Annotated in this window: 56 protein-coding genes and 1 riboswitch (2 of these 57 running past the window's edge); of the genes, 13 read left to right on the top strand and 43 right to left on the bottom strand. The window is 65.2% G+C overall.

Annotated features, from left to right (window positions below; all coding sequences use genetic code 11):
• Positions 1 to 425 carry the 3' portion of a GNAT family N-acetyltransferase gene (locus tag G0A00_RS10890; RefSeq protein ID WP_164180965.1) on the top strand. Its footprint begins 274 nt before the window's first position, so 425 of the gene's 699 nt are visible here — the last part of the coding sequence; the start codon falls outside the window, past its left edge; its stop codon occupies positions 423 to 425.
• Positions 426 to 491: 66 nt separating this feature from the next.
• On the opposite strand, the gene G0A00_RS10885 is transcribed toward G0A00_RS10890, so the two are convergent.
• Positions 492 to 779: an HU family DNA-binding protein gene (locus tag G0A00_RS10885; RefSeq protein ID WP_066101901.1), complete on the bottom strand. Its 288-nt coding sequence runs from the start codon at positions 777 to 779 to the stop codon at positions 492 to 494.
• Between the two features lie 132 nt (positions 780 to 911).
• The gene (locus tag G0A00_RS10880; RefSeq protein ID WP_164180967.1) at positions 912 to 2,396 is read right to left on the bottom strand and encodes an AMP nucleosidase; all 1,485 of its coding nucleotides are present in this window, start codon (positions 2,394 to 2,396) and stop codon (positions 912 to 914) included.
• 113 nt (positions 2,397 to 2,509) lie between these two features.
• Here G0A00_RS10880 and G0A00_RS10875 point away from each other — a divergent pair, with 113 nt between their 5' ends.
• Positions 2,510 to 3,496 carry a DNA topoisomerase IB gene (locus tag G0A00_RS10875; protein WP_164180969.1) on the top strand — a complete coding sequence of 329 codons (987 nt, stop codon included), beginning with the start codon at positions 2,510 to 2,512 and terminating at the stop codon, positions 3,494 to 3,496.
• 3 nt (positions 3,497 to 3,499) lie between these two features.
• On the opposite strand, the gene G0A00_RS10870 is transcribed toward G0A00_RS10875, so the two are convergent.
• Positions 3,500 to 3,973 (bottom strand): lytic transglycosylase domain-containing protein, encoded by a 474-nt coding sequence (locus tag G0A00_RS10870; protein WP_164181198.1) that lies wholly within the window; start codon positions 3,971 to 3,973, stop codon positions 3,500 to 3,502.
• A 191-nt stretch (positions 3,974 to 4,164) separates the two neighbouring features.
• On the opposite strand from G0A00_RS10870, the gene G0A00_RS10865 reads away from it, so the two are divergent.
• Entirely contained in the window at positions 4,165 to 5,019 is an 855-nt protein-coding gene (locus G0A00_RS10865) for an SDR family oxidoreductase (RefSeq protein ID WP_164180971.1), read from the top strand.
• An 84-nt stretch (positions 5,020 to 5,103) separates the two neighbouring features.
• Here the strand turns inward: G0A00_RS10865 and queF are convergent, their stop codons facing one another.
• The 10 genes from queF to G0A00_RS10815 form a co-directional block, all read right to left on the bottom strand.
• On the bottom strand, positions 5,104 to 5,568 hold the full coding sequence (gene queF, locus G0A00_RS10860) for a preQ(1) synthase (protein WP_066101913.1): 465 nt from the start codon (positions 5,566 to 5,568) through the stop codon (positions 5,104 to 5,106).
• Between the two features lie 24 nt (positions 5,569 to 5,592).
• Positions 5,593 to 6,300: a 7-carboxy-7-deazaguanine synthase QueE gene (gene queE / locus G0A00_RS10855; protein WP_164180972.1), complete on the bottom strand. Its 708-nt coding sequence runs from the start codon at positions 6,298 to 6,300 to the stop codon at positions 5,593 to 5,595.
• A gap of 1 nt (position 6,301) precedes the next feature.
• The gene (gene queD, locus G0A00_RS10850) at positions 6,302 to 6,670 is read right to left on the bottom strand and encodes a 6-carboxytetrahydropterin synthase QueD (protein ID WP_164180974.1); all 369 of its coding nucleotides are present in this window, start codon (positions 6,668 to 6,670) and stop codon (positions 6,302 to 6,304) included.
• The gene (gene queC / locus G0A00_RS10845) at positions 6,670 to 7,371 is read right to left on the bottom strand and encodes a 7-cyano-7-deazaguanine synthase QueC (protein WP_164180976.1); all 702 of its coding nucleotides are present in this window, start codon (positions 7,369 to 7,371) and stop codon (positions 6,670 to 6,672) included. The genes queD and queC overlap by 1 nt, the downstream gene beginning before the upstream one ends.
• A gap of 227 nt (positions 7,372 to 7,598) precedes the next feature.
• Positions 7,599 to 9,524, bottom strand: coding sequence for a 1-deoxy-D-xylulose-5-phosphate synthase (dxs, locus tag G0A00_RS10840; protein ID WP_164180978.1), 1,926 nt, complete (start codon positions 9,522 to 9,524; stop codon positions 7,599 to 7,601).
• Between the two features lie 17 nt (positions 9,525 to 9,541).
• Positions 9,542 to 10,411, bottom strand: a complete 870-nt coding sequence (locus tag G0A00_RS10835; protein WP_164180980.1) for a polyprenyl synthetase family protein — start codon at positions 10,409 to 10,411, stop codon at positions 9,542 to 9,544.
• Positions 10,412 to 10,417: 6 nt separating this feature from the next.
• Positions 10,418 to 10,660, bottom strand: a complete 243-nt coding sequence (locus tag G0A00_RS10830) for an exodeoxyribonuclease VII small subunit (RefSeq protein WP_066101933.1) — start codon at positions 10,658 to 10,660, stop codon at positions 10,418 to 10,420.
• Entirely contained in the window at positions 10,657 to 11,583 is a 927-nt protein-coding gene (locus G0A00_RS10825; RefSeq protein WP_164180982.1) for a histone deacetylase family protein, read from the bottom strand. The genes G0A00_RS10830 and G0A00_RS10825 overlap by 4 nt, the downstream gene beginning before the upstream one ends.
• 99 nt (positions 11,584 to 11,682) lie before the next feature.
• Positions 11,683 to 12,387 carry a response regulator gene (locus tag G0A00_RS10820; protein WP_066101937.1) on the bottom strand — a complete coding sequence of 235 codons (705 nt, stop codon included), beginning with the start codon at positions 12,385 to 12,387 and terminating at the stop codon, positions 11,683 to 11,685.
• The gene (locus G0A00_RS10815) at positions 12,384 to 12,896 is read right to left on the bottom strand and encodes a MarR family winged helix-turn-helix transcriptional regulator (protein WP_066101940.1); all 513 of its coding nucleotides are present in this window, start codon (positions 12,894 to 12,896) and stop codon (positions 12,384 to 12,386) included. Before G0A00_RS10815 ends, G0A00_RS10820 begins: the two co-directional genes overlap by 4 nt.
• A gap of 156 nt (positions 12,897 to 13,052) precedes the next feature.
• On the opposite strand from G0A00_RS10815, the gene G0A00_RS10810 reads away from it, so the two are divergent.
• The gene (locus G0A00_RS10810; RefSeq protein ID WP_164180985.1) at positions 13,053 to 13,922 is read left to right on the top strand and encodes a branched-chain amino acid aminotransferase; all 870 of its coding nucleotides are present in this window, start codon (positions 13,053 to 13,055) and stop codon (positions 13,920 to 13,922) included.
• Positions 13,923 to 14,080: 158 nt separating this feature from the next.
• On the opposite strand, the gene G0A00_RS10805 is transcribed toward G0A00_RS10810, so the two are convergent.
• The 5 genes from G0A00_RS10805 to G0A00_RS10785 all read right to left on the bottom strand — a co-directional run bounded on the left by G0A00_RS10805 (position 14,081) and on the right by G0A00_RS10785 (position 20,712).
• Entirely contained in the window at positions 14,081 to 15,331 is a 1,251-nt protein-coding gene (locus G0A00_RS10805) for a PAS domain-containing protein (protein WP_066101947.1), read from the bottom strand.
• A gap of 118 nt (positions 15,332 to 15,449) precedes the next feature.
• Entirely contained in the window at positions 15,450 to 16,640 is a 1,191-nt protein-coding gene (locus tag G0A00_RS10800) for an ABC transporter permease (protein ID WP_164180987.1), read from the bottom strand.
• 4 nt (positions 16,641 to 16,644) lie between these two features.
• Positions 16,645 to 18,288 carry an ABC transporter permease gene (locus G0A00_RS10795; RefSeq protein ID WP_164180989.1) on the bottom strand — a complete coding sequence of 548 codons (1,644 nt, stop codon included), beginning with the start codon at positions 18,286 to 18,288 and terminating at the stop codon, positions 16,645 to 16,647.
• Positions 18,289 to 18,377: 89 nt separating this feature from the next.
• Positions 18,378 to 19,490 (bottom strand): extracellular solute-binding protein, encoded by a 1,113-nt coding sequence (locus G0A00_RS10790; protein ID WP_164180991.1) that lies wholly within the window; start codon positions 19,488 to 19,490, stop codon positions 18,378 to 18,380.
• Between the two features lie 118 nt (positions 19,491 to 19,608).
• Positions 19,609 to 20,712, bottom strand: coding sequence for an ABC transporter ATP-binding protein (locus G0A00_RS10785; RefSeq protein ID WP_164180993.1), 1,104 nt, complete (start codon positions 20,710 to 20,712; stop codon positions 19,609 to 19,611).
• Positions 20,713 to 21,204: 492 nt separating this feature from the next.
• On the opposite strand from G0A00_RS10785, the gene argE reads away from it, so the two are divergent.
• A complete protein-coding gene (gene argE, locus G0A00_RS10780) occupies positions 21,205 to 22,404 on the top strand; it encodes an acetylornithine deacetylase (RefSeq protein ID WP_164180995.1) in 1,200 nt (399 codons plus the stop codon).
• Positions 22,405 to 22,473: 69 nt separating this feature from the next.
• Here the strand turns inward: argE and G0A00_RS10775 are convergent, their stop codons facing one another.
• Both G0A00_RS10775 and ribA read right to left on the bottom strand, forming a co-directional pair.
• Positions 22,474 to 22,995, bottom strand: a complete 522-nt coding sequence (locus G0A00_RS10775; RefSeq protein WP_368667690.1) for a L,D-transpeptidase — start codon at positions 22,993 to 22,995, stop codon at positions 22,474 to 22,476.
• Positions 22,992 to 24,086: a GTP cyclohydrolase II gene (ribA, locus tag G0A00_RS10770; protein ID WP_164180998.1), complete on the bottom strand. Its 1,095-nt coding sequence runs from the start codon at positions 24,084 to 24,086 to the stop codon at positions 22,992 to 22,994. The genes G0A00_RS10775 and ribA overlap by 4 nt, the downstream gene beginning before the upstream one ends.
• A 202-nt stretch (positions 24,087 to 24,288) precedes the next feature.
• Here ribA and G0A00_RS10765 point away from each other — a divergent pair, with 202 nt between their 5' ends.
• Both G0A00_RS10765 and G0A00_RS10760 read left to right on the top strand, forming a co-directional pair.
• Positions 24,289 to 24,975 carry a response regulator transcription factor gene (locus G0A00_RS10765; RefSeq protein WP_066101966.1) on the top strand — a complete coding sequence of 229 codons (687 nt, stop codon included), beginning with the start codon at positions 24,289 to 24,291 and terminating at the stop codon, positions 24,973 to 24,975.
• A 589-nt stretch (positions 24,976 to 25,564) separates the two neighbouring features.
• Positions 25,565 to 26,359 (top strand): hypothetical protein, encoded by a 795-nt coding sequence (locus G0A00_RS10760; RefSeq protein WP_235953002.1) that lies wholly within the window; start codon positions 25,565 to 25,567, stop codon positions 26,357 to 26,359.
• Positions 26,360 to 26,441: 82 nt separating this feature from the next.
• On the opposite strand, the gene pnp is transcribed toward G0A00_RS10760, so the two are convergent.
• From pnp to G0A00_RS10740, 4 genes are all read right to left on the bottom strand, one after another.
• The gene (gene pnp / locus G0A00_RS10755; RefSeq protein ID WP_164181002.1) at positions 26,442 to 28,583 is read right to left on the bottom strand and encodes a polyribonucleotide nucleotidyltransferase; all 2,142 of its coding nucleotides are present in this window, start codon (positions 28,581 to 28,583) and stop codon (positions 26,442 to 26,444) included.
• A 390-nt stretch (positions 28,584 to 28,973) separates the two neighbouring features.
• Complete coding sequence (gene rpsO, locus G0A00_RS10750) at positions 28,974 to 29,243, bottom strand: 30S ribosomal protein S15 (RefSeq protein WP_066101975.1); 270 nt, start codon at positions 29,241 to 29,243, stop codon at positions 28,974 to 28,976.
• A 176-nt stretch (positions 29,244 to 29,419) separates the two neighbouring features.
• Complete coding sequence (locus G0A00_RS10745) at positions 29,420 to 30,496, bottom strand: calcium-binding protein (RefSeq protein WP_164181004.1); 1,077 nt, start codon at positions 30,494 to 30,496, stop codon at positions 29,420 to 29,422.
• 78 nt (positions 30,497 to 30,574) lie between these two features.
• A complete protein-coding gene (locus tag G0A00_RS10740) occupies positions 30,575 to 31,087 on the bottom strand; it encodes a DUF1643 domain-containing protein (protein WP_164181006.1) in 513 nt (170 codons plus the stop codon).
• Positions 31,088 to 31,211: 124 nt separating this feature from the next.
• Here G0A00_RS10740 and G0A00_RS10735 point away from each other — a divergent pair, with 124 nt between their 5' ends.
• The gene (locus tag G0A00_RS10735; RefSeq protein ID WP_164181008.1) at positions 31,212 to 32,183 is read left to right on the top strand and encodes a threonine/serine dehydratase; all 972 of its coding nucleotides are present in this window, start codon (positions 31,212 to 31,214) and stop codon (positions 32,181 to 32,183) included.
• Between the two features lie 164 nt (positions 32,184 to 32,347).
• On the opposite strand, the gene G0A00_RS10730 is transcribed toward G0A00_RS10735, so the two are convergent.
• The 15 genes from G0A00_RS10730 to miaB all read right to left on the bottom strand — a co-directional run bounded on the left by G0A00_RS10730 (position 32,348) and on the right by miaB (position 46,459).
• Positions 32,348 to 32,548, bottom strand: coding sequence for a Trm112 family protein (locus G0A00_RS10730; RefSeq protein WP_164181010.1), 201 nt, complete (start codon positions 32,546 to 32,548; stop codon positions 32,348 to 32,350).
• The gene (locus tag G0A00_RS10725) at positions 32,545 to 33,189 is read right to left on the bottom strand and encodes an LON peptidase substrate-binding domain-containing protein (RefSeq protein WP_164181012.1); all 645 of its coding nucleotides are present in this window, start codon (positions 33,187 to 33,189) and stop codon (positions 32,545 to 32,547) included. Before G0A00_RS10725 ends, G0A00_RS10730 begins: the two co-directional genes overlap by 4 nt.
• Positions 33,190 to 33,216: 27 nt before the next feature.
• Positions 33,217 to 34,128 (bottom strand): co-chaperone YbbN, encoded by a 912-nt coding sequence (locus G0A00_RS10720; protein ID WP_164181014.1) that lies wholly within the window; start codon positions 34,126 to 34,128, stop codon positions 33,217 to 33,219.
• Between the two features lie 91 nt (positions 34,129 to 34,219).
• The gene (locus G0A00_RS10715) at positions 34,220 to 34,906 is read right to left on the bottom strand and encodes an endonuclease/exonuclease/phosphatase family protein (protein WP_235953004.1); all 687 of its coding nucleotides are present in this window, start codon (positions 34,904 to 34,906) and stop codon (positions 34,220 to 34,222) included.
• 11 nt (positions 34,907 to 34,917) lie between these two features.
• Positions 34,918 to 36,336 (bottom strand): cardiolipin synthase, encoded by a 1,419-nt coding sequence (gene cls, locus G0A00_RS10710; RefSeq protein ID WP_164181017.1) that lies wholly within the window; start codon positions 36,334 to 36,336, stop codon positions 34,918 to 34,920.
• A gap of 137 nt (positions 36,337 to 36,473) precedes the next feature.
• The gene (locus tag G0A00_RS10705; protein WP_164181018.1) at positions 36,474 to 37,262 is read right to left on the bottom strand and encodes an exodeoxyribonuclease III; all 789 of its coding nucleotides are present in this window, start codon (positions 37,260 to 37,262) and stop codon (positions 36,474 to 36,476) included.
• 92 nt (positions 37,263 to 37,354) lie between these two features.
• On the bottom strand, positions 37,355 to 38,254 hold the full coding sequence (locus G0A00_RS10700) for a DMT family transporter (RefSeq protein WP_164181019.1): 900 nt from the start codon (positions 38,252 to 38,254) through the stop codon (positions 37,355 to 37,357).
• A gap of 146 nt (positions 38,255 to 38,400) precedes the next feature.
• A complete protein-coding gene (gene metK / locus G0A00_RS10695) occupies positions 38,401 to 39,582 on the bottom strand; it encodes a methionine adenosyltransferase (protein WP_164181020.1) in 1,182 nt (393 codons plus the stop codon).
• A 3-nt stretch (positions 39,583 to 39,585) separates the two neighbouring features.
• A riboswitch (SAM-SAH riboswitch) is annotated at positions 39,586 to 39,634 on the bottom strand.
• Between the two features lie 37 nt (positions 39,635 to 39,671).
• Entirely contained in the window at positions 39,672 to 41,237 is a 1,566-nt protein-coding gene (gene lnt / locus G0A00_RS10690) for an apolipoprotein N-acyltransferase (RefSeq protein WP_368667689.1), read from the bottom strand.
• Positions 41,230 to 42,204 (bottom strand): hemolysin family protein, encoded by a 975-nt coding sequence (locus tag G0A00_RS10685; RefSeq protein WP_164181021.1) that lies wholly within the window; start codon positions 42,202 to 42,204, stop codon positions 41,230 to 41,232. Before G0A00_RS10685 ends, lnt begins: the two co-directional genes overlap by 8 nt.
• A gap of 23 nt (positions 42,205 to 42,227) precedes the next feature.
• Positions 42,228 to 42,743 carry an rRNA maturation RNase YbeY gene (gene ybeY, locus G0A00_RS10680; protein ID WP_164181022.1) on the bottom strand — a complete coding sequence of 172 codons (516 nt, stop codon included), beginning with the start codon at positions 42,741 to 42,743 and terminating at the stop codon, positions 42,228 to 42,230.
• Positions 42,744 to 42,822: 79 nt separating this feature from the next.
• On the bottom strand, positions 42,823 to 43,803 hold the full coding sequence (locus G0A00_RS10675) for a PhoH family protein (protein WP_164181023.1): 981 nt from the start codon (positions 43,801 to 43,803) through the stop codon (positions 42,823 to 42,825).
• 150 nt (positions 43,804 to 43,953) lie between these two features.
• Positions 43,954 to 44,265 carry a hypothetical protein gene (locus G0A00_RS10670; protein ID WP_164181024.1) on the bottom strand — a complete coding sequence of 104 codons (312 nt, stop codon included), beginning with the start codon at positions 44,263 to 44,265 and terminating at the stop codon, positions 43,954 to 43,956.
• A 13-nt stretch (positions 44,266 to 44,278) separates the two neighbouring features.
• Positions 44,279 to 44,890 (bottom strand): OmpA family protein, encoded by a 612-nt coding sequence (locus G0A00_RS10665; RefSeq protein WP_164181025.1) that lies wholly within the window; start codon positions 44,888 to 44,890, stop codon positions 44,279 to 44,281.
• 261 nt (positions 44,891 to 45,151) lie between these two features.
• Positions 45,152 to 46,459: a tRNA (N6-isopentenyl adenosine(37)-C2)-methylthiotransferase MiaB gene (gene miaB, locus G0A00_RS10660; RefSeq protein WP_164181026.1), complete on the bottom strand. Its 1,308-nt coding sequence runs from the start codon at positions 46,457 to 46,459 to the stop codon at positions 45,152 to 45,154.
• Positions 46,460 to 46,571: 112 nt separating this feature from the next.
• Between miaB and G0A00_RS10655 the strand changes: the two genes are divergently transcribed.
• The gene (locus tag G0A00_RS10655) at positions 46,572 to 47,441 is read left to right on the top strand and encodes a hypothetical protein (RefSeq protein WP_164181028.1); all 870 of its coding nucleotides are present in this window, start codon (positions 46,572 to 46,574) and stop codon (positions 47,439 to 47,441) included.
• A gap of 3 nt (positions 47,442 to 47,444) precedes the next feature.
• On the opposite strand, the gene G0A00_RS10650 is transcribed toward G0A00_RS10655, so the two are convergent.
• Positions 47,445 to 48,131 (bottom strand): FAD-binding oxidoreductase, encoded by a 687-nt coding sequence (locus G0A00_RS10650; RefSeq protein WP_164181030.1) that lies wholly within the window; start codon positions 48,129 to 48,131, stop codon positions 47,445 to 47,447.
• A gap of 167 nt (positions 48,132 to 48,298) precedes the next feature.
• The gene (gene irrA, locus G0A00_RS10645; protein WP_164181033.1) at positions 48,299 to 48,715 is read right to left on the bottom strand and encodes an iron response transcriptional regulator IrrA; all 417 of its coding nucleotides are present in this window, start codon (positions 48,713 to 48,715) and stop codon (positions 48,299 to 48,301) included.
• 188 nt (positions 48,716 to 48,903) lie between these two features.
• On the opposite strand from irrA, the gene fabA reads away from it, so the two are divergent.
• The 3 genes from fabA to G0A00_RS10630 are packed head-to-tail and all read left to right on the top strand — an operon-like array spanning position 48,904 to position 51,465.
• The gene (fabA, locus tag G0A00_RS10640) at positions 48,904 to 49,413 is read left to right on the top strand and encodes a bifunctional 3-hydroxydecanoyl-ACP dehydratase/trans-2-decenoyl-ACP isomerase (protein WP_066102038.1); all 510 of its coding nucleotides are present in this window, start codon (positions 48,904 to 48,906) and stop codon (positions 49,411 to 49,413) included.
• A gap of 14 nt (positions 49,414 to 49,427) precedes the next feature.
• The gene (fabB, locus tag G0A00_RS10635) at positions 49,428 to 50,657 is read left to right on the top strand and encodes a beta-ketoacyl-ACP synthase I (RefSeq protein WP_164181034.1); all 1,230 of its coding nucleotides are present in this window, start codon (positions 49,428 to 49,430) and stop codon (positions 50,655 to 50,657) included.
• 16 nt (positions 50,658 to 50,673) lie between these two features.
• Positions 50,674 to 51,465 carry an enoyl-ACP reductase gene (locus tag G0A00_RS10630; protein WP_066102044.1) on the top strand — a complete coding sequence of 264 codons (792 nt, stop codon included), beginning with the start codon at positions 50,674 to 50,676 and terminating at the stop codon, positions 51,463 to 51,465.
• Positions 51,466 to 51,574: 109 nt separating this feature from the next.
• Here G0A00_RS10630 and G0A00_RS10625 read toward each other — a convergent pair whose 3' ends face one another.
• A complete protein-coding gene (locus G0A00_RS10625; protein WP_164181036.1) occupies positions 51,575 to 53,089 on the bottom strand; it encodes an acetyl-CoA hydrolase/transferase family protein in 1,515 nt (504 codons plus the stop codon).
• Between the two features lie 336 nt (positions 53,090 to 53,425).
• Between G0A00_RS10625 and G0A00_RS10620 the strand changes: the two genes are divergently transcribed.
• Positions 53,426 to 54,079: an isochorismatase family protein gene (locus G0A00_RS10620; protein ID WP_164181038.1), complete on the top strand. Its 654-nt coding sequence runs from the start codon at positions 53,426 to 53,428 to the stop codon at positions 54,077 to 54,079.
• A gap of 37 nt (positions 54,080 to 54,116) precedes the next feature.
• Here the strand turns inward: G0A00_RS10620 and G0A00_RS10615 are convergent, their stop codons facing one another.
• Positions 54,117 to 54,509, bottom strand: partial view of an HlyD family secretion protein gene (locus G0A00_RS10615; RefSeq protein WP_164181040.1) — the 3' portion only. Its footprint extends 843 nt past the window's final position; 393 of the gene's 1,236 nt are visible here — the last part of the coding sequence; its start codon lies beyond the right edge, outside the window — the gene reads right to left on this strand; the stop codon is at positions 54,117 to 54,119.

Raw genomic sequence — 54,509 nt, 5'->3', positions numbered from 1 at the left:
ACACGCTTTGCGATGCCGATGGCACGCCCGTGGGAATCGCTTCCTACCTGCGGATTGACCCGAACAATGGCGTTATCGAAGTGGGATTCATCCACTTCAGCCCCGCCCTGCAGCGCAGCGCAGCAGCCACCGAAGCCATGTATCTGATGATGCGTAACGCCTTCGACGAGCTGGGTTATCGCCGTTACGAATGGAAATGCGACGCGCTCAACGCCCCGTCGCGCAGGGCCGCAGAGCGGCTTGGGTTCACCTACGAGGGCACCTTCCGGCAATCGGTGGTGACCAAGGGGCGGAACCGCGACACCGCATGGTTCTCGATCCTCGACAGCGAATGGCCCAAGCAGAAGGCCCGGTTCGAGGCATGGCTCTCGCCCGCGAACTTCGGGGCGGACGGGCAGCAGATTACTCGCCTCAACGACTTCTAAATACCTGAAAACAGTAAAAAAGGGCCGCGAAATTCGCGGCCCTGATGCTCAGTCGAGCAGGAAAGATCAGCCGTTGACGCTGTCCTTCAGCGCCTTCGCGATGGTCATCTTGACCACTTTGTCGGCTTCTTTCTTGAACTGCTCGCCGGTGGCGGGGTTGCGCACCATGCGCTCGGGACGCTCACGGCAGTAGATTTTGCCCACGCCCGGAAGGGTCACAGCACCGCCGTCTGCAACTTCCTTGGTGATGATGCCGGTGATCGCTTCCAGAGCGGTCGACGCGGTCTTCTTGTCTGCGCCCATCTCTTCTGCCAGTGCGGCCACGAGTTGGGTTTTGGTCATCGGCTTCGCCATTTCATGGTCTCCTTGAACTGCCCGAGTACTTGGGCCCCATTGAGGTCACTTAACTCTATGTAGAGTCGAAACACAACGAATAGTGGCTTTTTGCAAGCGAAAACTACGCTATTTGCGCTGGAAAACGCCGGTTCAGAGGAAGGCTGTTTCGTCGAAGCTACGCAATTTGCGGCTATGGATCCTCTCAAGGGGCATTGAGCGGAGATGTTCCATGGCTCTTATCCCGATCATCAGGTGGCGCGCCACCTGAGTCTTATAGAAATCCGACGCCATTCCCGGCAGCTTCAACTCGCCATGCAGGGGCTTGTCGCTGACGCACAGCAAGGTGCCGTAGGGCACGCGGAACCGGAACCCATTGGCCGCGATGGTGGCGCTCTCCATGTCGAGCGCGACAGCCCGGCTCTGGCTGAGCCGCTGCACCGGGCCGCGCTGGTCGCGCAGTTCCCAGTTGCGGTTGTCCACCGAGGCGACGGTGCCGGTGCGCATCACCCGCTTGAGGTCATAGCCGGAAAGCTGCGTCTCTTCCTCGACCGCATCCTCCAGCGCGACCTGAATCTCGGCCAGCGCCGGGATCGGCACCCAGACCGGCAGATCGTCGTCGAGCACCTTGTCCTCGCGCAGGTAGGCGTGGGCCAGCACGAAATCCCCAAGGCTCTGCGAGTTGCGCAGCCCCGCGCAATGCCCGACCATCAGCCACGCATGCGGGCGCAGCACCGCGATATGGTCGGTCGCGGTCTTTGCGTTCGACGGCCCCACCCCGATGTTGACCAGCGTGATCCCCGAGCCGTCCTTGCGCTTGAGGTGGTAGGTCGGCATCTGCGGCATCTTCGCCGTCAGCGGGATCTCTGTCTCGGCATCGGTGATCTCGACATTTCCGGTCGACACGAAAGAGGTGTAACCACTCTCCGGATCCGCCAGTTGCGCCCGCGCGTAGGCTTCAAACTCGCTGACATAGAACTGGTAGTTGGTGAACAGCACGTGGTTCTGGAAATGCGCCGGATCGGTGGCGGTGTAGTGCGCCAGCCGCGCCAGCGAGTAATCCACCCGCTGCGCGGTGAACGGCGCCAGCGGCTCCGTCCCATCGGCGGCCGGGCGCGCCACCCCGTTAACGATGTCGTCATTGGTGGTCGTCAGATCCGGCACGTCGAAGACATCGCGCAGGATGAAGCTGCCCGCGCCCTCCTGCGGCACCGTCAGTTCGGGATAATTGGCGACCGCGAAATGCACCGGCATCGGCGTCTCCGAAAGGCCGATCTGTACCGGCACGCCGTGGTTCTCGAGCAGCAGGCCGATCTGCTGTTTCAGGTAATGCCGAAACAGGTCGGGCCGGGTGATCGACGTGGCATGGGTGCCGGGCTGCGAGACGTGACCAAAGCTGAGGCGGCTGTCGATCTTGGCAAAGCTCGTCGTGGTGATCCGCACCTCGGGATAGAACGCCCGATAGCGCACGCCGGGATGGCCCTCGGACATCGACGACAAGAACCGCTCCTTGAGGAACTCCGCGGCCTGCGCATAGAGCGCACAAAGCCGCTCGACCGCCGCCTCGGCATTGTCGAAAAGCTCGGGGCCCGGGGCCTCGGGGGAAACGATCTGCAATTTCGCCTGCATGTCCTGCATCTGCGGCTCCTTCCGCTATTTTGCCGGGCAGCGTGGCAGGAAGATGTGACGGGTTCAAGACCGGCTGAACCGCCCGCACCGGAACCGCGCCGCAGCGCCCGGCGTTCGCAGGCATGAGCCCAACGCCAGACCTCACCTATTACCCCGACAGCCGCCCCGGCATCCGCCGCAGGCGCTGTGGCCGCGGCTTTTCCTACACCGCTCCCGATGGCACCCGGATCGATGACAGCGCCGAGCGCGCGCGCATCGGCGCCCTCGCCGTGCCCCCGGCCTATGAAGACGTCTGGATTTGCCCGCAGGCCAACGGCCACCTTCAGGCCACGGGCCGCGACACACGCGCGCGCAAGCAATACCGCTACCACCCCGAGTGGACGGCATTTCGGGCCGAGCGGAAATACGGTCACCTCGCCACATTCGGGGCCGCGCTGCCTGGGGTGCGCCGGGCAATCCTCACGCAACTGCGCGAGCGCGACCCCGGAGACAAGGCCTTCGCCCTCGCCGCCACGCTGGCGCTGCTCGACCGCGCCGGGCTGCGCGTGGGCAATGCCGATTACGCCAAGGAGAATGGCAGCTATGGGGCCACCACCCTGCGCGGCACGCATTTGCGGCTCGACGGGGGCACCCTGCGGCTGAATTTTCCCGGTAAGAGCGGCAAGCGCGTGCGCAAGGTGCTGAAGGACCGGACGCTCGAGCGCGCGCTGACCCGCCTCGACGACCTTCCGGGGCGCGCGTTGATCGCATGGCTGGATGAGGAGGGCACGCCGCACACGCTGCGCTCCGAAGAGATCAACCTCTGGCTGGCCGAGCGCACCGGCGACGCGCAGATCACCGCCAAGACCTTCCGCACGTGGAATGGCAGCGTCGCGGCGCTGGAGGCCGCGCAGCGCGCCCAGAAGTCCAGCACGATCAGCATCAAGACCATGGCCGAAGCCGCCGCCGAGCGGCTTGCCAACACGCCCACGGTGGCGCGCAATTCCTACATCCATCCAGAGGTGATCGCGCTGGCCGAGAGCGGCCTGCCGCCGCGGCTCGAAAAAGCGCCAGAGCGCGCTGGGCTGCGCCGCGCCGAAGCGCAGCTTCTGGCGCTGCTCGGCGGCTGAGACTCAGCCGGGCCGCAGCCCGGTCTCGACCAGCATGCCGCGCCGCTTGGCCTCGTAATAATAGCCACGCGCGTACCAGCCGATCGCCCGGTCCTGACTGCCATCCGACAGCAGCCAAGCGCCGCGCAGGTATTTCACCCCGTAGCGAAGGTTGGTGTCGGCATCGTAAAGATCGCTGGGCGCACCGCGGAACCCCATGCTGCGCGCGGTCGCGGGCAAGATCTGCAGCAGGCCGTAATAGGGCCCGTTGCGCGCCTCGGGATTATGCGTGCTCTCGCGGATGGCAAGCCGATGCACCAGCTTGCGCGGCACCTCGTAGTAATCCGCCCAGCGGTTGATCGAGGCCCGCAGCTCTGGCGTCTCATTGGGATAGAGCGGCGGGTTGAAGCGCTGAACCGGCTGAGCCTCTTCCTGCTGCGCAGAGCAGGCGGCCAAGGGCGACAAAAGCAGCGCGAGCACCGTCGCGCGGCGGGTCATTTCGGTCTTTCGGGACATGCGGGAATACCGGCTGTTTCACGACGGTGACTAATTAACGCGATCTTAAAGCGCTGCCTATCGCCAAGAGCGCCTGCCGTCGCGGCGCGGCCGCTCTTCGGCGAAAGCTTGCCGGCCCGCGGGCCGCCTGACAGGCCTTGCCAAGCCGCGCGCCGCGCCCCAGTTTGCGCCGCATGACAGGAACACTCCTCACCCTCGGCCATGGCTATTGCGCATGCGCCCTTTCACGCCGCCTGCAGGCGCAGGGCTGGCGCATCCTTGGCACCCACCGCGACCCCTCGAAAGCGGATGACCTGCGGGCACAGGGCGTCGAGCCGGTGCTGTGGCAAGCTGCCGCGCTCGCGGCCGCGCTGGCCGAGGCCAGCCATGTGCTCGTCTCCGCAGGCCCGCGCGACGGCGGCGATCCGGCTCTGGCCGAAATAGGCCCCGCGATCAGCGCGCGGGCCGCCGATCTCACTTGGGTTGGCTACCTGTCGACCACCGGCGTCTATGGCGATCACGGCGGCGGCTGGGTCGATGAGGCAACGCCCCTGACCCCCAACACCGCCCGCGGCGAGGCCCGCAAGCAAGCCGAGGAGGCATGGCAAGCCATCGACGGGCTGCCGCTGCACATCTTCCGCCTCGCGGGCATCTACGGCCCCGGGCGCGGCCCTTTCGAAAAGGTGAGGCAAGGCACCGCGCGGCGCATCATCAAGCCAGGCCAAGTGTTCAGCCGCATCCATGTGGAGGACATTGCGCAGGTGCTCGAGGCGTCGATCCGCCAGCCCCGCCCCGGCGCGATCTACAATCTCTGCGACGATGATCCGGCACCGCCGGAAGATGTGCTGCTGCACGCCGCCGAACTTCTGGGCATGCCGCCGCCGCCCGCCGTGAACTTCGACGACGCTGACATGAGCCCCATGGCACGCAGCTTTTACGCGGAAAACAAGCGCGTCCGGAACGACCGCATCAAGCAGGAACTGGGCATCGAGCTTCTCTACCCGGACTATCGAAAAGGACTCGCCGCCCTGCTCGCAGAGGAAAGCTGAGGCCTTCGTCTAGACCCAAATATCCCGGGGGAGCCTGCCAAAGGCGGGCGGGGGCAGCGCCCCCAACCTCCGGCGCCCTCGCCCTTAGCCGCGTCCGCGATAGGGCGGCACGCCCTGATCGGGGATCCACACGCCCTCGGGCATCGGTCCGGTCTGGTAGAAGACGTCGATCGGGATACCGCCGCGCGGATACCAGTAGCCGCCGATGCGCAGCCATTGCGGATCGAGGAACTCCGCCAGCCGCCGCGCGATGGAGATGGTGCAATCCTCGTGGAAGGCGCCATGGTTGCGGAATGCGCCGAGGTAGAGTTTCAGCGCCTTGCTCTCGACCAGCCATTGCCCCGGCACATAGTCGATCACCAGATGCGCAAAATCAGGCTGGCCGGTCATCGGGCAAAGCGAAGTGAACTCGGGCGCGGTGAAGCGCACGTTGTAGGCCACATCGGCCTGCGGGTTGGGCACGCGCTCGAGCTCCGCCTCTTCGGGCGAGGCGGGCAGCACCGTGGCGCCGCCGAGTTGCTTGAGGTTGCTGTAGATGCTGTCGGTCATTTCGGGATCTCCGGAAATGGAAATTCAGACGCCGCGCTTGTTGCCCCAGAGGAGCACATGCAGCTGCGGCAGGATGCGGGGGGCGAACCAGCCGTCGGCGGTGGCATATTCGGTGAGCCACAGCAGGCGGTCGGAGAGGCTTTGCGGGTCGACCGGCACGTCGGGGTCGACCTCCGGGTTGCCGGGCTGCAGATAGAGCGGCAGGTCGGGGTGGCGGGCATGGGCGTCCTTCGCCCAGGCATAGTCAGCCTCGTCGAAGATAACGATCTTCATGACGGTTTGCCGGGCGCCCTGCCCCGCCTGCACGCAGTCCGCGAAGGCACTCCAGTCCACCGTCTCACCACTCGAAGGCGGCTTGGGGCTGAGCACCAGCGTGTCGAGCCGCCCGAACCAGCCCCGCGCCACCGAGCCCTGCGTTTCGCAGGCGAAGCGGTAGCCCTCGGCCCGGCCCTTCTCGATCACCGGACCGAAATCCTGAATCGCCGGGTTGCCGCCGCTCAGCGAGACAGTGATCGGACGCCCGCCCGAAAGCCGCGTGACCTCGGCCCAGACCTCGGCGTCGCTCATCGGCGTCCACGTGTGGCGAAAGGCGCTGTCCACCGCGTGCAGGCTGTCGCACCAGCTGCAGCGGTAATCGCAGCCACCGGCGCGGACAAAAACCGTGGGCTCGCCGATCAGCGCGCCCTCGCCCTGGATCGTCGGGCCGAAAATCTCGGCAATGCGCAGACCCATGTCAGGCCGCCAGCGGCGCGGGCCGGTATTCGGCCCATGTCTTCGGCGTTTCGCTGACCTTGACCGAGGCGGTCTCGGGCCAGCGCGCGGCGCACCACTCGTAGAAATGCCGGGCGAGGTTCTCGGCGGTGGAGGCCACGTTCAGCACATCGTTGAGATGCCGGTGATCGAAGCTTTCGTCGATATAGGCCTTGAGCGGCGCCAGCTCGTGATAGTCGCGCACAAAGCCGTCGGCGTTCAGCTCGCGCGCCGCCAGTTCGACCACAACGATGTAATTGTGCCCATGCATCCGGGCGCATTGATGATCTTCGGGCAGATGCACCAACTGGTGCGAGGCGGAGAAGTGAAACTCCTTGCTGATGCGGTACATCACGCCTCCTCCCGCGCTGCGATGGCCTGCTGCCAGAAGTCCGGATCGGCGTAGATTGTGGGATCGGTGACGCCCGCCAGATGGAAGGCCTCGCGCCGCTCAACGCAGGTGCCGCAGCGCCCACAATGGGTCTCGCCACCCTTGTAGCAGGACCACGTCTGCGCGAAGGGCGTGCCGTGCTTGGCGCCTTCGGTGACGATGTCGGCCTTGGTCCGCTCGACGAAGGGCGTGTAGAGCGACACATCCGCGTAGCCGTCGAGCGCCGCGCGCTGCATGGTCTCGAAGGCGCGGGTGAAGCCGGGGCGGCAGTCGGGATAGATGAAATGATCGCCGCCATGCACAGCCGTGGCGACCGCCTCGTCGCCATTGGCCGCCGCGACGCCGAAGGCGATGGCCAGCATGATGGCGTTGCGGTTCGGGACCACGGTGATGCGCATGGTCTCTTCGGCGTAATGCCCGTCGGGCACGTCGATGTCGGAGGTCAGCGCAGAGCCGGTGAGCGCGGCGCCGATGGTGCGCATGTCGATGCGGTGGAACGGCACCCCAAGGCGCTCGGCAGCGGCCTTGGCGAAGTCCAGTTCCTTGGCATGGCGCTGGCCATAGTCGAAGGACACAAGGCGGGTAAGGTCGTGCTGTGCTGCGACCATATGGGCGAGCGAGACGGAATCCAGCCCGCCGGAGCAGATAACGATAGTCTTCATTTTTGAACCCTTGTTTTGATGACCGGGTAGGCTGCGACCGGTGTGGGCGGGTCCATAAAGGCTCGGGTGCCATGGGGCAAGGGCTTTGGCGGCGCACACACGGGAGCGTGCGCGCCGCACATGCGAGGCGTGGCCGGGCCCTTGCAGAGTTTGGGGGGGCGCTGCCCCCGTCCGCTGACGCGGACTCCCCCGGCGTATTTTGAAAGAGAAGAAGGACCTTTGCGGCGTCAGGCGCGCTTGTTCAGCACATCGACGCCGAGGGTGGTGAGGACTTTTTCTTCGATCTGCTCGGCGTTGAGGCCCGCCGTGGCGTACATATCCGCCGGGCTCGAATGGTCGATGAACGTGTCGGGCAGCACCATGGAGCGGAATTTCAGACCGTGGTCAAAGACCCCCTCGTCCGACAGAAGCTGCGCCACATGGCTGCCGAAACCGCCCACGGCGCCCTCTTCGATGGTGATCAGCGCCTCGTGGTCCTGCGCCAGTTGCAGGATCAGCTCGCGGTCGAGCGGCTTGGCGAAACGGGCGTCGGCGACGGTGGGCGAAATGCCGCGCGCTTCGAGCTTTTCGCAGGCCTTCAGCACCTCGGCGAGGCGCGTGCCGAAGCTGAGGATGGCCACGGTCTTGCCCTCGCGGATCATCCGGCCCTTGCCGATGGCAAGGATCTCGGGCGTCTCGGGCATCTCGACGCCAACCCCTTCGCCGCGCGGGTAGCGGAAGGCGATGGGGCCCTCGTCATGCGCGGCAGCCGTGGCGGTCATATGCACCAGTTCCGCCTCATCGGCGGCGGCCATCACCACCATGCCCGGCAGATTGGCCATGAACGCGATGTCATAGGCCCCCGCATGGGTGGCGCCATCGGCCCCCACGAGGCCCGCACGGTCGATGGCAAAGCGCACCGGCAGGCGCTGGATCGCCACGTCGTGCACCACCTGATCGTAGCCACGCTGCAGGAAGGTGGAATACATGGCGCAGAAGGGCTTCATCCCGCCCGCGGCAAGGCCGGCGGCGAAGGTGACGCCATGCTGCTCGGCGATGCCCACGTCGAACACCCGCTCGGGGAAACGCTCGGCCATCAGGTCGAGGCCGGTGCCATCGGGCATGGCGGCGGTCACCGCGCAGACGCGGGGGTCCTGCGCCGCGAGCCTCGTCAGCTCCTTGGCGAAGACCTTGGTGTAGGCGGGCGCGTTGGACGGCGCCTTTTTCTGCTCGCCGGTGACCACGTCGAACTTGGCGCGGGCATGGCCGCGGTCGGCGGAATGCTCGGCGGGGCCATAGCCCTTGCCCTTCTTGGTGAGCACATGGATCAGGATCGGCCCGTCGGCACGCGCCTTGACCGCGCGCAGCACCGGCAGCAGCTGGTCCATGTCGTGGCCGTCGATCGGGCCGAGATAGGAAAAGCCCAGTTCTTCGAACAGCGTGCCGCCGACGGTCATGCTCTTGAGCATCTCCTTGGCGCGTTTCGCCCCTTCCCGAAACGGCGGCGGCAGCAGGCTCACCGCGCCCTTGGCGGCGGCCTTGAGATCGTGGAACGGCGCCTCGGCGTAGAGGCGGCTGAGATAGGAGGACATGGCGCCGGTGGGCGGCGCGATGGACATCTCGTTGTCGTTGAGGATGACGATCAGCCGCTTGCCCAGATGCCCGGCGTTGTTCATCGCCTCATAGGCCATGCCCGCCGACATCGAGCCATCGCCAATCACCGCGATGGCATCGCCGAGGCCGGTCTCGCAGGCACCGCCCAGTTCGCGCGCCATGGCAAAGCCAAGCGCGGCGCTGATCGAGGTCGAGCTGTGGCCCGCGCCGAAGGGATCATAGGGGCTCTCAGAGCGTTTGGCGAAGCCCGACAGACCCTCCTTCATGCGCAGCGTGCGGATGCGGTCGCGACGCCCGGTGAGGATCTTATGCGGGTAGCACTGGTGCGAGACGTCCCAGATCAGCTTGTCGCGCGGCGTGTCAAAGACCGCATGCAGCGCCACGGTCAGTTCCACCACACCCAGCCCCGCACCAAGGTGACCGCCCGTTTCGGACACAGCCGAAATGGTCTCGGCGCGCAATTCATGCGCCAGCCGGTGCAGCTCGTCGTCGGAAAGCCGCTTGAGATCGGCAGGAGTCGCCACGCGGTCGAGAACGGGCGTTTCGGGGCGGGAGGACATAGGGTGCACCTCTGGCGTCAATTGCTGCGGGAGATAACGAAGCGGGCTGCAGCCCGCAAGTTTTCCGCCCGGTCTGCATAGGGAGATAGTGCGTCACAGGCCTCGTCCACCAGATCCTGCGCGCGGCGCTTGGCGGCCTCCAGCCCAAGCAGCGACACGAAAGTGGCCTTGCCGCGACCCGCGTCCTTGCCGACGGCCTTGCCCATCATCGCGGCATCGCCCTCGACATCCAGAATGTCATCGGCGATTTGGAAAGCCAGCCCGAGCCGGTCGGCATAGGCCGAAAGCGGCGCCGGGTCGACCTCTGCCAGCCGCGCGCCTGCCTCGGCGGACCAGCGGATCAGCGCCCCGGTCTTGCCCGCCTGCAGCGCGGTGATCTGCGCCAGATCGAGCGGCACATCGGTGCGTTCGGCGGCCATGTCGAGCGCCTGCCCTTTCACCATGCCACGCGCACCCGCCGCGCGGGCCAGCGACAGCGCGAGATCGGCGCGCACCTCGCCCGAGGGATGGCAGCGCGGATCGCTGACCAGCTCGAAGCCGAGAGATTGCAGCGCATCGCCAGCCAGAACCGCGGTGGCCTCATCCCATTTGCGATGCACCGTGGGCAGGCCGCGGCGCAGATCATCGTCATCCATGCAGGGCAGATCGTCATGCACCAGCGAATAGGCATGCACCGCCTCGATGGCGCAGGCGGGCCAGATCGCATGGCCTTCGGGCACGCCATGCAGCCGCGCGCTCTCGAGCACCAGATAGCCGCGCAGCGCCTTGCCGCCGCGGGTGGCATAGCCCATGGCCTCGACCACCGGCAGCGCGTCATGCTCGTCGAGAACGGCCTCGAGATGCGCGGCGACCGACGCCGCGGCGCTGACTAGGGATTCGGCAAACATCGAGGCTCAGAGCCCTTCGACAGGCTTGGTGCCCGCAGGCTCGCCATTCGCGTCGAGGGTGATCGCGGCAACCTTTTCCTCGGCCGCCTTGAGCTTTTCCTCGCAATGTTTCCGCAGCTCGCTGCCGCGCTGGTAGAGCGTGATCGACTCCTCCAGCGGCACCTCGCCGCGCTCGAGCTGGGTCACCACCTGCTCGAGCTCGCCCATTGCCTGTTCAAAGCTCATCTCCGCGACGGGGGTCTCACTCATCTGCCTGCCTCGATCAATTCTTGTACATGCGCCCGGGCCGAGTCCGCGAGCGCGCGCAGATCATAGCCACCTTCGAGAACCGAGACCACCCGCCCCCGCGCGCTGCCCTGCGCGGCGCGGCACAGCTGCTGTGTGATCCAGCGAAAGTCTTGTTCGGTCCAGTTCAGCTCGGCCAGCGGATCATCGGCATGGGCATCGAACCCCGCGGAGATGATGATCAGCTCCGGCTCGAAGGCCGCGAGCCGAGGGAGGGCCTGTTCGGCGTAAGCGGCGCGCATCTCGGCCCCGCCGCTGCCCGGCGGCAGCGGGATGTTGAGCACATTGTCGTGACCGCCGCGCTCGGCGGCGGCCCCGGTGCCGGGCCAGAGCGGATATTGCTGCGAGCTGATCAGCAGCGCGCGCGGCTCATCCCAAAGCAACGCCTGCGTGCCATTGCCATGGTGCACGTCGAAATCCACCACCGCCACGCGATCGAGACCATGCCGGTCGAGCGCGTGTTTGGCGGCGATGGCGGCGTTGCCGAAGAGACAAAAGCCCATGGGCGTCTCGGCCTCGGCATGGTGCCCCGGCGGGCGGGTGGCACAGAAGGCATTGCGCGCCTCGCCCGCCATCACCGCATCCACCGCGCGCACGGCGGCGCCGACCGCGCGGCGCGCCGCCTCCATCGAACGTGGCGAGAGCCATGTATCCTCGTCGAGCCTGTGCAGGCCACTGCCCGGCACCTCCGCGACCAGACGGTCGAGGTAGCGCTGAGGATGGGCGCGCAGGATGTCGCGATCCTCGCAGCGCGGCGCGGCAAGGCGCAGCAGGTCGAGCCCTTGCAGCCCGTGCAGGACGTGATCGAGCCGGGCCACCTGTTCGGGGTGGCCCTCTGGCGTCAGGTGGTCAAGACAGTCGGCATGAGTGATCAGTGCGGTGCCCATCGCAGTCCTCCTCCGGTTGCAAATTCACCGCAGGAGACCGCGATTCCCCAGTTAGAACAAGGGGGCCTAGGGAAGAGGACTAGTACAAGGGAGGGGGCGTCAGTCCGGTGCCAGCATGTAGCCCGCGCCGCGCACCGTCTGCAGGTAGCGCGGCTGTTTCGGATCGCTTTCGATCTTGCGGCGCAGACGGGTGATTTGCACATCCACCGCGCGTTCCTGCGCCTGCCCTTTGTCGCGGCCCAGCTCCTCGACCAGTTTCGTGCGGCTCAGCGCCTCCCCCGGCTTGGCCGAGAAGATGCGCATGAGCTGGCTTTCCGTTGCGGTCAGCCGCACCAGATCGTCACCGCGCCACATCTCGCCCCGCTCGATATCGTAGCGGATGGGGCCGAGCGTCAGCAGCTTGGGCTGAGCCGCATCGGTCACGATGGTTTCCGGCATCCGCCGCAGGATGGCGTTGATCCGCAGCAAAAGCTCCTTCGGCTCGAAGGGCTTGGCAAGGTAATCGTCCGCCCCGGCCTCGAGCCCGGCAATGCGGTCCTCGGTCTCGCCGCGCGCCGTCAGCAGCAGCACCGGCGTCTGCCGCTCGGCGCGGATCGCACGGGTGAAACTGATGCCATCCTCGCCCGGCATCATCACATCCAGCACGATGAGATCGAAATCGAGCCCGGCCATGATGCGCCGCGCATGCGCCGCGTCGCGTGCGGCACTCACGAGAAAGCCATTGCGGATCAGGAACTTCTGCAAAAGGCTGCGGATCCGCTCATCGTCATCGACGATCAGCAGATGTGCGTCGGGATCACTCATCCGCGGTTCTCCCGCAGCTTCTGGTACTGGCGCTGCATCTCGGGGTCCATCATCGCCTCGAGCACCTGCTTGAAGCCCGCCACCGCCTCGGGGCCGACCTGCCGGTAAGCGGCGCGCATCCGCGCGCGCTGCGCGTCGGAAAGCTGCTTTTCCAGCGCGTCGCCGGCTTCGGTCAGATAGAGGTGCCGCTCGCGTTTGTCGGCGCGGCCAACGCGGCTTTCCACCAAACCGTCCTCGACCAAGGTCCGCAGCACCCGGTTCAGCGACTGTTTGGTTACCCCCAGAATGGCCAGAAGATTGTTGACCGTGGTGCCCGGCGCGCAATGAATGAAATGGATGGCGCGATGATGCGCGCGGCCGTAGCTCAGCGTTTGCAGAATGCGGTCCGGATCGGCGGTGAACCCGCGATAGGCGAAGAACATCGCCTCGATCCCCTGCCTGAGCTGCTCATCCGTCAGATAGAGCAGGGATTCTCCGCCCTGAACCTGACTTGCCGTCGCGTCTGCCATCGCTCCCCCAAAAGTTCGTTTTCTGCACTTTAAGTCAGCGTTGTTGACATTCCAATAGCGAACTGTTAGCGAGTCGCAGTTTTTGCGCAACTTTATGCCCGGATCGGACGTAATAAACGCAATTTATGCAAAGCGCCCAATTGAAGGAGATGACCCATGGACGGAGCTTTCGACGATCGCGACGGCAAGATCTGGATGGATGGCCAGATGCTGGACTGGCGGGATGCTCAGGTACATGTCCTGACCCACGCGCTGCATTATGCAAGCTCGGTGTTCGAAGGGGAGCGCGCCTACAATGGCAAGATCTTCCTCGGCCACGAGCACTCGAAGCGCCTGCATTTCTCCGCCGGTGAGCTGGATATGGAAATCCCCTACACCGCCGAAGAGATCGATGCCGCCAAGGATGCCGTGCTGAAGGCCAATGGTTTCACCGACGCCTATGTGCGCGCCGTCGCGTGGCGCGGTGCGGGCCAAGACATGGGTGTCGCCTCGGCACGCAACCCGGTGCGGCTGGCCATCGCGGCCTGGGCCTGGGGCAACTACTATGGCGACGCGAAGATGAAGGGCGCCAAGCTCGACATCGCGAAATGGAAGCGTCCGAGCCCCGAGACCATCCCGGTCCACGCCAAAGCCGCGGGCCTCTACATGATCTGCACCACCTCCAAGCATGCGGCTGAGGCCAAGGGCTGCTCGGACGCGCTGTTCATGGACTACCGCGGGTATGTGGCCGAAGCGACCGGTGCCAATATTTTCTTCGTCAAGGACGGCGAAGTGCACACGCCGCTGCCCGACTGCTTCCTCAACGGCCTGACCCGCCAGACGGTGATCAAACTGCTGAAGGAAAAGGGCATCACCGTGCACGAACGCCACATCATGCCCGAAGAAATGGAAGGCTTCGAGCAGTGCTGGCTGACCGGCACCGCCGCAGAGGTCACCCCGGTTGGGCAGATCGGCGACTACACCTTTGAGGTTGGCGCGCTGACCCGCGACATCGCCGAGACCTACGAAAAGCTGGTCCGCTCCTGAGCGATCCAGCTGGGGCCCTGCGCCCCACCCCGGGTTTCGCATCCCGACCACGGCCCGCGCATCGCGCGGGCCGTTTGTGTCTCAACCCTTCCTGTATGAACTGTTCCTGTATCAACCCTTAGTGTCTCAACCCTTAGTGTCTCAACTCATCTAGCCTCTCAACTCATCGCGCGCAGCATGGCGGTGTTGGACTGGATCACGGTGTTCAGCTCGACAATCCGTGCCAGCCGCGCCTCGATCTCGTCCTGCCCGGCATCTAGCTGATCGACGATCCCCGCCAGCGAGTCGCCCGTGCCGGAGAGTGCCGCGCTTTCGATCTTGCACATCATGCGGGTGGAACTGAGGCCCGTGACGTAGCGCTTCATGTCGAGTACCGAACGGCCTAGGCGCGTCGCTTCGATCTCGACGACTTTCAGCGCGTCGATGGCCGCCTTCTGGAAGGCGATCTCTTCGGCGATGAGCGTCTCTTTATCGCGAAGCACATCCTCCTTGGCGGCGGCATGGCGCACATCCTCTTGGAAGATCGCCGACATTTCCGCCTGCAAGCTGCCTGCGTAGACGAGGAACTGCCCCTGCTGGATTGTGGTCAGCATCCGCATGTAGGTGCTGTCCTCCCCTTCGACGAAGGCGCGCACCCAAGCCGCCATCTCATCGAGCATCGAGCCGTAGTTCACCGAGATCGCGCTGATCGGCCCACCGGCGTTCTCGAGCCGCGAGGCGAGGATACGCATGTTCATGGGCACCGTGCGGATCGCCTTGATGATCTCGGTCATCCGGTCGGTTTCCTCGCGGATTTGCAGGATCGTTTTGGCCATCGTCATGAAGCGCTGCTGGCGCTGGCCCAGCTTCACGCCCATGCGCCGCGAACGCTCTTCAAGCTCCTGCGCCAGCGCGGCGGTCATGAAACCTTCGTAGGAGGTATAGCCTTCCTCGGCCAGCAGGGTGATCAGCTGCTCCATGCTGCGCACGGGGCTAACGCCCTGTTCGGTCTCGCCCTCGCGCAGCTTTGCGTAAATCTCTTTCACCTTCTCGAGCAGACCGCAGCAGGGCTTCACCCGCACCGAGATATAGCCGCCCTCGATCGGCCAGGCGACGGCGAGCACCCAGTAATAGCGCCCGTCCTTGGCCTTGTTCTTGACGTAGGCGGCGACGTAATCCCCGGCCTTCAGCTTATCCCAATAGAGCTGGAACACGCCTTTGGGCATGTCGGGATGGCGCACCACCTTATGCGGGGCGCCCTTCAACTCCTCCCACATGTAGCCCGAGATTTTGCGGAAGACGCTGTTGCCGTGGATGATCACCCCGCGCCCGTCGGTGCGAGAAAAGAACAGGTCCTTCAGCTCGAACGGCACCTCGCCGACATTGCTGTTGCGCGTCTGCGCGATGAGCTGGGAATCGTGCTGGGACATGGGAACCACGCGAGTTGGACAGCGACCGTTCTGCGCAGCATGACCGATGCGGGGTTTCCGAATGATGAAGAGCCGCGGAATTCCGCGGCTCTTCGAAGGTCTGTCTCTGCGTGATGCCTCAGCCCGGCGACATGCCGCGCAGGCGCTCGGACCGGCGGCGCAGCATCTCGACCGTCGCCAGAAGCAGGATCGAGATCGACACCAAGACCGTCGCAGCCGCGAGGATGGTCGGCGACAGCTGCTCACGCAGGCCGGTGAACATCTGCCATGGCAGGGTCTGCAATTCGGCCGAGCCGATGAACAGCACCACCACAACCTCGTCAAAAGAGGTGATGAAGGCAAAGAGCCCGCCCGAGATCACGCCGGGCAGGATCAGCGGCATCTGCACCTTGAAGAAGGTGGTCACCGGGTTCGCCCCCATATTCGCCGCCGCCCGCACGAGGCTGCGGTCAAAGCCCACAAGCGTCGCGGTGACGGTGATGATCACAAAGGGAATGCCCAGCACCGCATGCGCCAGCACCACACCGGTCAGCGTGCCGACGATGTTGATCTTCGAGTAGAAGAAATACATGCCGGTGGCCGAAATGATCAGCGGCACGATCATCGGCGAGATCAGGATCGCCATGATCGCGCGCTTGCCGGGCACATGGCTCTGCGACAGGCCGATGGCCGCCAGCGTGCCGAGGCTGACCGAGATGATCGTCGCCAGCGGCGCGATGATCAGCGAGTTCTTCACCGCACTGGTCCACTCGGGGTTGGTGAAGAAGTCGCGATAGTGCTTCAGCGAGTAGCCCGCCGGATCAAAGCGCAGCATCTCGGGCGTGAAGGTGAAGAAGTCCTGCGAGTTGAACGACAGCGGCATGATCACGAGGATCGGCGTGATCAGGAACACGAAGATCGCACCGCAGATCACCCGGAAGCTGTAGTGCCAAAGCACTTGGTTCGCGGTCAGATAGGGCACCAGCGGCACGCGGTAGCGGCCATAGCCGATCCAGTAGATGAACCATCCGAAGAACCAGCCAAAGAGCGCGCCGACCAGCGCGCCCGAGACGCCCCCCGTGACGAAGCCGAGCACGGCCAGCACGATGATCAGCCCCCAGCGCACCAGCTTCTCTTGCTCTTTGGGCAGCACCTGCAGCGCCAGATAGGCGACGCCGGCCATCACCAGCGCGACGATGATGATGCCCAGCAGCACCGAGCCGTTGGCCGCGCCGATGAAGACCCCGGCCAAGGCCCCGGCGGCGGCAACCACCGGGACGGTGAAGTTGAGGGGTTTCTTGACGGCAGGTGTGAGAATGACAGCACTCATGTCGTTACCCCAGCTTCACGTTGTCGATGCCGACGATACGGTCGTAGGCCCAGTAGAGGATCAGAACCACCGCCAGCAGGATCGAGCCGAGCGCGGCCGCGAGGCCCCAGTTCAGCGAGGTCGAGATGTGATAGGCGATCCGGTTCGAGATGAAGGTACCGGTGGTACCACCGACGATCTCGGGCGTGATGTAGTAGCCGATCGACAGGATGAACACGAGGATCGAACCCGCGCCGATGCCCGGCACCGACTGCGGGAAGTAGACCCGCCAGAACGTCGTCCAGTCGGTCGCACCCAGCGACTTCGAGGCGCGCACATAGGTATGCGGGATCGTCGACATCACCGAGTACATCGGCAGGATCATGAACGGCAGCAGGATGTGCGTCATCGCCACGATCGTGCCGAACTGGTTGTTGATCATCGTCAGGCGCCCGTCATCCGAGACCAGCCCGATCCACACCAGCACGTCGTTGATGACACCCTGCTGCTGCAGCATGATCTTCCACGCCGAGGTCCGTACCAGCAGCGAGGTCCAGAACGGCAGCAGCACGAGGATCATCAGCAGGTTCGCCTTGCGCGCCGGCAGGTTCGACAGGATGTACGCCACCGGGTAGCCCAGCAGGATACAGCTGCAGGTGATGACCATGCTCATGAACAGCGTGCGCTTGAACAGCATCAGGTAGATGCGTTCGTTATCGGGGCGGGCTTCGGCGCCCTCCGGCGTCAGCTTCATATCCACCGAATTGAGGAAGTACCCTGAGGTGTATTTCGGCGCGTAGAGCTTCAGCGTGCGCCAGATCTCCGGCTCCAGCCAATCCTTGTCGATCTCGCCGAAGCCGTCCTTGAAGCTGACGGTCTCGAAATCAGGGCTGGCGACCAGCTGGTCGGCGGCCTTCAGCATATCCGCATGGGGGCCGCTGTAGCTCGAATAATCATTGGCCGCGAGGTCTTGGTAGAGCGCGGTATGCACCGCCGACCAAGGCTCTTCCTTGAGCAGCGACTTGCGCTCTTCGCGGTGGGTGTAATTGGCGAAAATCTCATATTGCTCGGCGGTGCGCGGCAGCAGATCTTCCACGCCGTCGCGCAGGGCGAACTTCGGCAGGCGGTCGCCCTTTTCCCAAGCGGCCTCCTTTTCCAGCCAGTCGTCCGAGCCCATCATTTCGGCCCAAGGCTGCGCCTCGTCCCAGTTCTTGTCGAGGTCTTTGAACTGGTCCTGATAGACCTCGCCGATATCGTCGAGCCCGCGGCCCGATTTGCGGAACAACGAGGACGCGCCGGTCTGCTCGTAGTTCAACCGGCTGCCGAGACGGGTGTGCAGCTTGCGTTCCGCCGCGACAAAAAGATCGTAATAGGCGTCTTCGAAGACCTGATCGGACGGCAGCCCGGTGCCATCCCAGTCGGCCAGCGCCTGCGTCGTCTTGGGCATGGTGTCCGAGACGATCTGGTTCTCGACCGAGCGGAACAGCATGTCCCCGATCGGCGCGATGAAGGTGACCAGAACGAAGATCAGCAGCGGCGCGATCAGCGCCAGCGCCCGCATCTTCTGCACGCGCAAGGCCCGCGACAGGCTCTTTTTCAGCGGCGTGCCATCGGCGGCCAGCATGGGCCCGTTGGCTTCTTTCTCCGGGACGTCGGTCGAAGCTGTCATCCTACCCCCTGCGGGTCTGTTATTCTTTGATTTTATGTATTTTTGGGCAGAGAGGGGCCGCGCGGCCCCTCTCCTTCATGCAACTGCGCTTATTGCGCGAGCCAGGACTGGAACTTCGCGTCGATGTCGTCGCGATAGTCGGCCCAGAACTCATAGTTGTAGAGCAGCGTGTTCTTGGCGTTCTCCGGGTCGGTCGGCATGTGCGGCGCCATGTCGATGCCCAGGTCGGCGTGCTGACCAACCAGCGGTGCCGAGGACTGACGCGCCGGACCGTAGGAGATGTAGGCCGCCTGATCCGCCAGACGCTGGGTGTCGGTGGCGAACATCACGAAGTCCTTCACGCGCGCCAGAGCGTCATCGTCGAGACCTTCGGGGATGATCCAGCCGTCGAGGTCGAACACCTGCATGTCCCACATCATGGCAACCGGCTGGTCCTGCTCCTCGATCACCGAGAAGAGACGGCCGTTGTAGGTTGAGCCCATGAAGACTTCGCCGTCAGCCAGCAGCTGCGGGGTGTCGGAACCGGCGGACCACCAGATCACGTCTTCCTTGATGGTGTCGAGCTTGGCGAGGGCCTGATCCTGACCTTCCGGGGTTGCCAGAACGTCGTAGATCTCATCCTTGGCCACGCCGTCGCAGTAGAGCGCCCATTCCATGTTGTTGATCGGACGCTTCTCGAGCGAGCGCTTGCCCGGGTAGGCTTCGAGATCGAAGATCGAGCAGATGTCGGACGGCGGCTCGGTGCCTTCGGGAACCATGTCGGTGCGGTAGCCGAAGGTGGTCGAATAGACGATCTGCGGGATGAAGCAATCCGACACGATCATGTCGCCAAAGTCATCCTCGGCCGAAGAGCCGTCGTCGCCTTCGGCGAGCAGATCTTCGGGGTCGTATTCCATCGCCAGGCCTTCGTCGCAGAGACGGATGGCGTCTGCGGCCACGACGTCGACGAGGTCCCAGGTGATGTTGCCAGCTTCGTTCATGGCGCGCAGCTTTGCGACCGCCTCAGCCGAGCTCTCATCCCAAGAGATGTTCACCTCGGGGTGCATCTCTTTGTAGGGGTCGGCATAGGCCTTGATCTGGCTCGTCTGATAGGCACCGCCCCACGACACGAGGGTCATGTCATTGGCCATGTCCTGCGCGGAGACGGCGCCAGCGGCAACCGTAAGCGCGGTCGTGGCCAGGAGGGTCTTGGTCAGTTTCATCTGGTACTCCCTAAAATGCCCGTTCTGTCTTGCGGCTCTGCGGCACGGGCACCCCGCCAGAGCCTTTCCGGTCCGCACCGCCCGCCCCTCCCGGAGGGGCGGCGCGGGCAGAGTCTCGTCAGTTGGCGTCGAGCGCGCGGCAGTCTTCGGGCAGCCAGCCGATCTCGATCTCGGTGCCCGGCGTCAGCCGCACCTGGTCCGGCGCGTTGCGCGTCTTGATGACGAACTCGCGGTTGCCGGCCACTTCCAGACGGGTGCGGAAGATGTCGCCCATGTAGATGAACTCAAGCACCTTGGCCTTGAGCGTATGGGCGCCTTCCTGAAGACGGTCTTTGTTGTATTCGACGCGCTCGGGGCGGATCGACACGCGGGTGCGCTCGCCCACTTTGGTCACATTGACCGGCTTGGCGTCGATCACCTCGCCGCCGTCGAGCTTGACCACGCAATGGTCGCCCTTGATCTCGGCGACAGTGCCTTCGAGCGTGTTGTTCTCGCCGATGAACTGCGCCACGAAGCTGTTCTCGGGCTGCTCATAAAGCTGGTCCGGCGGCGCAAGCTGCTGGATGCGCCCGTCGTTGAACACGGCGACGCGGTCCGACATGGTCAGCGCTTCGGTCTGGTCGTGGGTCACATAGACCACGGTGATCCCGAGGCGGTGCGCCAGATCGGTGATTTCGAACTGCATCTTCTCGCGCAGCTGCTTGTCGAGCGCGCCGAGCGGCTCGTCCATCAGCACCAGCTCGGGCTCGAAGACCAGCGCGCGCGCCAGCGCGATCCGCTGCTGCTGACCGCCCGAAAGCTGGGCCGGGCGGCGGCCCCCAAAGGCCCCCATCTCGACCATGTCGAGCGCCCGCTTGACCTTCGCCTCGCGGTCCGACTTGCCCATCTTGCGCACCTCGAGCGGGAAGCTGAGGTTCTCGGCGACGGTCATATGCGGGAACAGAGCGTAGTTCTGGAAGACCATCCCAATGCCGCGCTTGTGCGGCGGGATGTTGTTGATCGACACGCCATCCAGCTTGATCTCGCCGTGGGTGGCTGTCTCGAAACCCGCCAGCATCATCAGGCAGGTTGTCTTGCCCGAGCCCGACGGCCCCAGCATGGTCAGGAACTCGCCCTTAGGCAGGCTCAAGTTCAGGTCTTTGACGACAAGTGTCTCGCCATCATAGCTTTTCTGCACGCGCTCGAAGGCGACAAATGCGTCGCTTGCTCCGGTATCTGGCAAATCCGGCTCCCCGTTGTGTGTTCCGCGGATTTTTCTCCGCTGTCTTGCGCAAGATAAAACCGCGTCGGGCCTCGCGTTGCAACCGTGTTGAGAATTTCACCAAGAGATTCGCGGGGACGCGGGACGTCCGGGCAGAAATGCGGCGCTTCACGGTACAAATTCGCCATCACGAAACGGCTGGCAGGTCGATCGACCGAGCATTTCGCTGCGTAAATCTGCCGCCTGTTCCGGCGAAATCGCCAATTTTGCGCGCAGAATCGCCCGAGACGCGGCTCAAGACTCTCGCGAACGCTCAATTCCGAGGCAGCAGCGCCGAATTCCCCGCCGAAACCCGCGAGCGATGAAGATCCGGCGCCGCTCTGCCATGAACCGCGACGCCAGAGGCGCTTTTCAGCCCGCCGCCCCCCTTTCATCCGGGCCCATTGCGCGGCATCAATGACGGACGCGCGCCGCGCCCAGCAAGCCAAAGCCCAGCAAGAAGGACCCCGCCGCATGTTCCTGCGCCCGTCCGAGCCTCAGATCAGCGACACCGCCAGCCTGCTGGCCGCCACCGAAGAGCATCTGTCGCATCTGATCGCCTGCCCGACCGTGTCGAGCGAGAGCAATCTGGCGATGATCACCATGATGGCCGATTTCCTCGAACATCTTGGCGCAAAGGTCGAGATCTTCCGCGACCCCGGCGGCGGCAAGGCCAATCTCTTCGCCACCATCGGCCCCGACGTGCCGGGCGGCGTGGTTCTGTCGGGCCATTCCGATGTGGTGCCGGTGACCGATCAGGACTGGGCCAGCGATCCTTTCACCCTCGTCGAGCGGCAGGATCACCTCTATGGCCGCGGCACCTGCGACATGAAGGGCTTCATCGCCGCCGCGCTGGCGCTGGCCGAACCGGTCTCGAAGATGCAGCTCAAGCGCCCGCTGCACCTGTGCTTCACCCATGACGAAGAGGTCGGCTGCCTCGGTGCTCGCGCGCTGGTGCCCGAGTTGCAGCGCCTCGGATATGCCCCGCGCATGGCCATCATTGGCGAGCCCACGGGGATGCGGCTGATCGAGGGTCACAAGGGCTGCTGCGAATACACCACCCGGTTCCACGGGCTCGAGGGCCATGGCTCGGCGCCGGATCGGGGCGTCAACGCGGTGCTTTACGCGCTGCGCTACACCAACCGGCTGATGGAACTGGCCGAGGCACTGAAGGTGCGCGCGCCGCAGGGCAGCCGCTTTGATCCGCCGTGGACCACCGTGAACGTCGGGCGTCTCGCGGGCGGCGCCGCGCATAACGTCATCCCCGGCAAGGCCGAGATCGACTGGGAGATGCGCCCGGTGCAGCCCGGCGACGCCGAATTCGTCAAAGAGGCGCTCGCCCATTGCGTCGAGAATGAACTGCTGCCCGCGATGCGCGCCGTGCACCCGAACGCCGAGATCACCACCGAGGTGATCGGCGAGGTGGTGGGCCTGATGCCCCTGCCCGACAATGAGGCGCGCGATCTCATCGCCCGCCTCACCGGCAGCAATTCCGCCGACGTCGTGCCCTTCGGCACCGAGGCGGGGCTCTTTCAGCAGATGGGCATGTCGGTGGTGGTCTGCGGCCCCGGCGAGATCGCACAGGCGCATAAGCCCGACGAGTTCGTCACCCGCGGCCAGTTGGCGCAATGCCTCGGCCTGCTCGAAGGCGTGGCTCAAAGCCTGCGCGCCTGAGCCGCCCCTTCCTCTTGGCAAAAATATCCCACGGGGGCGCGGGGGTGTGAAACCCCCGCTGCTGACCTCTCAGCCGACGCGCCACCCGTCAAGCGCCTCGGGCACGACCAGCCGCGCCCCCGGCCTGAGCCGCGCCGCAATGCGCCGCAGATCGCTGGGATCAAAGCCGATACACCCGGCCGTCGAATAGCCCGGCCGCCGCCATTGATGCAGGAAGATCGCCGAGCCGCGCCCGGGCTCCGCCTCGGGCCAGTTCCAATCGGTGATCAGCACCAGATCATAAAGCGGATCGGCGCGGCGCAGGGTTTCATGGCTGGGCGCGAAGGGCGCTTCGACCAACTGGTTATAAGCCGGAGAGCCGACATCGTCGCACCACAGATCACGCAGACCGATGGGCGTGGCCCAGGGCGCGGGCGGCGCCATGCGGTCAGGCCGATAGAGCATCGCGACGATCCGATGCGCCCCCACCGGGGTCGCGCCATCGCCTTCACGCTTGCCCGCACGCACCCCGCCGCGCCCGATGACGCAGGGCCAGAGCCGCCCGTCGAACCGCAGCCCGGCGCGGGTCAGCAGCAGGTCCGAGGCGCTCACAGCAGATGCCCCGATTTCGCGGCCTTGGTGGCGAGGTAGCGCTCGTTGAAGGCGTTCTCGCCCACCTTCAGCGGCACGCGCTCGGCGACGGTGATGCCGCAGCGCTCCATCATCGCCATTTTGGCGGGGTTGTTGGTCAGCAGCCGCACCGCGCCAAAGCCCATCTTGCGCAGGATCTCGGCCCCGAGACGGAAGTCGCGCTCGTCATCCTCGAAGCCGAGGCGGTGGTTCGCCTCCACCGTGTCGAACCCCTGATCCTGCAGCGCATAGGCGCGCATCTTGTTGGCCAGCCCGATGCCCCGGCCCTCTTGGTTGAGGTAGAGCAGCACGCCCGAGCCCTCGGCCCCCATCTGCGCCAGCGCAGCATTGAGCTGCGGGCCGCAGTCGCATTTCAGCGAGCCCAGAAGATCGCCGGTGAAACAGGCCGAATGCAGGCGCGACAGCACCGGCAGCGAACGGTCCGGGCGGCCGATCTCGATGGCGTAATGCTCGTCCGAGCCATCCTCGGGGCGGAAGATGTGCAGCCGGGCGTTCTGTGCCGCGCGCAGCGGCACCTTGGCCGACACAACATGATCGAGCCGCGCCAGCGTCAGCATGTAGGGGCCCGCCGGATCGGCGTCGACAAGGGTCAGCTGCTCGGCGGCGGCGCTCTGGGTGGCCTCGGCAATGGGCAGCACCAGCGCCGCGGGCAGCAGCCGGGCCGATTTGACCAGCGTGATCGCCAGCCGGTGCAGCCCGGTGTCGCCGCCGCGGCGGGTGGCGAGCGGGCCCTTCATCGGCTTGGCGAGGTCGTCGGCGGGATCGGCGATCGCCTGCACCCAGTCCAGACCCGCGTCCTGCGGCAGGATCACCCGCGCCAGATCGCCATCATAGGCCCGCGCTTTCAGCGTCTCGGCGCGGCGCGCGGTGACGGTCAGGTCAAGGTCCCCCGGCAGCGCGCGCAACACCGCCAGCCGCGCCGCCGAGACCGTCTCGGCCGCGACCACCAGCGCACCGGCACCGCTGGCCGTGCGCAGGACCACCGGCACGCCCATGCGCAGATCCGCGCGGGCGCGGGCGAGGAGTTCTCCGAGATCGGGCGCGAGGGTCATCTGTATCTTCCTGTCTTGGCCCGGCGGGCCGGGCAGAGGGTACACCCGGGCAGGCCCGCCCGGGAAGGCGCTGAAACAAAGCAGCTTCAATCCTGTAACAAAAGCCCGCGCGCAACACGAGAGCGTGAAATTGCTGCAGCAAAACTTGTCTGTACGCCGCTGCGGTTACATGTGATCCACCAACACGAAGACGGAGAGGCAGATGGCCCAGATCAAGAATATCCTGCTGGTGGACGATGACGACGACCTGCGCGAGGCGCTGGCCGAGCAATTGGTCATGACCGAGGATTTCGAGGTGTTCGAGGCCGAGACCGGCGCCGCCGCAATGGCCCGCGCAAAGGAACAGGTCTACGATCTTCTCATTCTCGACGTCGGCCTGCCCGACACCGATGGCCGCGAGCTGTGCAAGCTGATGCGCAAGCAGGGGGTCAAATCGCCGATCCTCATGCTGACCGGCCATGACACCGATGCGGACACGATCCTTGGCCTCGACGCGGGCGCCAACGACTATGTGACCAAACCCTTCAAATTCCCGGTGCTGCTGGCCCGCATCCGCGCGCAGCTGCGCCAGCACGAACAGTCCGAGGACGCGGTGTTCACCGTTGGGCCTTACACGTTCAAACCCTCGATGAAGCTGTTGGTCACCGAAGACGACCGGAAAATTCGCCTGACCGAGAAAGAGACGAACATCCTCAAGTTCCTCTACCGCTCGACCGAAGGCGTGGTGCCGCGCGAGATCCTGCTGCACGAGGTCTGGGGCTATAACGCCGGAGTGACGACCCACACGCTGGAGACGCACATTTACCGCCTGCGCCAGAAAATCGAGCCCGATCCCTCGAACGCCCGAATTTTGGTCACTGAATCCGGGGGATACAGACTGGTTGCCTGACAAATCGGCGGAAATGTCACGTCCACGCGGTTTTCCGCCAACCCCGTCTCACTCGCCCATTGGTTGACACTGGACTTGGTGATAGGGTGACCTAGCCTTTCGGATAGGAGGCTGACTGGCCTCCTCGAAAGACACAGAGTTCCCGTTGCATGTGCGGGTTATCACATGCACCTCCCTGTTGGACCTGGCCGGGCTTTGTGCCCGGCCTTTTTTCATCACAAGCAGCACCGCCGCTGCGCGATCCCATCTGTAACCCTCGTTTGTAACCCTCGTGACGTCTCGTTGACGTCTGACGCCTTACTCTTGCCGGGCCGTTCTGGCTTTGTGATACGCGCGGCGTGTAAACCGAGCCGGAATCGGCGCTCCGGCTGCGGCATCCCCTCCGCGAAGCCGAAGCGCCCACAAACCCCGTCCGTTCCTTCCGTGAGCGGTGGCCGATCGGCTTGCACTTCCGATCTGTGCGGAAAATCGTTAACAAATCGGAAAAGTGACAGAAGATTCCCGGCTTTTCAGGCCGGCTTGCCTGCGGCGCTTGCCGTTGCCGCAACAGATGGTAGAAGCCCGGCGCCCCTGCCGGAAAGGACTGAGCTTGACCGACACGCCCCGACGCCTCGAACACCCGAGCATGAACGCACCGCTGCTGGATTGGTGGATGCGCGACTACGACCATGTCTTTGTCGTGCTCAACCCGTTCTTCAGCGTCCCCGGCTTTGCGCCGGATACTGCCGCTTGGGGGCCTTTGCGCAGCGAGGCCACCACGCAGCAAGAGCTTGAGGCGCTGATCGAAAGCCTTGGCGACGGCCAGCCCAACCAGCCGCCCGACGCCTTCGACGAGATCATCAAGACCACCGGCCAGCCGATCCGCTGGGACATGGTGGCGCAGGCGCTCGGCGTCGCGGACTTCGAGCATTTTGCGCATATGGTCTGGCTCTGGGTCATTGGCGCGGAGCCGCCCGAAGCGGATGTTACGCTGATCTCGCGCATCGCCCGGCACTGCCGCAACGAAGGGCTCTACAAGCCCGAGGAAGACTGGCTGCCGCTGGTGGTCGAGCCAATGCTGCTGCCCTATTTCGAGGCCCTGCGGCTCGATGAGGTGACGCTCTGGGACGAGACGCGAACCTCCTCGCTGGAGTGCCCGATCGACGCGTTCCACCGCGACGAGCCGCCCGTGGCGCTGATGGATGCGCCGATCTCGGCGATCTCGGCTCCGGGGATGCTGCTCAGCTGGTCGCAGGATCAGGTGACCGGCCTGCTGGCGATGACCGAAGAGATGCGGCAGAAGGCCGACCCTGCCCGCTTCCTCGAAGGCTTCTGGGCTGGCACCCGCACCTCGTCGCTCGTGCTCGACCCGACCCACGCGCGGGCCCCTGCCCTGCTGCACTGAGCCGCACGACACCCGCCAATGCAAAACGCCCCGACCGACAGGCCGGGGCGTTCGCGTTTTCAGAGGTGGCCGAGGCCGCGGATCACTCCGCGGTCTCTTCCTTCTTCTCAGCGGAGATCTCTTCGCCGGTCTCTTGGTCGACCATCTTCATGGCGAGGCGCACCTTGCCGCGATCGTCGAAGCCCAGGAGCTTCACGTAGACTTCCTGACCTTCCTTCAGCACATCCGACGGATGGTTCAGGCGGCGGTTCTCGATCTGGCTGACGTGCACGAGGCCGTCGCGCTTGCCGAAGAAGTTCACGAAGGCGCCGAAATCGACGATCTTCACGACCTTGCCTTTGTAGATCGAGCCCTCTTCCGGCTCTGCCACGATCGAGTAGATCATGTCATAGGCCTTCTGGATGGCTTCACCGTTGGCCGAGGCGATCTTGATCACGCCATCGTCGTTGATGTCGACCTTGGCGCCCGACACTTCGACGATCTCGCGGATCACCTTGCCGCCCGAGCCGATCACTTCACGGATCTTGTCGGTCGGGATCTGCATGGTCTCGATGCGCGGCGCGTGAACCGAGAACTCTGCCGCTTCGGTCAGAGCCTTGGCCATCTCGCCGAGGATGTGCATCCGGCCTTCTTTCGCCTGCGACAGAGCCTGCTTCATGATCTCGGGGGTAATGCCCGCGACCTTGATGTCCATCTGCAGCGAGGTGATGCCGTTCTCGGTGCCTGCGACTTTGAAGTCCATGTCGCCGAGGTGGTCTTCGTCGCCGAGGATGTCGGTCAGAACCGCATACTCACCGTCGTCTTCCAGCACGAGGCCCATGGCCACACCGGCCACCGGCGCCTTCAGCGGAACGCCCGCATCCATCATCGACAGCGAGCCGCCGCAGACGGAGGCCATCGAGGACGAGCCGTTGGATTCGGTGATCTCCGACACCACGCGAATGGTGTAGGGGAAGTCGGTCGGAGCGGGCAGCACGGCCTGCAGCGCGCGCCATGCCAGCTTGCCGTGGCCGATCTCACGGCGACCCGGCGAGCCAACGCGGCCCACTTCACCAACCGAATACGGCGGGAAGTTGTAGTGCAGCAGGAAGTTGCTGCGGAAGTTGCCGTGCAGCGCGTCGATGATCTGCTCATCGTCGCCGGTGCCCAGCGTGGTCACGACCAGCGCCTGCGTTTCACCGCGGGTGAACAGCGACGAGCCGTGGGTCCGCGGCAGGACGCCGGTTTCCGACACGATCGAGCGAACCTGATCGAGGGCGCGACCGTCGATGCGGCGCTTGTTCTTCACCACGTCCGAGCGCAGCACGACCGACTCGAGCTTCTTGATCGCCGAACCGAGGTTCGCGTCTTCAAGCTGCTCTTCGCTCAGCTCTGCCTTGATCGCTTCCTTGGCGGCCGACACTGCGGCGACGCGCGCCTGCTTGTCGGTGATCGCGTAGGCTTCTTTCATCTTGGCTTCGCCAAGACCCTTCACTACTTCGAACAGCTCGGAGTAATCCGGTGCCTGGAAGTCGAAAGGCTCTTTCGCGGCGGATTCGGCCAGATCGATGATCAGGTCGACAACCGGCTGGATCTGCTCGTGCGCGAAGGTCACGGCGCCCAGCATCTCTTCTTCGGTCAGCTCGTAAGCTTCCGATTCCACCATCATCACGGCGTCTTTGGTGCCGGCGACGACGAGGTCGAGACGCTGCTCGGGGTTGTTGCGCAGCCCCTGCATGTCGTCGACGGTCGGGTTCAGCACGTATTCGCCATCGGTGTAACCGACGCGGCACCCAGCGATCGGGCCCATGAAGGGCACGCCCGAGATGGTCAGCGCGGCCGAGGCAGCGATCATCGCAACAACGTCGGGGTCGTTGACCAGATCGTGCGACAGCACGGTGCACATCACCAGCACTTCATGCTTGAAGCCGGGGACGAAGAGCGGACGGATCGGACGGTCGATCAGGCGTGCGGTCAGCGTCTCTTTCTCGGTCGGACGCGCCTCGCGCTTGAAGAAGCCACCGGGCACCTTGCCCGCGGCGTAGTATTTTTCTTGGTAGTGAACGGTCAGCGGGAAGAAATCCTGACCCGGCTTCGGTTCCTTCGCGAAGGTCACGTTGGCCATGACCGAGGTCTCGCCGAGCGTCGCGATGACGGTGCCATCTGCCTGGCGGGCGACTTTCCCGGTCTCGAGGGTGAGGGTTTCCTCGCCCCACTGCATGGATTTCGTCGTTACGTTGAACATGTAGCGTATCCTGTAAGGGAGCACTCCCGGCCCTCCGGGTCTCCCGTTTGCATGGTGGCCCCATTGCCACCGCTCCCTATCCTCTTGCATGTGCCCGGGAGCCAAAGGCGTCACGTCTCAGATGGGGGGCGCATACATGAGAATCCGGCTTTTGGGAAGCAATAAGCGCGGAGCCGCCCGGACGGGCCATTGCAGGCCGACGATGACCCGGCGGGTCGCATCGGGTTTTCCTTCGCGGGCGTCAGGGGTTCCGTGAAATGACTTCTGCAAATGCCTGCGGCGTGCCTTCCCGCGCGAAATGACGCGCGTCAGAAGTGGATGCGCTCCGCCGGAAACGCAAAACGCCCGCTCCAATGGAGCGGGCGCTGCGAATTCCGTATCCGGAGCGGATCAGCGGCGGATGCCGAGGCGCTGGATCAGGGCGGTGTAACGCGCCTCTTCCTTGCCCTTCAGGTAGTCCAGCAGCTTGCGGCGCTGAGCCACGAGCTTCAGAAGGCCACGACGCGAGTGGTTGTCCTTCTTGTGGGTCTTGAAGTGCTCGGTCAGGGTCGAGATGCGGCTGGTGAGGATAGCAACCTGAACTTCGGGCGAACCGGTGTCGCCTTCTTTGGTTGCGAATTCCTTCATCAGGCGGTTCTTTTCTTCAACGGTGATCGACATCGGGGTCTCCTTCAGGGTTAGAGGGATGGCACAAGCCGGGATGTCGTCCAGCAGGGCCCGTGGAGAAATCCGGCCCGCATGGCCGGATGCGGGCGTATAGGGCGATTCAGCGCAAAAGGAAAGCCCGAAGTTACCTGGGTCGCTGCGGCTCAGGCCCTGTATGATCAGGCCCTGTATCAGCCCCCCGCAAGATCGGGCGCGCCACCGTTCAGCAGGGCGATACTATCAAGCGTTGGGACAGCGTCGCTGGGCAGATGCGCAAGCACTTCGCCATCTACCACAAGCTCGGTCACCCCGGCCACCTCTGCGCTTTCACGAAGCTCCAACTCCGGCGCATCCGCATCCCCGCCCGCACCATCGTAGACGACGATCAATTGATCTTCCGACGGATCGAAATCCACCAGTTCGGCCGCCGCCTCCCCGGCACTCCAATCGCCAAGGATAAAACTGTCCGCCCCGGCACCGCCACTCGCCAGATCGCCCGCGCCGATCCAGAGCGTATCGCTGCCCGAGCCGCCGTTGAGGAAATCCGCATCGTCCTGATCGTGCCCCCCGGCATCCACCTCGACACCCGATAGCAGGTCGTCGCCCCAGCCGCCAAACAGCGTATCAGCGCCGCTCCCACCGATCAGCGTGTCATCGCCTTCGCGCCCCAAAAGCGCGTCCTGCCCGGCGCCCCCTAGGAGCAGATCGGCGCCGAGACCGCCCTGCGCCTCGTCATCGCCCGCACCCCCGTCGAGCGCGTCGCCACCGTCATGTGCAAAAAGCAGATCATCCCCCTCTGCCCCGCGCAGCACATCGCTGCCTGCGTCTCCGTGCAGCGTGTCATTGCCCTCGCCCCCCAGCACCGTGTCGTTGCCATCCCCGCCGAGCAGTTCATCGTCGCTGCCGCGCCCGTCGAGCAAATCCTCGCCCGCACCGCCGCCAAGAAGATCGGTCAGCGGCGTGCCAATCAGAATGTCCGCCCCGTCGCTTCCCGCGTCGATCCGGCCCGTCTCGATCTGGCTCGTCTCGATCTGGCTGGTATCACTCTGGCTGGTATCACTCTGCGCCGCGTCCCAATCCGTGTCGAAACTGGCGCTGACGTGCTCGAGCAGGCTGGTGTCCAGCGGCACATCCTCTTCGGCCCCTTCGCCGGACCCTGAGGCCGCGTCATCGCCGCCGCTCTCTTCCGCGCCCTCGCCGCCCGGCGACGCGAAGATCGCCAGCGAGCCCAGCAGCGCCATGCCCATCAGTCCGGTCAGAAACAGCATCCCTTAGCTCCCCAAGACGAGAAGCCGGAAGTCTGAGTGACGCCCCGCGCGGTAACCAACCGCATTCGCCCGAGAAGGTTAACGCGGCCGCTGCCAGATCTGCGGTTGCTGACTGTAGGACACGTAAAGCGGGTGACGCGGATGGCCGTCCTTGGTCAGCCCAAGCACATGCAGATCCCCCGAGAGCAGCTCCGCGATCTCCGCGCCGCGCCCCAGATGCACGCCATGCACGCCCCAGCCCGCCAGCGTCAGCCCCGCCTCGGCGTGCCAGCGCAGCAAGAGCGCGTCATTCTCCGCGCCCACCGGGGCGGGCGCGCGGCGCAGATCGGCGGGTTTTGTGGCGCGATAGCCGAAGAGATTGGCGATCCGCATGCCGCCGAAGCCGAGCGCCTGCGCGCGGCGCTGGCAGCGCTCGATGGTGGGGTCGTTCTGCCGCTCGTCGGCGGTCGAGGGGTTGAGCATGATCCACAGCAGCAGCCCGCCCGGACGCGCCGGATCCCAGACCCGCTCGAGCCCATAGCGATAGGCCTCGCAGGGCGAGTAGAGCGCCCGCGAGCGCATGCCGTTCTCTTCGTGCCGCCGCTCGATCATGGCGCCCTTCTGGCGCGCTTGGCGGCGCGGGACAAGTCCCCGCCCGGCTTACCGGCGCCGTTGACTTGCTCCGCATCGCGGCTCAGGGTCCGCCAAAGACCGAGACAGCAAGGACATTCCCCAGATGGACATCACCCGGATCGAAGCCGCCGCCGCGCGGCTCAAGGGCCACGCGCGCCGCACGCCGCTGCTTTCCTCCCCGTTTCTCGACGAGATCGCCGGCCGCCGCGTGCTGGTGAAGGCCGAGTGCCTGCAACACACCGGCAGCTTCAAGTTCCGCGGCGCGTGGTCGGCGCTTTCGGCGCTCGATCCGGAGGTGCGTGCCAAGGGGGTGATCGCCTTCTCTTCGGGCAACCACGCGCAGGGCATCGCCGCCGCCGCCAAGGGGTTTGGCGTTCCGGCGGTGATCATCATGCCCGCCGACGCGCCCGCCGCGAAGGTCGCGGGCACCAAGGGGCTGGGCGCCGAGGTGGTGCCCTATGATCGCGAGACCGAAGACCGCGACGCGCTTGGCGCGCAGCTCGCCGCCGAGCGCGGACTGACGCTGATCAAACCCTTCGACGAGCCCGAGGTGATCGCCGGGCAAGGCACCTGCGGGCTGGAGATCGCCGAACAGGCCGCCGAGGCGGGCGTGACAAAGGCCGACGTCATCGTCTGCTGCGGCGGCGGTGGTCTGACCTCGGGCATCGCGCTGGCGCTGGAGGCGAAGGCCCCCGGCCTGCGCGTGCGCCCCGCCGAGCCCGAGGGCTTCGACGACGTGAAGCGCTCGCTCGAGGCGGGCGCGATCCAGCGCAACGCCGCCATGGGGGGCAACATCTGCGATGCGATCGTCACGCCCCAGCCCGGCGATCTCACCTTCCCGATCCTCAACCGGCTCTGCGGCCCCGGGCTGGCGGTGAGCGAGGAAGAAGCGCTGAAGGCGATGCAACTTGCCGTGCGCCACCTCAAGATCGTCGCCGAGCCGGGCGGCGCGGTGGCGCTGGCCGCGGCGCTCTTCCGCCCCCAGCAGATCGAAGGCGACGCGGTGATCTGCACCGTCTCGGGCGGCAATGTCGATCCGGCGATCCTCGCGCGCGCCCTTGCGCTGGACATCTGACGCGAAAGAGGCGCGGCCCTCCCCGGACCGCGCCCCTTCTTCTCTTTCCAAATACGCCGGGGAGCGCGAGGGGCAGCGCCCCTCGCTATCTTGGCGAGCCGCGCATCCTGCGCGAGGGGCTGGCCCCTCGCCATTCTGCCAAGCCGCGCATCACTCCGATGCGTTCAGCCGTCGAGCCGCCGCGCCTCGTCGAGCAGCATTACCGGAATGCCCTCGCGGATCGGGAAGGCCAGCGCGGCGTTCTTGCTGATCAGTTCCTGCTGCTCGGCGTCATATTCCAGCACCCCATGGGTCACCGGGCAGACCAGCGCCTCAAGCATGCGGCGATCAAAGACAAAGGTCTCTTCGGCGGAAGTTTCACTCATTGAATCAGGTCCTCTTCACCGCCACGCAGGGCGAATTCGATCAGGGTCACAAGCGTTTCGCGTCGCGACGCCAGTCGCGGCGCCTCAAGCAACGCCTGCTTTTCCTCGGGCACGAAATCCAGCAGCATCGACAGCGAGTTGATCAACAGCTCGTCTTCCGCTTCCTTGAGCGTATCCCAATCCGCCGACAGGCCGCGCGCTTCGAAATAGCGGTCGAGCAGACGCAGGAAGGCACCGCGATCAAAGCTGTCGTCGCTGTCGGCATGGGCGTCGAGATCATGCTCGAACCCGGTCCAGTCCACCTCGCAGCGGCGATAGGGCGTGAACCCTTCCACCTCTTTCCGGATGCGGAAGCGCGACAGGCCCGACAGGGTGATCATATAGCGCCCGTCCTCGGTCTCCGAGAACTGCGTGATCCGCCCGGCGCAGCCGATGCGCTGCAGCGCGGGCGTTTCGCTTTCGTCGTGGCCCAGCGGTTGCACCATGCCAATCAGCCGCGTGTCAGTCTTCAGCGCGTCATCCAGCATCGCCAGATAACGCGGCTCGAAGATGTGCAGCGGCAGGCGCGAGCGCGGCAGCAGCATGGCACCGGGAAGCGGGAAAACCGGGATCATCCCCGGGAGATCAGTTCGTCTCACCATGACCTGCGAGCTAGGGCGCCGCGGCGCTCAGGCAAATATCATCGAGCTAAGTTTACGACGCCCGTTGAGAACAACCGGATCGTTCGGCTTCAGCGCCTCGAAGATGGTGAAAAGCTGCGCCTTGGCGGCACCGTCGTTCCACTCGCGGTCGCGGCGGAAAAGCTCCAGAAGCTGGGTCACCGCGTCTTCGGTCTCGCCATGGGCATAGAGCGCCTGCGCCAGATCGAAACGGGCTTGCAGGTCCGCCGGGTCGGCCTCGACCTTCGCTGTCAGTTCGGCGACCGGGCCGGCGTTGCTGGCCTGTTTGGCAAGCTCGATCTTGGCATGGGCCGCTTCCAGCTCAGGCGCTTTGGAGATCTCGACCGGCGCGCCGTTGAGCACGGCTTCGGCCTGATCGAGGTCGTCGAGCGCGAGATAGCAGGACACCAGACCAGCATAGGCCTTGGCGTTCTGCGGGTCTTCTTCGAGGATCGCGGCAAAAACCTGCGCGGCGTCGGAAGCGGCGCCCTGCTCCAGCATCTCTTCTGCAGTGGCGATCGCCTCATCGAGCCCGCCCGACGCATCACCGCCCGAGGCCTGCACGACGCGGTCGATAAAGCTCTTCAGTTCCGACGGCGGCAGCGCGCCCTGAAAGCCGTCGATCGGCTGGCCCTTGTAGAAGGCATAGACGGTGGGGATCGACTGGATGCGCAGCTGACCGGCGATCATCTGCGCCTCGTCGACGTTGACCTTGGCCATTTTTACGGCGCCGCGTGCTTCGGTGACGGCGGCTTCCAGCGCCGGTCCAAGCTGCTTGCAGGGGCCGCACCAGGGCGCCCAGAAGTCCACGATGACCGGCACTTCCTGCGAGGCGTCGATCACCTCTGCCATGAAGTCGGCTTCGCTGACGTCCTTGATGAGATCGGCCTTGGGGGCCTCGGTCTTGCCCAGTTCCAGCATGCTGTGTCCTCCGCTGCGGCGGTTTGCTTGGCGTGTTACATGGCGCAGGCGGGGGCGCGATGCAAGGGCGCGGCCCCCTGCCCGCCGCTGCTCAGGCGTGGCGGGTCAGCTCTGCCCAGATCGGAAGATGGTCAGAGGCGCGCCGCGCAGCGCCCGACTGTTCGACCCCGGCGGCATGCAGCGTCAGGCTGCTGCCATAGGCCACACCATCAAGCGCGACGAAGGGTCGCGAGGCGTGATAGCTGCGGCCCGGCAGGGTGAGTGTGAAGTCGCGCTCCCACGGCTCATAGCCGCGCACGTCGGACCATTCGTTGAAATCGCCGAAGATGGCCGCCTCGGCGCGCAGATCGCCCAAGTGATCCCGGATTTCCGACATCTGCTTGAGCCGGTAGCGGCGCAGCAGCCCAAGGTGAGCGCCCACGACATTCACCCCCTCGACCCGCGCCATGACCGCGCCGCGCGGCTCCAGCCCGGGCAGTTCGATGCGCGCGGTCTTTGTGACCTCGAGCCCCCTGCGCACAAAGATCGCGTTGCCGTGCCAGCCGAGGCTGACCTCATTGCGCGCCAGCGGCACCACCTCGTAGTCGGTCTCCTGCGCGATCAGAAAGCGCGGGATGGCCGCGGGGCGCGGACCAAGCCGCAGATCGGCCTCCTGCAGCACCACGACGTCGGCGTCGATCTGCCCCAGAACCTGCAGGATGCGCGCCGGATCGCGGCGGCGGTCGATCCCCATGGCCTTGCGGATGTTATAGCTTGCGATCTTCAGCGGGGCACTCATACGGGTCTTCCTCAGAGGATTGGCGCCAGCAGCCGGGCGAAAGGCGCGGCCAGACGGATCCAGCGCGGGTGTTCGCTCAGCGGCTTCTCCATGATGTAGGCGCTGGTGAAATCAGCCTCCAGCATCTTTGCCACCCGCTGCGCGAAACCCCGGTCAAAAATCAGTGCCATTGTCTCGAAATTGAGCCGGAACGAACGGTTATCCAGATTGGCCGAGCCGACGGCCGCGAAATCATCGTCCACCAGCACCACCTTTTGGTGCACGAAGCCGCCCTTGTAGCGCAGAACCTCGACGCCCGCGGCGCGCACCTCGTCGAAAAACGCGTGTGCGGCCAGCCACGGCAGATAGTGGTCAATGCTGTCGGGCACCAGCACCTTCACGTCGCAGCCGCGCAGCGCGGCGCAGACCAGCGCCGAGAGCACATCTTGGTCCGGCACAAAATAGGGCGAGGCGATCCACACCCGCTCGCGCGCTTCGGCCATGGCGGAGATGAAGAACATCGCGCCGGTGTCCATGTCGTCGGCGGGCCCGGTGGGCAGCACCAGCCCGGTCAGATCCTCGGGCGCGCGGTCGGGGTGCCAGTTGAGCTCTTCGCCGATGCTTTCCAGCGTGGCCCAGTGCCAGTCCTCGGCAAAGACCAGTTGCAGCTGCGCCACCATCGGCCCGCGCAGGTGCAGATGCGTGTCGCGCCACGGCCCGAACGAGGGGTTCTTGCCAAGGTAGTCATCCTTGACGTTGTGACCGCCGATAAACCCCTCGTGGCCGTCGATGATCACCGTTTTGCGGTGGTTGCGGAAGTTGATCTGAAAGCGCGACGTGGGCCCCGGCGCATTCTTGGGGTCGACCACCTGCACCCCCGCCTCGCGCAGCCGCGTCAGATAGCCGCCGGGCAGACCATAGCTGCCGACACCGTCGAAGATCAGCCGCACCGAGACGCCGCGCTGCGCGGCGGCGATCATGTGGTCGGCCAACTCGTCCCCCAGATCATCATCGGCAATCGTGTAAAACTGCACCAAAAGGTAGTTATGCGCCCGGTCCATGGCGGCAAAGACAGCGTCGAAGGTCTCGGGGCCATCGACCAGCAGATCGGCCGAGTTGCCCCCAACCACCGGCATCGCCGCCAGCTTCTCGAAAGCGTGGTAGCGGGCCGGATCGCTGTTGTCGGGCGGATAATGCGCACAGAAGGCATCAAGCTCGCGGCGCACCCTGCGGCTGCTGCGACGGGTGATGCGGTAGCCCTTTAGCTTGTGCTGGCCGAAAAACAGATAGGAAGGCAGCGCGAACCACGGTGCCGCCAGCAGGAAGACGGTCCAAGCCGCTGCGCCCTGCGGCGTGCGCGCCGTCGAGACCGCGCGCCAGACGGCGTAGGCCACCGCCAGCGGCAGGAGCACCGCCAGAACGACGGCAAAAATCGTGGTGTTGGAGCCCATGCGCGCTCTCCGCTGTTGCGCGCCGGAGAGTGTCTTCCGGCCCGCCTCAACCAGAGCGCATCGAGAATTGTTCCGCAAGTGCCCGGCCTTGCAGCAGCCGGGCACGGAAATTTATCGCTTGGGCCTCAGGGATCGCCTCAGAGGTCGAAGGTGGCGAAGACCGGCGCGTGATCCGACGGTTTCTCCCAGCCGCGTGCGGTGCGCAGCACGCGCGAGCCGTGTCCCGCACTCGCGATATCCGGCGTCGCCCAGACGTGATCCAGCCGCCGCCCCTTGTCCGCCGCATCCCAGTCGCGGGCGCGGTAGGACCACCACGAATAGAGCAACCCCTCGGGGATGTCCTGCCGGGTGATGTCCACCCATTTGCCCGCGTCCTGCACCTGCGCCAGTTGCTCGACCTCGATAGGCGTGTGCGAGACCACCTTGAGCAGCTTTTTGTGGCTCCAGACATCATCCTCACGCGGGGCGATGTTGAGATCGCCCACAAGGATGGATTTCTGCGGTGCCTCGGCGTGGAACCAGTCGCGCATCTCGGTGAGGTAGTCGAGCTTTTGCCCGAACTTCACGTTCACCTCGCGGTCGGGCTCGTCACCGCCTGCGGGCACATAGAAGTTCTGGATGGTCACGCCGTTCTCGAGCGTCGCCGAGACGTGGCGAGCATGGCCAAGCGCGGCGAAATCGCGGTCGCCGGCATCGACGATGGGCAGCTTCGACAGGATCGCCACGCCGTTGTAGCCCTTCTGCCCGCGCGCCACGATGTGGTGGTAGCCAAGCGCCGCGAATTGCTCGAGCGGGATCTTCTCCACCGGGCTCTTGGTCTCCTGCAGGCACAGCACGTCCGGCCCTTCCTCGGCCAGCAGCTTGAGGACGATGGGCTCGCGCAGGCGGACCGAGTTGATGTTCCAGGTGGCAAGGGTGAAGGACATGAGGCGGGCTCCTTTTCTGGCGCGGAAAATGTCAGCCTGCCGGGACGGGCGCAACCCGGATCCCGGCGTTATGGCCCGCCCGGAGCCTCCCTTTAGAGCACAAGCGCGAGGATCAGCACCGACAGGCACAGAAACCCGATGCCGGTGAGTTCGCGCCGCGTGATCCGCTCCTTGAAGAACAGCGCCGAGGCCATCAGCGAGAACACCAGTTCGACCTGCCCCAAAGCCTGCACATAGGCGGCGGTCTGCAGGGTGAAGGCGGTGAACCACGACAGGCTTCCGGCCATGGAGGTGAGACCGAGCCAGAGCGCCGTGCGCCGCGCCGCCCAGACGGCGGTGATCTGCCCCGGCTCAAAGACCCGCAACCAGAGCGCCATGCTGAGTGTTTGGGAGAGGACGACGCAGACGAAGGTCACCCCGGCGCGCAGCATCGGCTCGTCCGAGGCGATCTCCAGCGACGCGCCGCGATAGCCCACGCCCGACACCGCAAAGAACATTCCCGAGGCCAGCCCCAAGGCCACCGCCCGGCTGCCGATGCGGCGCAGCAGGCCGCCCGGTCCGGGCGTGTCCGACAGCAGCAGCACCCCGACGAGGCCGATCAGGATCGCACCCCATCCAGCAGCCGAGATATGCTCTCCCAGCACCAAAAGGCCCAGCAACGCGGTCTGGATCACCTCGGTCTTCTTGAAGGTGATGCCCACGGCGAAGTTGCGCTGCCGGAACAGCGCCACGACACAGACCGTGGCGAGGATCTGTCCCAGCGCGCCGAAGAGTGCGTAGGCCCAGAAGAGCGGGCTCAGATCCGGCCAGCCCTGCCCGGTTCCGATAAGATACCCGCCGACCACCAGCACCGCCGCGGGCGCGGCATAGGCGAAGCGCGCGAAGGTCGAACTCGTGGCGGTGAGCGCGCCGCCGCTCAGCACCTTGTGCAGCATGAAGCGCAGGGTCTGAAAGAAGGCCGCGCTGAGGGTGACGATGATCCATAAATCCATGGCGCTGCCATGGCATGCGGCGAGAGGATTGACCATAGGTCAGCGTCGGAACGCGAAACGGGCCGGAGGTTTCCCACCGGCCCGTCGCGTGACAGCCAAATTCGACGCGTCGAATTTGCAAATCTCTTTGAAGAGATTTGCCGGCCTCAGACCTCGCTCTTCAGCGCCTCTGCCAGATCGGTGCGCTCCCACGAGAAGCCGCCGTCGGCGTCGGGCTCGCGGCCAAAGTGGCCATAAGCGGCGGTGCGTTCGTAGATCGGCTTGTTGAGGTCGAGATGGGTCCGGATGCCGCGCGGCGTCAGGTCCATGACCTTGGGGATCGCCCGCTCGATCGCCTCGGCAGCCAGATCGCCCGTGCCATGGGTGTCGACGTAGATCGACAGCGGCTTGGCCACGCCGATGGCGTAGGACAGCTGCACCGTGCAGCGGTCGGCGAGCCCGGCGGCCACGACGTTCTTGGCCAGATAGCGCGCCGCATAAGCCGCAGACCGGTCGACCTTGCTGGGATCCTTGCCCGAGAAGGCACCGCCGCCATGCGGGGCCGCCCCGCCATAGGTGTCGACGATGATCTTGCGGCCCGTCAGACCCGCATCCCCGTCCGGCCCGCCGATGACGAATTTGCCGGTGGGGTTCACCCACCATTCGGTCTCGGGCGAGATCCAGCCCTCGGGCAGGGTCTTGCGGATGTAGGGCTCGACGATGGCGCGGATGTCGTCCGAGCTTTGGCCCTCGTCGGTGTGCTGGGTCGAGAGCACGATCTGCGTCACGCCCACCGGCTTGCCGTTCTCGTAGCGCACCGAGACCTGGCTCTTGGCGTCCGGTCCAAGCATCGGCTCGGCGCCGGTTTTGCGCGCCTCGGCCAGCCGCTTGAGGATGGCGTGCGAGTAGAGGATCGGCGCCGGCATCAGTTCCGGCGTCTCATTCGTGGCGTAGCCGAACATGATGCCCTGATCGCCCGCGCCCTCGTCACGGTTGCCACCGCCGGTCACACCCTGCGCGATATGCGCCGACTGCTCGTGCAGCAGGTTGGTGATCTTGACGGTCTCGTGGTGGAACTTGTCCTGCTCGTAGCCGATGTCCTTGATGCAGGCCCGCACGATGTCGGGAATATGCGCCATGTAATCATGCAGCTTTTCCTGATCGGTCAGTCCGATCTCGCCGCCGATCACCACGCGGTTGGTGGTGGCGAAGGTTTCGCAGGCGACGCGCGCCAGCGGGTCCTCTGCCAGCAGCGCGTCAAGCACCGCATCGGAAATCCGGTCGCACACCTTGTCGGGGTGCCCTTCGGAGACCGATTCCGAAGTGAAGATATAGTTCTGTCGGGACATAAGCGCTCCATTAGGTACCAGCTGTCACGCCAGGAAGCCGTTGTGACAGGGATATGAATGTCTCTCGCTACGCCGCTGAGATAGCGGCGTCAATCCAAATTGCGGCGGCGCGGCCAGAAGGCCCACAGCATAAGCAGCGCCAAAAACCCCAGAAGCGGCAGGTCTCCGGTGCGGCTGTAGAGCGTGACTCGCAGCGGCGGCGGCAGGCGGGCGTCAAGGAAGCCTGCCTCATTAAGCGGCAGTTCCTCCAGCACCCGCCCTGCCCCGTCGATCACCGCCGAGACGCCGGTGTTGGCCGCGCGCACCATCGGCAGCCCCTGCTCGATCGTGCGGATGCGCGCCTGCGCGAGATGCTGGTACGGCCCTGAGAAGCTGCCGAACCACGCGTCATTGGTGATCTGCAGCAGCAGATCGGGCCGCGCAGCGGCGCGCAGGTCCTGCGGGAAAACCGCCTCATAGCAGATCAGCGGCAGCGCATGGCCCATGGCCCCGCCAAGATCGAGCAGTTCCGGCCCCGGCCCGGCGGCGTAGCCGCCTTCGGCACGGGCGGCGAGACCGCTGATGTTGATGCGCCGGAACAGCCACTTGAAGGGCATATACTCGCCGAAGGGCACGAGGTGGTGCTTGTCGTAGACGGCCTCGACCTTCGGCCCCTGAGAGACCAGCGCCAGCGAGTTGTAGTAGTCGAGCCCTTCGCTGCGCTGGATGCCCAGAACCACCTGCGCGGGCAGCGCCGCATCGGTGATGACCCGCAGCGCGTCCTCGGCGTTTTCCAGCAGCGTCGGCACGGCGGTTTCCGGCCAGACGATCAGATCGGGGCGCGGCAGACCCTGTTTGGCCGGAGCGGCGGTGTAATCCACCTGCCGCTCGAAAAAGAGCGGAATGTAATCGCGGTTCCATTTCTGGGTCTGCGCGGCGTTGGGCTGGACGAGCCGCACCACCGGCCTATCCGCCAGATCCTGCAGCGGCGGCAGCAGTTGCGCGCCCCCAACCAGCAAAGCCGCCAGCACGGCCGCAGCGGTGCCTGCAGACGGAACCGCGCCACGCAGCCCGCGCGCGGCCAAGGCCGCCAGTGCGAGCGTCACGAGGGTGAGCCCGTAAGAGCCGATCACAGAGACCCATTGGATGGCCGAGGTCGGCTCCCAGAGGTAGCCCACCATCGCCCACGGAAAGCCGGTGAAGACAAAGCCGCGCAGCAGTTCTGCCAGCGTCCATGTCACCACCAGCGCAAAGAGCGGGCGGCGCGGCGCCTGTGCGGCGCCCCAGAAGGCCACACCCCAGAACAGCGCCAGCCCGGCGGCCATCAGCACCAGCGCGAAAGGCGCCATCCACGCGGTCGTCGCCGCGTCCACTTGGAAGGGTTCGGTCAGCCAGTTCAGCGCCAGACCGAAATAGCCGGTCCCGGTGGCCCAGCCCACCGCGAAAGCGGCGCGCGGCGTGCGCTGCAGGGCAAAGAGCGCCATCGACAGCACCAGACCGGCAAGCGCCAGATACCAAAGGTCCCAAGGCGCCTGCCCCAGAGCCATCAGCCCGCCGCAGAGCAGCGCCGGGATCAGCCGCGCCCGACCGGTCAGCACGCGCAAACCAAGGGGCGCCGGATCACGCCGCCGCCCCAGTTTACTCTCATCGGCTCCAGAAGCCCGCGTGTCAGCCACGCCCGGCCCCTGCTTCGCTGCCGTTCACCTGTTGCGGCGCCTCGGGCTTGGCCGGAGGCAGCAGCGCCGGTGCGGGGGTCGCAATGGCACCCTCGGGCAGCGGCGGACGCACCCGCAGCCGCTTGATGCGGCGCGGGTCGGCGTCGACCACCTCGAAATCGATGCCGTCGGGATGGGGGATCACCTCGCCGCGCGCGGGCACATGCCCGGCCAGCATGAAGACCAGCCCGCCCAGCGTGTCGATCTCTTCCTCGTCGATCTCTTCGGGATCGGTGAGCGCGAGCCCGGTCTCGGCCTCGAACTCTTCGAGCGGGGTCTTGGCCAGCGCCAGCCAGCTACCCGCCTTCTCGCGGAAGAAGTTGCGGCCCTCGGCGGTGTCGTGCTCGTCCTCGATCTCGCCGATCACCTGTTCGATCAGGTCCTCGATGGTCACGAGCCCGTCGACCCCGCCGTATTCGTCGATCACCAGAGCCATATGGCGACGCTCGGTCTGCATCTTGGTGAGCAGAACCCCCAGCGGCATCGACGGCGGCACGAAGAGCAGCGGGCGCAGCATCTTCTTCATGTCGAAGTCTTCGCCGTGGCCGTTGAACCCGTGCAGCAGGGCAAAATCCTTGAGGTGCACCATGCCCACAGGCGTATCGAGCGTGCCGGAATAGACCGGCAGGCGGGTCATGCCGCTGTCGCGGAACACCGCCACAAGCTCATCCTGGGTGAGGGTGTCTGGCACGGCGACGATTTCCGCCTTGGGAATCACCACATCCTCCACGCGCATACGGCGGAGGTTCATCATGCCATGCGTCGGTCGCTCATGGGCTGCCAAGATATCCTGCTCCGGATCGCCATCTTCGTCCATGCCATTGGCACGGTTCGAGAAAATGCGCTTAAAAAAGCCCGGAGGCCGTTCTATCTGCTCGTTTTCCTGCGCGCTGTGCGCTGCGTTAGACGAGTCGTCGTTATCTCCCATCGGTCCTTGTGATCCTGTTTCTCTCAGATGTCAGAGGAATATGGGTCCGCGATACCCATTTTGCCAAGTATTTCCGTCTCAATATTTTCCATCAGCGTCGCATCGCCGTCGCGCACGTGATCATAGCCCAGAAGATGCAAGGTTCCATGAACGACGAGATGGGTCACATGCTCGGCGAAGGGCTTGCCTGCCGCCTGTGCCTCACGCGCGCAGGTCTCATAGGCGATGGCCAGATCGCCAAGCTCGGTGGCGAAGGGCCCCGCTTCGGCCTCGGGCAGATCGGGGGTCGCGCCCTCGACCTCGGCGCCGCGCTCTTCGGAGGGCCATGAAAGCACATTGGTCGGCGTGGGCTTTTCGCGGAATTCGGCGTTCAACTCGGCGATGCGGGCATCGTCGCAGGCCAGAACCGCGATCTCGAAGCCTTCCGGATCAAGCCCGAGGTGATCGAGCGCCGCGCGGGCCGCGGTTTCGGCGAGATCCTCAAGGCCCGCCGCCTCCCAGCGATCGTCTTCAAGGATGGTGTCGGTGAGCTGTGCCATGGGTGACGCCTCTTGAGGGCCGGGGGCGCTGCCCCCGGACCCCCGGGATATTTTTCTCTAGACGAAGAGAGGGGACGGTTCAGGCCCCGCTTTCCGCGTCCTTGTCGTAGGCGTCGATGATCTTGGCCACAAGGGGGTGGCGCACCACATCCGCTGCGGTGAAATAATTGAAGCTGATGTCGGGGATGTGGTTCAGCAGACGCTCGGCGTCACGCAGACCCGACTGCACGCCGCGCGGCAGGTCGACCTGACTGCGGTCGCCGGTGATCACCATGCGGCTGCCCTCGCCGAGGCGGGTGAGGAACATCTTCATCTGCATGGTGGTGGCGTTCTGCGCCTCGTCGAGCACGACGAAGGCATTGGCCAGCGTACGGCCGCGCATGAAGGCCAGCGGCGCGATCTCGATGGTCTTTTCCTCCATCATCTTCGCCAGCTGCTTGCCGGGCAGGAAGTCGTTCAGCGCGTCATAGAGCGGCTGCATGTAGGGATCGACCTTGTCCTTCATGTCGCCGGGCAGATAGCCGAGCTTCTCGCCCGCCTCGACCGCCGGGCGGCTGAGGATGATCTTGTCGACCTGTCCGGTGATGAAGAGGTTCACGCCCACGGCAACGGCGAGATAGGTCTTGCCGGTGCCCGCCGGGCCGATGCCGAAGCCAAGCTCATGCTCGAAGAGCGCGCGCACATAGGCCTTTTGCGCATCGGTGCGCGGCTCGATGAGCTTCTTGCGGGTCTTGATCTCGACCTTGCCGCCCGAGAACATCTCGAGCTGGCTTTCCGGCTCGCTCTCCTCGGGGGCGAGACGGAACTCGCGGTCGATGTCACCGCGGCCGACGCTGCGGCCCTGTTCGAGCCGCTGGTAGAGGGCGTTGAGCACCTCGCGCGCGGCGTCCTGCGCTTCGGCCGGACCGTGTAGCGCCAGTTGGTTGCCACGGCGAAGAATCTGCACGCCGGTGCGGGTCTCGATGTCGGTGAGATTTCGGTCGTATTCGCCGCACAGATCGATGAGGAGGCGATTGTCCGGGAATTCCAGGATGGCTTCGGTCAGAATGCCTGTGTTCACGCATGTCTCCTGCGCTTGAGTGCATCTTCATGGTGCCAAGGCGTGGGGGCTCAGGTCAAGCAGCTTCGGCCCGGCACCGGGAGGAAAGAAGCAAAACGGCCGCGCGGTGAGCACCGCGCGGCCGTTGGCATTGGTATGTGGGAGCGCCGCTCAGAGCGGGTCTCCAATCACCGAAGTGGCACCCTGCTTGAAGTCGCCGGTAGCCACGGTCGGTGGGGCAACGCCGGAACAGACCGGCTTGCCGTATTTGTCGAGACGGCGGGCCAGATAGCCCTCGACACCGTCGTCGGCGATCCAGTTGTCGCAGCCGTCGGGATCAACCCAGACGCCCCAGCGAATCTGCGAAAGATCGTTGCGGTCGATCATGTTGCGGTCGGCGCTCTTGTCCGGACCGATCGGCACGTCACAGGCGGCGAGCGCAGAAGCGGCGAGGAGCCCGAAGGCGAGTTTTGCGAAGTTCATTCTGCCAGCCCCCTCAGCGCACGCACAGGATTTCGACGCGGCGGTTCTTCGCCATGCCTTCGGCGGTGCGGTTGCTCGCCACCGGATAATTCTCGCCATAGCCGCGCACGTCGATCACCCGCGCGCCGCTGGCATTGGCCACGGCCGCGACCGAATTGGCACGGTTCAGGCTGAGGCGATCATTGTAGGCGTTGCTGGCCCGCGCGTCGGTGTGGCCGACGATGATGTAGCCAAAGGCCGTCGAGTCGCGGAAGAACTCCTCGAGCCGGTAGCGGCTCTGCGGATAAATCTTGTAGCTGTCGGTGGCGAAATACTGATCCGCCTTGAGCGTGCCGCAGATGTTGATCTCGTGGCAAACCGGACGCCCGTCACGGGTCACGCGCGAGACCGCATAGCCTTCGGCGCCGTCGTCCATGACCCAGATCTCGCAGCCATCGGGCGACAGCGAGATGCCCGGAATATACTGCTGCCCGCGGATCGTGCGGGTGTTCTGCGTCGAGATCACCGGAGTGTTGTAGCCTTCCGCGGCCGAGGCCGCCGGGGCGGCGATCCCGGTGAGGGCGAGCGCCGATACAGCTGCCACCCCCAGAACGCCGCGAAGGGCCTTGGAAAAGCGTTTCACCACAGCCTCTGTCCCCTTCAATCTGATACCCAATGAGACGAGGGGCGGCACATCCGGCCCTCCCCGCGCAAACCTATTACGGTTCGCGAGAGTATCAGCAATTTCTCGCCTGTGAAGGGAAAACCACCAGATATTGTGTCCGCAGCGACACCACCGGCGGCCCTGAGGCCGAACTGTCGCGGATCTGGGGTCAGTCAGACCAGATAACCCGGCCCTGTGACAAAAATACGCCGCATTTTCCGCGCCGGAGGGGGCGGGCGATGCTTACAGCAATTCGCCCTTCAGCGAGTTGGGGCCAGACTCGACGATGCGCACCCGGCGCAGATCGCCCGGCTGCAGCCCCTCGCCCATCACATGCACCGCATGCAGGTAGTCGGACTTGCCGCCCATCTGCCCCGGCAGGCGGCCCGGCTTTTCAAAAAGCACACCGACCTCGCGTCCGACCATCGCATCCTGCAGCGCGCGCTGCTGTTTGGTGAGCAGAGCCTGCAGGCGCTGCAGGCGGTCGTCCTTTTCATCCTCGGGCACCTGCGGGCGCTCGGCTGCCGGCGTGCCGGGACGCTCGGAATATTTAAACGAGAAGGCCGAACCGTATTGCACCGCCTCGACCAGATCGAGCGTGGCCTGAAAATCCGCCTCGGTTTCTTCCGGGAAGCCGACGATGAAATCGCCCGACATGTGCAAATCCGGGCGCGCGGCGCGCAGCCGCTCGATAAGCTTGAGATAGCTCTCGGCGGTGTGCTGGCGGTTCATCCGCTTGAGGATCTTGTCCGAACCCGCCTGCACCGGCAGGTGCAGATAGGGCATCAGCTTTTCGACCTCGCCATGGGCAGCGATCAGGTCATCGTCCATGTCGTTGGGATGCGAGGTGGTGAAGCGGATGCGCTCGAGCCCGTCGATCGTTGCCAGATCGCGGATGATCCCGGCCAGCCCCTTGTCGTGACCGTGGTAGGCGTTGACGTTCTGCCCCAGCAGGGTGATCTCGCGCACGCCGCGCTCGACCAGATCGCGCGCCTCGGCCATTACCCGCTCGGCGGGGCGCGACACCTCGGCACCGCGGGTGTAGGGCACGACGCAGAAGGCGCAGAACTTGTCGCAGCCTTCCTGCACCGTCAGAAACGCGGTCGGGCCACGCTTGGCCTTGGGGCGCGACTTCAGCTTCTCGAATTTGTCTTCCTCGGGGAAATCGGTGTCGAGCGCCTTCACCCCTGCCCCGGCCTTGGCTTCCATCTCCGGCAGGCGGTGATAGCTCTGCGGGCCGACCACAAGATCGACCATGGGCTGGCGGCGGATGATCTCCTCGCCCTCGGCCTGCGCCACGCAGCCCGCAACGCCGATCTTCAGGTCAGGCTTCTCGGCCTTCAGCCCCTTGTAGCGGCCCAGCTCCGAATAGACCTTCTCGGCGGCCTTTTCGCGGATGTGGCAGGTGTTGAGCAGGATCATATCCGCGTCATCGGGGCTCTGCGTCTCCACATAGCCCTGACCGCCAAGCGCTTCGACCATGCGCTCGCTGTCGTAGACGTTCATCTGACAGCCATAGGTCTTGATGTAGAGCTTCTTGGGCTGGGACATGAGGGAGACTCCGGTTCCGCGGTTCAAGGCGTGCGCATACCGCAAACAGGCCCCGACTTGCAATGCATCCGCTTTTCCCCGACTGTCGCGAAAAACGCCGGGCAAAGAGCGGATGCAGTATAGCGGGTTGAATGAGGCGCTGAAACAGCGCGTGACCGGGTCGGGCAAGCGCCCGCTGGGGATGATCTTCTGCGAGGATCAGACCGAGGTGAACACCACCGCGCGCCACCTGATGCAGCTTGGCTTTTCTCCGGTGCTGCTGTTCATGCCGCCGCATCTGACGCTGTCGCCGGATGTCGCCGAACGCACCGCACGCATTGATTTCGAGCCGCATCACCCCGGGGCTGTGCAGCGCGCCGTGAGCCGCGTCGCCGCCGCCGCGCCGGGGCGCTGGATGCACTACTGCTACAACGCCGAGTTTCTGTTCTACCCGTTCTGCGAGACGCGCAGCATCAGCGAGATGCTCGCCTTCCACACCGAAGAGCGGCGCGATGCCATGCTCACCTATGTGGTCGATCTTTACGCCGGAGACCTGAAGCTGGCACCGGACGCGGTATCGCTCGACGACGCGTGGCTGGACCGCTCGGGCTATTACGCGCTGGCGCGCAGCGATGCGCCCCGCAGCGCAGCGCCCAAGGAGCGGCAGCTGGATTTCTTCGGCGGGCTGCGCTGGCGCTACGAGGAGCATGTGCCGCCCGAGCGGCGCAAGATCGACCGGATCGCCCTCTTCCGCGCCAAGCGCGGGCTGGTGCTGCGCGAGGATCACACCTTCTCGGATGAGGAATACAACACCTACGCCTGTCCGTGGCACAACAACCTGACCGCTGCGCTGGCCTCATTCCGCACCGCCAAGGCGCTGAAACGCAATCCCGGCTCCAGCCACGACATCGCGAGCTTCCGCTGGCACAATTCGGCGCGTTTCGAATGGCACTCGCGGCAGCTTCTGGATCTGGGGCTGATGGAGCCGGGACAGTGGTTCTGAGCGTCAGTCGAACTCTTCCATGACGATCCGGTCTTCGGACACGCCGATCGACTTCAGCGCCGCGGCCATGTCATCCAGCATCGGGTCCGGCCCGCAGACGTAACAGACGTCGCGATCGGCAGAGACCACGCCCGCAAGCAACTCCGCGTCGATCTTTTCGCGGTGCAGCGGGCTCTGCTCTTCGTCGGTGACGATAAAGCGGGTGTCGAGCCCGGCCATCTGCTCGAAGCTCTCGCGCAGGATGATGTCGGCCTCGGTCTTGTTGGAAAACACCAGCGTGTTGCCCGCAAGCGTGCCATTCTCGGCCAGCTTCTTGCGCAGGATGGCAATGAAGGGCGTGACCCCGGCACCGCCCGCGATGAAGACGCCATCCCCTTTGCCTTCGATCGCACCCCAAGGTTCCTCGACCAGCACCGTATCGCCGGGTTGCATCTTGCCGATGCGCTCGGTCACCCCGTCATGGCCATCGGCGCTTTCGGGATAGGATTTGATGACGAACTCAAGCGTGCCTTCGCCGGGCAGCGAGGTGAAGGTGAAGGGGCGCTTCTCTTCGCGCCAGCCGTCACGGTCGAGCGCCATGTCGATGGCCTGTCCGGGGGTGAACTCCAGCCCCTCCGGCTTGTCGAACACCAAGTGGTGCACGTCGTGGGTCAGCGACTCGATGGATTGCAGCGTCAGCTTGCGGCTCATGGTGGGCCTCCTTTCTCGGTTGCCCGAAAAACGCCCATGCCGCGCGCGAGGTTCCCCTCAGCCCCCACCCGCTTCTTCTCTTTAAAAGTACGCCGACTAAAAACTCTGGGGTGAATTGGCCGCAGGCCAAGAGGGGCGGAGCCCCTGCTTCCTAACTGATGCCGCGCTCACTTCTTGCGCAGGCGGATCACCACGTCGACCGAGGCGATCTCGGCACCTTCCGGCGCCTGCGGCAGCTTCGCGATCACCAGTTCCTCCGACGGCGCGTCGGTCAGATGGCCCTCGCCTTCCCAGAAGAAATGCGGGTGGTCATGGGTGTTGGTGTCGAAATAGCTGCGGTTGCCATCGACCGTGACTTCCTGAATCAGCCCGGCTTCGCAAAAGGCGCGCAGCGTGTTGTAGACCGTGGCGAGCGACACGCTCTCGCCCTGCGACTGCGCCGCGGCGAAGAGGCTCTCTGCGGTGACGTGCCGATCATTGCCGTCGCCGACGAGAAGCGCCGCCAGCGCAACGCGCTGCCGCGTGGGCCGGAGCCCTGCCTGGTTCAACCAGTCACTGCCTCTCTGGATGGCTTCGGAAGTCATTCGTTGGTCCGCTTGGCTGTCTGTACCTGCCATATATAGAGGACCAGCCCCCCCTATTTCAAACGGAAAACCAACGTGCCAAGTGCGCGGGCCGCAACGTGACCCGGCGATGCGCAGGCTTGCATGGCGCGGTTTCGCGGTGATAGAGGGGGCGCAACTTGACACAAAGGACAAAGGGGCGCGCCTGCATGGCCGACTATCCGACCAGCTTCGGCAAGGAAGATCTTCTGAAATGCGCGCGCGGCGAGCTCTTCGGAGAGGGCAATGCCCAGCTTCCGGCGCCGCCCATGCTGATGATGGACCGCATCACCGAGATCTCCGGCGACGGTGGCCTGCATGGCAAGGGCCACGTGGTGGCGGAATTCGACATCACCCCGGACCTGTGGTTCTTCGACTGCCATTTCCCCGGCAACCCGATCATGCCCGGCTGCCTCGGCCTCGACGGCCTGTGGCAGCTGACCGGCTTCAACCTCGGCTGGCGCGGCTGGCTGGGCCGCGGCTACGCGCTTGGCGTGGGTGAGGTGAAGCTGACCGGCATGGTGCGCCCGGATCGCAAGATGCTGACCTACAAGGTCGATTTCACCAAGGCCGTGCAGACCCGCCGCCTGACCATGGGCGTTGCTGACGGCATCGTCGAGGCAGATGGCGAAGTCATCTACCAAGTCAAAGACATGAAAGTCGCTCTCTCCGAGAGCTGAGAGGGAGGGTTCCCATGCGTCGAGTCGTCGTCACCGGACTGGGCATCGTATCGTCCATCGGCAACAACGCCGAAGAAGTTCTCGCCTCGCTGAAGGCGGGCCGCTCCGGCATCACCGCCAACGCGCAGATGCAAGAGCACGGGTTCCGCAGCCAGATCGCCGGTGCCGTCGATCTGGATGTGGCAGAGCACGTGGACAAGCGCACCCTGCGCTTCATGGGTCCGGGTGCGGCCTATGCCCACATCGCCATGACGCAGGCGATCGCCGATGCGGGGCTTGAGGAGTCGGATGTGGTCAACCCGCGCACCGGCCTTGTCGCCGGGTCGGGCGGCCCGTCGACCTCGGCGCTGCTGACCGCGCATCAGACCGTTCTGAAGACCGGCGGCACCAAACGCGTCGGCCCCTTCGCGGTGCCCAAAGCGATGTGCTCGACGATCTCGGCGAACCTGTCGACCGCGTTCAAGATCAAGGGCATCAACTACTCGATCACCTCGGCATGCTCGACCTCGCTGCACTGCATCGGCAACGCCGCCGAGCAGATAATGATGGGCAAGCAGGACGTGATGTTCGCCGGCGGCGGGGAAGAGCTCGACTGGACCCTGTCGTGCCTCTTCGACGCCATGGGCGCGATGAGCTCGAAGTACAACGACACCCCCGAGAAGGCCTCGCGCGCCTTCGACGCGGGCCGCGACGGTTTCGTCATCTCGGCGGGCGGCGGCATCGTGGTGCTCGAAGAACTGGAGCACGCCAAGGCACGCGGCGCCAAGATTTACGCGGAAGTGACCGGCTATGCCGCCACCTCCGACGGCCATGACATGGTCGCCCCCTCGGGCGAGGGCGGCGAGCGCGCCATGCGCCTTGCGCTGCAGACCCTGCCCGAACACCGCAAGGTCGGCTACATCAACGCGCATGGCACCTCGACCCCGGTCGGCGATGTGGGCGAGATCGAGGCGGTGCGCCGCGTCTTCGGCGATGGCAGCACGCCGCTGGTCTCCTCGACCAAGTCGATGACCGGTCACAGCCAGGGTGCCACCGGCGCGCAAGAGGCGATCTATTGTCTGCTGATGTTGCAGAACGACTTCATCGCCCCTTCGATCAACGTCGAGACGCTGGACCCGGCGCTGAAACCCGCAGAGATTGCCACCAGCCTCGTCGAGAACGCAGGTCTCGATACGGTGATGACCAACTCCTTCGGCTTCGGCGGCACCAACGGGTCGATGCTGCTGAGCAAATATCAAGAATAACAGGCGAGAGACGGACATGGGCGAGCTTCTCAAGGGCAAGCGCGGGCTGATCATGGGGGTGGCGAACGACCGCTCCATCGCGTGGGGCATCGCCAAGGCGCTGCACGAGGCGGGGGCGGAGCTTGCCTTCACCTATCAGGGCGAGGCTTTCGGCAAGCGGCTGGAACCGCTGGCGCAGAGCGTCGGGTCGGATTTCATGGTCGATGTGGACGTCACCGACGACGCTTCGCTCGACGCCGCCTTCGAACAGCTTGGCGCGCGCTGGCCGACCATCGACTTCGTGGTCCACGCCATCGCGTTCTCGGACAAATCCGAGCTGACCGGCCGTTTCCTCAACACCAGCCGCTCGAACTTCAAGAACTCGATGGATATCTCCTGCTACTCGTTCATCGAAGTGGCGCGCCGCGCGCATCCGCTGATGGTCGAGAACGGCGGCACGCTGCTGACGCTCACCTACGACGGTTCGATCAAGGTCGTGCCGAACTACAACGTCATGGGCGTGGCCAAGGCGGCGCTGGAATCGGCGACCCGTTATCTGGCGAACGACCTCGGCCCCGAGGGCATCCGCGTGAACGCGATCTCCCCCGGCCCGATGAAGACCCTCGCAGGCGCGGCCATCGGCGGCGCGCGCAAGACCTATAAGTTCACCGAGCAGAACACCCCGCTGCGCTCCAACGCGACGCTTGAGGCGGTGGGCGGCACGGCGGTCTATCTGGTCTCCGACGCGGGCGCCTGCACCACGGGCGAGATCCTGCATGTGGACGGCGGCTTCCATATCCTTGGCATGCCGCAGGCCGAGAACATCTGAGGCCCTGCCCTCTCAAGATGCAAAAGCCCGGCCATTGGCCGGGCTTTTTTCATTTCATTGAGAGCCAACGGCCCGGACTCAAGGCAAAGCCGCCAGGCCAGCGCCAGCGCTACTTCATCGATCCCGTCTCGACGAACCGCTGATGCCAGCTCAGCGACTCGTTCAACAGCGTCGGTGCGTGCTTGCCAAAGGAGCCCTGCAGCGCCCGCGCATAGTAGTCGCGCAGCATCGGCTTGTAGTCGGGATGGGCGCAGCGGTCGATGATCACCCCGGCGCGCTGGCGCGGCGCCAGTCCGCGCAGATCGGCCAGACCATGCTCTGTGACGATCACCTGCACATCCTGCGAGATATGGTCCACATGCGCCACCTGCGGCACGATGGCAGAGATCTTGCCGCCCTTCGCCGTCGAAGGCGTCATGAAGATCGACAGATAGGCGTTGCGGGCAAAATCCCCCGAACCACCGATGCCATTCTGGATGCGCGAGCCCATGACATGCGTCGAGTTGACGTTGCCATAGATGTCGGCCTCGATCAGCCCGTTCATCGCGATGCAGCCAAGGCGGCGCACCAGTTCGGGATGGTTCGAGATCTCCTGCGGACGCAGGATCAGCTTGTCACGGTAGCGCATCGCGTCGTTGTTGAAGCGTTCCGCCGCATCGGGGCTGAGCGAGAAGGCCGTGGCCGAGGCCATGCGCAGCTTGCCCGCATCCAACAGGTCGAGCATCCCGTCCTGCACCACTTCGGTGTAGGCGGTCAGATCGTGGTAGGGCGAGTCCATCAGCCCCGAAAGCACCGCGTTGGTGACATTGCCCACCCCCGACTGCAGCGGCAACAGGTTCGCAGGCAGGCGGCCATGCGCCACCTCATGAGCAAGGAAATCCAGCAGGTGCCCGGCAATGGCTGTGGCCACCGCGTCGGGCTCGGCGAAGGGCAGGTTGCGGTCCGGCGCCTCGGTCTCGACCACAGCGACCACCTTCGCGGGGTCGATGCGGAAATGGCGCTGGCCGATGCGGTCGTCGGGCCGCACCAGCGGGATCGGCACACGGTTCGGCGGCAGAGCGGTGCCATAGTAGATGTCGTGCATCCCATTGAGCGCGTCGCTCTGCCAGCGGTTCACCTCGAGGATCACCTTCTCGGCCTGATCGAGCCACGTCTTGTTGTTGCCGATCGAGCTGGAGGGGATCAGATCACCATCGGCGGTGATGCCCGAGATCTCGACCACCGCAACGTCGAGTTTGCCAAGGAACCCTTCCCAGACCACCGGCGCCACCTGACTGAGGTGCATGTCCACATAGTTCATTTCGCCCGAGTTGATCTGCTCGCGGGCGATCGGGTCCGAGTTGTAGGGCATGCGAAACTCGATGCCATGGGCACGGGCCAACGCACCGTCGAGTTCGGGGCCGGTCGACGCGCCGGTCCAGACCTTCACGCGGAATGGGTTCCCGGCGGCATGGGCAGCATCGATCCGCGCGGCCAGCGCCGTGGGTACGGACTTGGGATAGCCCGAGCCGGTGAAGCCGCTCATGCCGACGGTCATACCGTCGTGGATCAGCGCCGCGGCATCCTCGGCGCTCATGGTCTTGGCGCGAAGATCGGGAAAGGCGATCCGGGCGTGGGTGTTCATCTGTATTCCTCCGCTGCGCGCCCCACCCGCCGCGCCGCAAGGGGCGCACGCCCGTGCCGCAGCGCCGGGGCGCCTTACCCACCATCTATGCAAGTCTGGCTCCGCCCTTCCAGACCGAGATCCGCCCTGCAGCCCGGATATGCACCAAGCGCATACCTCATGGCAAAAGCCATCACCTGAGCGACTAGCTCTTTGGGCGCGCGACAGCCCGCCTGCCCGTGACTTGAGCAAGACGGTCCCGCCGCGACGCCACGCAGCGACCACCCCGCGCGTGTCCGTTGACACTGTCCCGTCGCGCCGCTCAATTTGTACGGACTTTTGCAGGAGACCCACGCCATGGACACGTACAGCCGCTACGCCTCTCTGGGCTTCGACAGCACGAAGATCGGCTTTGGTCGGCGCTGCGGCATCGTCGTGGTGGACTTCCAGCGCAGCCTCACCGACCCCAGCTTCCCGATGGGCGGCGGTGCCCGCATCGACGCGGCGGTGGAGGCCACGGCGCGACTGCTGGCCCCGGCCCGCGCGGCCGGGCTGCCGGTGGCAAGCTGCGTGACCGGCTACAGTTCTGCCCGCGACGCGCTGCGCTGGAAGATCGCCGATGTCGAGAACTGGATCCTCGGCACACCGGGGTGCGATCTAGACCCGCGCATCCACGATCCGGCCTATGACACGCTGGTGATCAAGCGTGCGCCCTCGATCTTCTTCCAGACCGGCGTGTCGAGTTTCTTTACGCAAGAGGGCGTCGACACGGTGATCGTCACCGGCTGCGCGACCTCGGGCTGCATCCGAGCCTCGGTGATCGACGCCTTTTCGCATGGGTTCCGGGTGATCCTGCCCGAAGAGTGCAGCGGCGACCACGACGCGCAGACCCATGCCGCCAACCTTGGCGACATGGGCAGGCGCTATGCCGATGTGATGCCGCTCGCCGAGGTGCTGACGCATCTCGAGAGTCTGCCGCAGGCGAAGACCGAGGCCCCCGCCCTGCCCTGAACTGCCCTGACCTGACCGCGCGCTGGCTCCAGTGGCCTCAGTGGCCGCCCGAGAATACCAGCGTCTGCACCGGCAGGAACAGCATCCGCAGCCGCAGCCCCGCCGCATGCACGACGCCAATCGTGTCCACCACATGCAGGAAAATGCGCTTGCCGGTGCTCATCTCCTCATGTTCGAGCCGGTGGTGGTTGTCGGTATAGAGCATCACGGTGCAGCTGCTGCCCGGTGGCACATTGGTGGGCTGATCGGAATAAAGCGGCTCGAGATAAACCAGCACGCTGCCCGGTCGCACGTCGTCCTGCGGATCGACAAGCCGATCCGAGGGACGCAACTGGCCCGAGGGGATCACGTCCTGCACCTCGGTCACCACCAGCGGAATGATGTCGAGCGGTTTGCTCATGCAGCCCATCTCCCCGATCATGCCGGGATG

Origin of the sequence: Salipiger sp. PrR002 (assembly GCF_010500775.1) — a bacterium.
Lineage (GTDB): Bacteria > Pseudomonadota > Alphaproteobacteria > Rhodobacterales > Rhodobacteraceae > Salipiger.
This window is presented reverse-complemented; position numbering and strand designations above follow the sequence as displayed.

What these genes read in the sequence shown, in the direction of transcription:
- G0A00_RS10885 (WP_066101901.1), bottom strand. Translation starts at nt 779, where the DNA reads ATGGCGAAGCCGATGACCAAAACCCAACTCGTGGCCGCACTGGCAGAA.
- G0A00_RS10880 (WP_164180967.1), bottom strand. Translation starts at nt 2,396, where the DNA reads ATGCAGGACATGCAGGCGAAATTGCAGATCGTTTCCCCCGAGGCCCCG.
- G0A00_RS10875 (WP_164180969.1), top strand. Translation starts at nt 2,510, where the DNA reads ATGAGCCCAACGCCAGACCTCACCTATTACCCCGACAGCCGCCCCGGC.
- G0A00_RS10870 (WP_164181198.1), bottom strand. Translation starts at nt 3,973, where the DNA reads ATGACCCGCCGCGCGACGGTGCTCGCGCTGCTTTTGTCGCCCTTGGCC.
- G0A00_RS10865 (WP_164180971.1), top strand. Translation starts at nt 4,165, where the DNA reads ATGACAGGAACACTCCTCACCCTCGGCCATGGCTATTGCGCATGCGCC.
- queF (WP_066101913.1), bottom strand. Translation starts at nt 5,568, where the DNA reads ATGACCGACAGCATCTACAGCAACCTCAAGCAACTCGGCGGCGCCACG.
- queE (WP_164180972.1), bottom strand. Translation starts at nt 6,300, where the DNA reads ATGGGTCTGCGCATTGCCGAGATTTTCGGCCCGACGATCCAGGGCGAG.
- queD (WP_164180974.1), bottom strand. Translation starts at nt 6,670, where the DNA reads ATGTACCGCATCAGCAAGGAGTTTCACTTCTCCGCCTCGCACCAGTTG.
- queC (WP_164180976.1), bottom strand. Translation starts at nt 7,371, where the DNA reads ATGAAGACTATCGTTATCTGCTCCGGCGGGCTGGATTCCGTCTCGCTC.
- dxs (WP_164180978.1), bottom strand. Translation starts at nt 9,524, where the DNA reads ATGTCCTCCCGCCCCGAAACGCCCGTTCTCGACCGCGTGGCGACTCCT.
- G0A00_RS10835 (WP_164180980.1), bottom strand. Translation starts at nt 10,411, where the DNA reads ATGTTTGCCGAATCCCTAGTCAGCGCCGCGGCGTCGGTCGCCGCGCAT.
- G0A00_RS10830 (WP_066101933.1), bottom strand. Translation starts at nt 10,660, where the DNA reads ATGAGTGAGACCCCCGTCGCGGAGATGAGCTTTGAACAGGCAATGGGC.
- G0A00_RS10825 (WP_164180982.1), bottom strand. Translation starts at nt 11,583, where the DNA reads ATGGGCACCGCACTGATCACTCATGCCGACTGTCTTGACCACCTGACG.
- G0A00_RS10820 (WP_066101937.1), bottom strand. Translation starts at nt 12,387, where the DNA reads ATGAGTGATCCCGACGCACATCTGCTGATCGTCGATGACGATGAGCGG.
- G0A00_RS10815 (WP_066101940.1), bottom strand. Translation starts at nt 12,896, where the DNA reads ATGGCAGACGCGACGGCAAGTCAGGTTCAGGGCGGAGAATCCCTGCTC.
- G0A00_RS10810 (WP_164180985.1), top strand. Translation starts at nt 13,053, where the DNA reads ATGGACGGAGCTTTCGACGATCGCGACGGCAAGATCTGGATGGATGGC.
- G0A00_RS10805 (WP_066101947.1), bottom strand. Translation starts at nt 15,331, where the DNA reads ATGTCCCAGCACGATTCCCAGCTCATCGCGCAGACGCGCAACAGCAAT.
- G0A00_RS10800 (WP_164180987.1), bottom strand. Translation starts at nt 16,640, where the DNA reads ATGAGTGCTGTCATTCTCACACCTGCCGTCAAGAAACCCCTCAACTTC.
- G0A00_RS10795 (WP_164180989.1), bottom strand. Translation starts at nt 18,288, where the DNA reads ATGACAGCTTCGACCGACGTCCCGGAGAAAGAAGCCAACGGGCCCATG.
- G0A00_RS10790 (WP_164180991.1), bottom strand. Translation starts at nt 19,490, where the DNA reads ATGAAACTGACCAAGACCCTCCTGGCCACGACCGCGCTTACGGTTGCC.
- argE (WP_164180995.1), top strand. Translation starts at nt 21,205, where the DNA reads ATGTTCCTGCGCCCGTCCGAGCCTCAGATCAGCGACACCGCCAGCCTG.
- ribA (WP_164180998.1), bottom strand. Translation starts at nt 24,086, where the DNA reads ATGACCCTCGCGCCCGATCTCGGAGAACTCCTCGCCCGCGCCCGCGCG.
- G0A00_RS10765 (WP_066101966.1), top strand. Translation starts at nt 24,289, where the DNA reads ATGGCCCAGATCAAGAATATCCTGCTGGTGGACGATGACGACGACCTG.
- pnp (WP_164181002.1), bottom strand. Translation starts at nt 28,583, where the DNA reads ATGTTCAACGTAACGACGAAATCCATGCAGTGGGGCGAGGAAACCCTC.
- rpsO (WP_066101975.1), bottom strand. Translation starts at nt 29,243, where the DNA reads ATGTCGATCACCGTTGAAGAAAAGAACCGCCTGATGAAGGAATTCGCA.
- G0A00_RS10745 (WP_164181004.1), bottom strand. Translation starts at nt 30,496, where the DNA reads ATGCTGTTTCTGACCGGACTGATGGGCATGGCGCTGCTGGGCTCGCTG.
- G0A00_RS10740 (WP_164181006.1), bottom strand. Translation starts at nt 31,087, where the DNA reads ATGATCGAGCGGCGGCACGAAGAGAACGGCATGCGCTCGCGGGCGCTC.
- G0A00_RS10735 (WP_164181008.1), top strand. Translation starts at nt 31,212, where the DNA reads ATGGACATCACCCGGATCGAAGCCGCCGCCGCGCGGCTCAAGGGCCAC.
- G0A00_RS10730 (WP_164181010.1), bottom strand. Translation starts at nt 32,548, where the DNA reads ATGAGTGAAACTTCCGCCGAAGAGACCTTTGTCTTTGATCGCCGCATG.
- G0A00_RS10725 (WP_164181012.1), bottom strand. Translation starts at nt 33,189, where the DNA reads ATGGTGAGACGAACTGATCTCCCGGGGATGATCCCGGTTTTCCCGCTT.
- G0A00_RS10720 (WP_164181014.1), bottom strand. Translation starts at nt 34,128, where the DNA reads ATGCTGGAACTGGGCAAGACCGAGGCCCCCAAGGCCGATCTCATCAAG.
- G0A00_RS10715 (WP_235953004.1), bottom strand. Translation starts at nt 34,906, where the DNA reads ATGAGTGCCCCGCTGAAGATCGCAAGCTATAACATCCGCAAGGCCATG.
- cls (WP_164181017.1), bottom strand. Translation starts at nt 36,336, where the DNA reads ATGGGCTCCAACACCACGATTTTTGCCGTCGTTCTGGCGGTGCTCCTG.
- G0A00_RS10705 (WP_164181018.1), bottom strand. Translation starts at nt 37,262, where the DNA reads ATGTCCTTCACCCTTGCCACCTGGAACATCAACTCGGTCCGCCTGCGC.
- G0A00_RS10700 (WP_164181019.1), bottom strand. Translation starts at nt 38,254, where the DNA reads ATGGATTTATGGATCATCGTCACCCTCAGCGCGGCCTTCTTTCAGACC.
- metK (WP_164181020.1), bottom strand. Translation starts at nt 39,582, where the DNA reads ATGTCCCGACAGAACTATATCTTCACTTCGGAATCGGTCTCCGAAGGG.
- G0A00_RS10685 (WP_164181021.1), bottom strand. Translation starts at nt 42,204, where the DNA reads ATGGGAGATAACGACGACTCGTCTAACGCAGCGCACAGCGCGCAGGAA.
- ybeY (WP_164181022.1), bottom strand. Translation starts at nt 42,743, where the DNA reads ATGGCACAGCTCACCGACACCATCCTTGAAGACGATCGCTGGGAGGCG.
- G0A00_RS10670 (WP_164181024.1), bottom strand. Translation starts at nt 44,265, where the DNA reads ATGAACTTCGCAAAACTCGCCTTCGGGCTCCTCGCCGCTTCTGCGCTC.
- miaB (WP_164181026.1), bottom strand. Translation starts at nt 46,459, where the DNA reads ATGTCCCAGCCCAAGAAGCTCTACATCAAGACCTATGGCTGTCAGATG.
- G0A00_RS10655 (WP_164181028.1), top strand. Translation starts at nt 46,572, where the DNA reads ATGCAGTATAGCGGGTTGAATGAGGCGCTGAAACAGCGCGTGACCGGG.
- G0A00_RS10650 (WP_164181030.1), bottom strand. Translation starts at nt 48,131, where the DNA reads ATGAGCCGCAAGCTGACGCTGCAATCCATCGAGTCGCTGACCCACGAC.
- irrA (WP_164181033.1), bottom strand. Translation starts at nt 48,715, where the DNA reads ATGACTTCCGAAGCCATCCAGAGAGGCAGTGACTGGTTGAACCAGGCA.
- fabA (WP_066102038.1), top strand. Translation starts at nt 48,904, where the DNA reads ATGGCCGACTATCCGACCAGCTTCGGCAAGGAAGATCTTCTGAAATGC.
- fabB (WP_164181034.1), top strand. Translation starts at nt 49,428, where the DNA reads ATGCGTCGAGTCGTCGTCACCGGACTGGGCATCGTATCGTCCATCGGC.
- G0A00_RS10630 (WP_066102044.1), top strand. Translation starts at nt 50,674, where the DNA reads ATGGGCGAGCTTCTCAAGGGCAAGCGCGGGCTGATCATGGGGGTGGCG.
- G0A00_RS10625 (WP_164181036.1), bottom strand. Translation starts at nt 53,089, where the DNA reads ATGAACACCCACGCCCGGATCGCCTTTCCCGATCTTCGCGCCAAGACC.
- G0A00_RS10620 (WP_164181038.1), top strand. Translation starts at nt 53,426, where the DNA reads ATGGACACGTACAGCCGCTACGCCTCTCTGGGCTTCGACAGCACGAAG.